A 57,671-nucleotide genomic window follows, 5' to 3' on the forward strand; every position below is an offset into this window, starting at 1 on the left:
GCGTCCACATGCCTGAGGAAGCGCAGCATCAGCGGCCGATAAAGAGGCAGCAAAAGCCTCTGTTTGACGATGTCGGAATGGTAGGTGACGACGGTCGGTTTGCCATGACGGGATTGAAAATGCACCATGTCCATGAGTGGCCATGGGAAATGGTAATGTATGAGGTCGGCTTTCCTGGCGAGCGCTCCGAACTTCCGAAAGACCTCGAACGAAAACCCGGTCGACGCCAGTTCGAAATCCAGCCTGGCTTTTCGGGCCATGTGCCCGTCGAGATGCTGCGTGTTCTCGTTCGGAGCACGGCTCAACGAGAGCACTTCGGTTTCGATGCCGTGGCTGGCGGTGCTTTGAGCGATGGCATGTATCGTCCGCTCCACCCCGCCAAAGGTATCGGGCCAGTATGTCTTGAAGAAATGCAGCACTTTCAAATGTTGGTCTTCCGTCTTCGCTCGATGGCCAGTTCAAAAATCTGAAGCATACCTTCCACGTCAGCGCCTTCTTGCGGTTATGGCCAATTCGAACACTGCGACCAGGTCCAAGGCGCTTTTTCTCCAGTCGAACCGGAGCGCGTTCAGGGGCGCTTTCTCAGCCAGCCGCGAGCGCAACGCATTGTCGAGTGCCAACCGGCCCATCGCGGCGGAGATATCCTGGACGTTGGTCGGGTCAACAAGAATGGCAGCTTCGCCAGCCACCTCGGGCATGGAAGACATATTTGAAGTTACAACAGGCACCCCAACCCCATTTGCTTCGATAATTGGAAATCCAAAGCCTTCGTATAGCGACGGCATGACAAGAAACTTCGCTCGGCGATAGAGGACAGCGAGATCGCTGTCCGTGACATAACCCGTAAGTCGCACGTCCGATTCGATTTCGAGGCGCACCATGCGCTCGCGCAGGTCGCCGAGACGCCACCCCTGACCCCCCGCTATGACGAGCAGCAGATTTTTCCTGACAGGCTCCGGAAGCAGCGCATATGCTTCCAGGAGATTTGGCAAGTTCTTGCGGGGTTCAAGTGTGCCGACAAAAAGGGCGTAATCGCGGTCGATGCCTTTGTCCGCAAGCACGCTGTTGGTCCCGCCATCCTCCAGGCGCGTCACTCCAGGGTACACCACGTGCAGTTTCTTGGAGACCTGTGGATACAGCATTCGAATGGCATCGGCCGTAGCGCGCGAGACTGCGACGATCTTATCCGATGAAAATACTGCAGGTCGCATGAGGAAGCGATCGCCGAGCCAGCCCTGCAAACGCATTGTCGATGCCGCATGGTGCCATACGAGATCGTGAATGGTCACAACGCGGGGAATATCCGGATCCAAGCTAAAGGGCAATCTGTGGGCAGGGCCCCAAAAGATGTCGATTTTGTCGCGGGCTGCCTGTTTGGGTAAGATGGTTTGACCCCAAACCATGCGCCTGAAATTGCCTGCATGACCAGATATCCGAAACGTTCCGCCCGATAGACGAGAAATATCCGAGACCGGTCGCTCCGGGAGATACAGAAAGATTTCGTGACCGGCTTCCGCCAACCCACGGCACATCTCCAGCACATAGCGGCCGATGCCTGTGAGATTGTGGACAAGGTTGCGGGCATCAATGCCGATTTTCATGAATCGGACCGTTTTTTCTGTTCGAGCCTGAAAGGAAAGCGGCTGGCGCTGTCTAGCCGTGGGCTCGACGGGCCGGCGTGCCTGTATACACGCCGGGCACTTCAATGTCTCGGACGACCGTTGCGCCAGCGCCGATGATGACATTGTCGCATATGCTGAGCCGATCAATCACGGTCGCACCTGCGCCAACCAGAACCTGTGTGCCTATTCGGCAACGGCCTGCAACGGTCGCATTGACGGATATATGAGAAAAATCACCGATCACGCATTCGTGGTCAACGACTGCGCCGCTATTGATGATGACGCCCCGGCCAACCTTTGTAAGCGGTCCTATATGGGCCTGATGAGCGACCAGTGAGCCTTGCCCGATCTCACATTGCCTCCCGACAGAGGCAGTCGGTGCGACGAGCATCGCAAGAGGAACAAGCGCGCTCCCGCATTGCGCGCGTCGCCGCGCATTGTCACCCGAGCCCGGAAACATGAACCAACCGGCGCCGGAGGCATTGCTGGGAAGAACAGCGACAGCAGGAAAGCCCGCAAATTCCTCACCGGCCTTTGCCTGGTCATCGATGAAAATCAAATCATCGAACCCTGTCGATAAGGCTATGTCTCCTACGCTGCGCGCATGGCCGCCAAAGCCCAGAATGAAAAGGCCTTTGCTCATAGTGACGGCGTCATGCCTTTCTGCTCTGCTTTTGATCTGCCCGAGGTCCGTCGGCACTGTGTCAGGGGCTTAAACAGCTTCATTGAGTCGTTCGACAATCTCAGGCGTATATGAAAACGGCTTGCCAGCCATGTCGTTCAGAATGTCAATATAGTCGGCGACAACATGGTCCCACGTACGGTTCACCAAAACCTCATCGTAGAATGCTCTCTGGATTTTGTAGAGGCTATCCTTGTGCTGGATCGCCCATTCGATTTTTTCGGCCATCGCCGTCCAGCTCTCGGGATTAAATACTGTCTTTTGATGCACCACTTTGTCGGTCAGGATTTCCTTAGTGACAGGGATGTCTGCCATGACAACTGGGGTCCCGACCGACACTGCTTCTGTAAACGTGAACGGCATCCCACCTTCTGACAAGCTCGGGTTCACAGCGAGGACAGCGCGGTTATAGCACGCGGCCAGTTCCCGCTCGGTGAGATTACGTAAACACAGGACATCATCGTGTAGGTTGTTTTCAGTCAAATACCTGTTGACTTCCCTGTCCGCCTGCCAAGCTCCAGTAAGAATAAGCTTGTAACGCAACAGCTTCTCGCGTCGGAGCCAGCGATACGCCTTCAACAGAGTGACGACATTCTTGTTCGGTCGAAACTGACTTGCATAAAACACAAAACCAAGATCGCCAGAAGAAAACCTCACGCCATTCCAGTTGTTGGTCGCCTTCGAGGTTGCTGACCAGAAATATTGCGCGCTCAATGCATCGCTGGCTTTCCTGTTATCTGCAAAACCAGTCACTGTGATCAGCTCATCGAGCCGGTTTGCGCCATGCGGCACAACGTGAACCGACGATCCCTTGACCTGAAACCTTTCCACCAGCGTCTTCTGCTTCACGTGCTTACTGTAGGTGACAAAGGCATGGCCCGCGTCGATAATTGATTCGATGCGCCGGAAATTATTAAACAATTGATCTGCCGCCGGTTCATCCGTAGCAAACCCGACCGGGAAGCCGGTGAACACTACGTCGGGAACGCACGTCAAACGCGGCTTTTCAATCAGATTGAATTGCGGCCAGAACGCTGTCGGGCAATACCAGGCCGAAATATCATCCCGCCTGTTTGCCATTTCAGCGACAAGCCGGGCTTCTTCGTCACACATCGTTTGATAGAGATGATGCCGCATTCGGCCAAGTAGCCCAAAGATGCGGGGTTTCGCAGGTTGCGTGGTCCCCAGCATTCTGCGCAAAGTAGAACTGCGCCTGAGACGGCCAACCCCCTTCAGAACAGTATTGCGCAGCAGATAGATCAGCGCGGCGAACGGCAGTAAGCTAAGCGCGAGAATGACAGTAGCAACGAACACTAGCGGATTTCGCGTTCGCATGAGATAGCGGGTCACTCGGGACACCAAGCGAATACCAGCAAACTTGATCCGAAGAAGCAGCCCCCCTTTTTTTACGTCATCCTTCTTGCGGACGCGAGACAACCATTTCCTCACTCTCGTTCCTGTCTGAAAGGCTGACCATGAAAGGGAACTCTGCGTCGGACCGAGTATTTCGTATTGGCCTTCACTGACCCCGAAACCATCCATCAGATCTCTGAGATGATCCCTCATCCAGCTCGGCGCTGCGATTACAAACTCGACGTCATCACGCCTAAGGGAGGCGCGCAGAAATTCGGCAAGGTGACGGCCAAGGCCTTCATTGCGCAACTCGATCCGTGGCCCATAGGCCAAATATATTCCGTATTTGGTTACAGGCATTCTGAAATGACGTTCCAATAATCGCGCGCGCAATCCTCAATCGACATCTCACGCCCTTTGAATGGTGCAAGCGGCAAAGAATGGTCCCGAGCGGGTTCGCAAATGTTCCCTGCCATAGAGTTCGGGTCTTCGTCATCGGTCCAGGTAATGTTAAACCCGAGATTTCCAGCATATTCTTTCAACACCGGGCAATGTGCCGCAACAACACGCTTTCTAAAGGCCCGGGCAATGGTTATGGTCGTAATGTCACTGTCGAGTTTGCCTGGGCGCCATAGGAAAGCCGACTCCTTGATGACCCGCCGGAGCTGCCTTTCGGACAACAATTCAGAGATCGAGTAACGCCTGCGCGGAATATTCCATCGGCGCATCGCCTTCGTAAGGTTGCGTTTGACATTGCTGATATCATCGTCGGTCAATTTCGTCTGGTATGCCTCCGAGAGAAGAATATTGCATTTCAGCTTGCCGCTCATCTCATGATAGTAAATTGCAAGCGCTTCCGCAGCACGATCGATGTTGGCGATTGAAAGTGGGTGCAGCACCCAGACAAACGCTTTTGCCTCCTCACCCACATCCAAGGCTGGAGCAACCTCGATTGTTGGCAAAGGTGGCAAAACATGGACATTCCTGGCGGAGACCCCCTCGCAGTGAATCAGCTCCTCACTTGCAAACTGGCTGTCGACGATGACGGCTTCGGGTGCAAGCGTTAACCCAAACTGCCCCATCTTAACGATTTCTTGCGGGCCTGGGCGGAAACGTGGCGCTATCGTGTCTGGAGCTAGAACAATCGGACGAATTGGCAGGATCGGTGTGCTGACTTCTGACGCGACAACCACCCAGAGATCACAATCCTGCAAATGATTGATGCCGTCATCAGGGATGAGATAACTATTTAATGTCAAAGGTCGCGCAGCACCGGCATAAACAAGCGCCCGATTGGCAGCTTCCCGGTCAAGCGCACGCCATGAGAATTCCCTTACGGGCACGTCGAACTCTTCCTTTTCAATCGGTTTACTCGAATAAGCCCGCTTGCTGCGTTCGATGGTGAGAACTATTTCCACATCCTCATTGGCGAGTTTGGCCCCTTCCTCCAGCGCCAAGGCCAAAGCGCGAGCCTTGGCTATGGAATTCTTGTCGGTCAGCACAGCAATGCGCTTGGGCAGCGGTTCCAATTCCTCCGCATCAGCTCGCGATTCTGCAAGCTTGGTGAATACCTTCTCCATGCCTTGACGCCAGAACCCGGTACAGTTCTCTGCCTTCATCGGATCGAGCAGGACCGCTTGGCTCTCACGTATCTTATTAATCAGTTTCCAGTCATCCTTGAGGATGCGGTCAATTTTTTTTCTCGCCTCCTCGATAGTTGCGCAACGGCCGGGCAATTTCTTACCACCGAACATATCGAGAATGCCGCCACCCATGAATACAAGCGGCATCCCAGCTTTAATCGCCTCGAACGGGTGGAAGTGAATATGGTTAGGTTCTTGGCTGTGATAGAACATCACGCGCATCTCGCGCATATTTCTGCGATGTTCCTCGATCGGCAGATAACCCAGCACGCTTGGGTCTGTCGTCTTGACCGATTGCGCGCCGCCGATTGCATAGGGAAACCCACGGAAGTCTTTCTTAAATTTCTGGAATATCTCTACATAGGCTTGGTTAAAACCAATGTCGGGGCAGATGAACAGGATGCGCCGGTCACCGCCGTTCCATTCCGCCGAGATCGGATCACTTGCCCCGCCCATACCTAGTGGCAGAAACACGGTCTTAGATGCAAGATAATCAGGCTCGACTTTATGCAGATGAGGATAGCCTTCGGTAAACCAGAAGCGTTTTCCAAGGGCCTGGATTGCAGTGTAAACACCTTGGTAGAATGGCATTGTTTCGATGATCTTCGAATAAGTATTGTTGCCCGCCAAGCCATAGGTACGCCAGAGCATTGCTCCCTGGAACCGCCTGGCGGCAATTTCAAAACCCTTGGGATCGAAGACGATGCAGAACATGATGTCAAAATATTTGTTGGCGATTTCCCAAGCTTTGCGCGGCGCGCCTCTATACCAATCAGCCTTATTCAGAACTGCAAGGTCATCCGGCGGGATTGTTAAGTTTTTATCCTCCGAATAATCGACGGAAGCGCTTCGGAAATTAGCATCGTCTGGATAGATCTTTGGAGTAAATACCTCATAGCCGAGTTCCCGCAACATTGGGATCTCGAATTTTCTGGCCGCAGTGTGATTGAGGATCCACATTACACGCGGCACATTGTCGACCCGGACGCTCTTTTCTAAACGCATAGGACTCTCTTTCTAGCAACTTCGATAGCGCCAGTATATTAGCTGACCTTAGCATTTCTCAAACGGGCTTGTATCAGACTAGAATGAGAAGAGCGCTTGAGACCCATGGCTAGGCAGCTATCCCATTTGCCCTATTGTATTCTGCGATCGCGCCAAGAATGTCGCCGTCAAAAATGATTTCGCCGTGATGAAATACAACTCCCCTTGCGCATATGGATTGCAGTGTTTTGAAATCATGCGAAGCTAACAGCAGAATCTCCGCCTGCTCGACAAGATCCAGGATGCGTTTGCGCGCTTTTCCCATAAAATTCGCATCACCGGCACCGATCACCTCGTCGAGGAGGAGAATGTCACCGCCGACCGCTGTCGAAATCGCGAAGGCGAGGCGCACCTGCATGCCAGCGGAATAGGTTTTGATCGGATAGTCGATGAACTCCCCAATATCGGCAAAGGCGACAACTTCGTCTTCTATCGAGCGCATGAATTTGGGCGAGAGACCGAGGAGAAGTCCGCGATACAGGATGTTCTCTCGGCCGGTGGCATCAGGCTCGAAACCCAAACTCAGGTCAAACAAAGACCGGACGGTTCCCTCGACCACGCGCTTTCCGGAAGATATCGGGTATAATCCTGCCACCATCTTGAGGAACGTGCTCTTGCCGGCCCCATTGTGTCCTAGAAGGCCAACACGTTCGCCGGGACCAATGTTCAGGCTAACATCCTTCAATGCGTGGATGTCGACGATCTTCTTGCCTCCTCCGTTCAACGTCGCCAGCGACGCCAGCATGGATTTCAACGACCGTTCGCTGAAGCCCACGGATGCATAATGGAGGTTTACCGATTCGAGGTGAATCCGATTTGTCATAGGTAGAAGATCACCCTCTTTTCGGCGGACCTGCCCACGAGTGCTGCGATCATGGCGAGCACCGCTATAGTTCCGACGCACCATAGATAGTTGGCAGCGACGGGCCATTCACCATGCAGGAGTGGAGCGCGTACGATCTGGAGGAGGTGATAGATCGGATTGTAGTCCAGCAGGACATGCAAATTGCCTTTGCGGAACACCGACGTCTCGAAATAGATTGGTGAGACAAACCATACGGCTTGCAATATCAGGCCAAGCGCATGCGGCAGATCGCGAAAACGGGCAGAAAAATATGCCATTATCGTCGCCCACGGCCAGACAATCAGACCGATGATCGGGAAAATCGTGAGGGCGGCAAGCCAAGACCAGCCGAAATTCTGCGGCATCACGACAAGCACCCAACCGATGAGGCTGATGCTGGCCAGGGCAAGCACTATAAGCCCGGAAATAACGTTTCGAAGCGTATATATCGCTAACGGGTGACGTGTCTGCTTGATGTACGCGTCGGCTTGGACGAAAGCCAATGCGCCTCCACTTACATTGAAGACGATGTACTCCCAGATGATGACCCCGGAGAGAATGTAGGGCGCATATTCCGAGATCGCAGCGTCGAAGATACGACTGAACACGATGGAGATAAGGATCGTTAGGCCCAGAGGCTGGATAATCGACCACAGGACACCGAAGAAGGACCTTCTCCAGCGACCGCGCAGATCGGACATCGCGAGATGCATCCAAAAATATCGCGCGGCCCAAATGCCCCTAAGATACTCGTTCACAGGCCATTTCCTTAACGCAAAGTCACCGCGGTCGATCCTCGAAATAACCGATGATCGAAGAACATATGCGGTTCAGCTGTTCCTCGGTCAGTCCGGGGTAGCTCGGCAGATTGATGCCACGCTTGCTTACGCTATCGCCATTCGGAAAGGCCCGGTCAGAATAACAGTGCGGCATGTGGCTGGCTAAGGGGAAAAACGGGCGTGTCTCGATTTCGTCGTCGGCAAGACGCGCACGCAACCGATCTCGATCCTCAACTTGGTCAACGACGATCGAACACATCCAGTGCGAATGATTAACGTCGCCCACGGGATCATGGGTCCTCAAGGGAAGTCCGGACAGTCGGGTCCGGTATATCTCTGCGACCTGCTGTTTGCGTTTGATGATCTCTTCAGCCATCTCGAGCTGGGCAAGCCCGATCGCCGCCTGGATATTGGTCATCCGATAATTGTAGGCAAGCATGTCGTGCCAGTATTCGCGGGTCGGCGAAACACCTTGGCTTTTCAGGCGCCGACACTTATCCATCACCTCAGCCGATCGCGCCAGAACCATTCCGCCTTCGCCAGTTGTGATTGTCTTGTTCCCGAAGAAACTGAAGGTGGCAACATCACCAAACGTGCCGACATGCCGGCCTTTCCACCGGGTCCCGAAGCCTTCCGCGCAGTCCTCGATGAGCAAAAGAGCATGATCGCGGCAAAGGGCCGAGATCGCATCCATATCACAGGGATGGCCATACAAATGCACCGCCATGACCGCGCGGGTTCTCGGGGTTATAGCGTCACGTATTGCCTGCGGATCCACCTGCAGCGTGTCTTCCAACGAATCGACGTAGACTGGCGTCGCGCCGGTCTGCAAAATGGTGTTGACCGACGCTATGTAGGTGAAGCTTGGAACGATGACCTCGTCGCCGGCACCGATGCCCAATGCATCCAACACAAGGTGGATGGCTACGGTACCGTTTGCCACGCTTGTCGCCTCTTTCGCGCCTACATACTCCGCAAAAGCCTTTTCAAATCGGGATATGAAGGCTCCACGTGAGGAAATCCAACCCGTAGTCAAGCACTCGTTGACATACGCCGATACGTTTCCGCTAAGGTATGGCTCATATACTGGAATTCGTGCCATGGTTATTCTGCGCGAGTGAAGCGTTGATAGCCATGCGTTGTAAGCAGCTTTTCCTGCTCGGCACCCTTAAAGTCCTCGCGAATCATTTCTTGGACCAGCTCGGTGAATTTAATCCTAGGTTCCCAGCCAAGGTTCTTTCGAGCTTTACTGGCGTCGCCAAGAAGCGTTTCGACTTCTGTCGGCCGAAAGTAAGCCGCATCGACAGCCACTATACATTGACCGCTTTTGTTATCGTACCCTTTCTCGCCGACGCCTTTTCCCTCCCATCTTACGTCAATATCCAGTTCCGCAGCCGCCAGGGTCACAAATTCGCGCACGGAATGCTGCTCGCCAGTTGCGATAACGTAATCCTCAGGCGCCTCCTGTTGCAACATAAGCCATTGCATCTCAACATAGTCTTTGGCATGCCCCCAGTCGCGCAGTGAATCTAGATTACCCAGGTAAAGCTTCTCTTGCATGCCTAGCTTGATCCGTGCCAGCGCTCGCGTAATCTTACGCGTCACAAACGTCTCACCTCGCATTGGGGACTCGTGATTGAACAGAATGCCGTTACACGCATAGATGCCGTATGCTTCGCGATAATTGATCGTAATCCAGTATGCATACAATTTGGCCACGGCATAAGGAGACCGTGGGTAGAATGGCGTGGTTTCCTTTTGCGGCGTCTCTTGCACGAGCCCGTACAGCTCAGACGTAGACGCCTGATAGAAACGGACCTTCTTCTCCAAGCCGAGAATTCGGATGGCTTCCAAAATTCTCAACGCCCCTAGAGCGTCGGAGTTGGCGGTGTATTCAGGTTCCTCAAATGAAACGGCTACGTGACTCTGTGCCGCCAGATTGTAAATCTCATCCGGCTGAACGAGCTGAATGATCCGCATCAGACTTGATGAGTCAGTCAGATCGCCATGATGCAACGTCAGATCTACACCCTTTTCATGTGGATCATGATACAAATGATCGATGCGATCCGTATTAAAAAGGGATGTGCGGCGCCTTACGCCGTGAACGGAATAACCCTTTTCCAGCAGGAATGCCGCCAGATAGGCGCCGTCCTGCCCGGTGATGCCGGTTATCAGTGCTTTTTTTTTCATCAATGTTCTCGATGTATCCGATTTGTGTCCGCCCAGCCCCTAAGGCTTTGCCGCCCCCAGCACCGTGAGCCAATGGATTGTCAGGCGCGGCCGTATATGTCGTCAAAACGCACGATATCGTCCTCGCCGAGATAATCGCCGCTTTGCACTTCAATGATCACCAGGTCAATCCGGCCAGGGTTTTCCAGCCTGTGTTTATGACCGCAGGGGATGTAGGTTGACTCGTTGGTCGCCAGGAACAGCTCCTGGTCGCCATTGACTATTTTCGCGGAGCCGCTGACCACGACCCAGTGCTCGGAGCGATGGTAGTGCATTTGCAGGCTCAAACGTCTACCGGGTTTCACCTCGATGCGTTTGATTTTGAAGCGCTCGCCTTCCTCCAGAACCGTATAGGTGCCCCACGGCCTATGTACGGTGCTGTGGACCAAATGCGCCTCATGCCCGGAAGCCTTGAGGCCCTCGAATAACTTCTTGACGTCCTGAACCCGATCTCGGGAGGCGACAAGCAATGCGTCGGGAGAATCGACGATCACCAGATCGCTGACCCCGACCGTGCCGATGACGCGCTTGTCGGAACTTACATAGCTGCCGGTGGTGTCGACCATGTGAACATCGCCGCGCAGCCTGTTGCCGCTTTCGTCAGGAGCGATCAAATCGGCCATGGCGTTCCAAGATCCGATGTCGTTCCAATCCATGTCGCAAGGAATCACGGCAAGATTGTTCGCCTTCTCCATAACCGCATGATCGAGAGAGATACGCGGAGCGGAGCCAAAATGCTCGGGCGCGAGTTCGATTTTGGCAAAGCCTTCGCCTTGACTGAATCGGCCGTTCTCATAACTGTCGGAAACCGCCTGGATCACTTCGGGGCAATGCAAAGCCATCTCGTCGAGCATTCGTTGCGCGCTGAAGCAGAAAATCCCCGCGTTCCAGAAGAAGCGTTTGGATTCGACATAGGCTTTGGCTGTGTCGAGATCCGGTTTTTCAACGAAACGGACGACTTTCTCACCATCGGCTTCGATATAGCCGAACGCCGTGTCCGGCCTGGTCGGGCTGATGCCCAATGTGGCAATCCGCCCCAGTTTTGCGTATTCGATGGCCCGGCCCATAACGTCTAGAAACGCAGGCAAGTTGCCAATCATGTGATCGGCCGGGAAGACGCATAGAATCGCATCAGGGCCCTGCGTTGCCTTGGCATGGACAGTGGCTGCCGCCACGGCAGCGGCAGTATCCCGGCCTTCCGGCTCGAGCAGAAACGTACGCGGCAACACAACCGAATCCAGTTCGTCGAAGTCGTCCTTCGTGAGGAAAAGGTGGTCCCCGGACGTTACAGCCACGAGTTCCACCACGCCCTCAATCGACGCGGCGCGCAGCACTGTGTGCTGAATAAGCGAATGCCCGTCCGCCACTTTAAGAAAAGGCTTGGGGTGCGATTGCCTTGAGGCAGGCCATAGTCGCGATCCGGCTCCACCGCTGATGATGACGGGAACCACTTTCATTAAATGACCTCTGCTTCGTTTGTGGATGCGATTGCCTGCGCCCTGTCGAGCGTCAGCGCCACAATCGCTCTCGCTCTGCCTGGGTCTGCTGCCTCCGAATAGCAGCGAAGTTCAGGCGCGTTGCCGGACGGCCGCAGATGGATGATCTCGCCAGTCAGCATTTGTGTCCTTAGGCCGTCGGTCTCGTCAACTTCAGCAACAGTCCCGAACGGGGCCAGAAACCGCTGCAGTGCAGGCCGATCCGCGAGCCGACGCATCAAGCTGCGCGAACTCTCCACTGGAAAATTCTCAAGGCGTTCGCTTGCACAGGCCGGAAGATTCCACAACGCGCGCAGACCTGACAGCGTTTTTCTTGTCGATGCGACCATCCCGAGGACAGCCAGGATGGGGAGCAGTGAATCCCGTGTCGGCAATGCCGTCAATGTCTTGCCGTGTAGCGAACAGTCCGACCCCAAGAGAACGCCACCATTGGCTTCAAAGCCCACAACGATTTTCCCGGGGTGGTGTGAGGCTTCCATGGCTTCGACGACGAAAGGAGATCCGACCTTCGTTCTCAGAACCGTAAAACCGAAGGCTTTCGAAATACCTGAATTGGAAGTCACGGGCGTCACCACGATGTCAGCCCGCAGGAACAGAGCCGTGGCGAGGCCGATCAGGTCGCCGCGAAACAGGTCACCATTCTCGTCGGCAATCAGTGGCCGATCAGCATCGGCATCGGTCGACACGATGGCGTCGAGGTGGAATTCTCGCGCCCAACCCTTGAACTTTGCAATTGTGGTTTCGTCAACGGCTTCGGTATCGACGGGTACGAAGGTCTCCGATTTCCCGACAGGTGTCACATCTGCGCCAAAGGATCGGAGAACCTCCACCAGAAGATCCGCCGCGACCGAACTGTGCTGATAGACGCCGAGCCTCAGGCCCGAAAGGGACCCTGGCTCCAAGATGTCATCAGCGCGCGCGCGATAGGCGGCGATCGCATTGTCGTGATGCCCCGGCAAAGCCGTACCTATTGGCGGCGGGGGGCAATAGGCGTCTAGCCGTTCGGCAGCATAGTGTGCCATAGCGGCTTCATCGGCCTTGGTGATCTCGCCCCGCGGGCTATAGAACTTGATGCCATTGCGGTCCGCAGGGATGTGCGAACCCGTAACCATGAGCGCCGCTGCGTCATGCTGCCCGGCATACAACGCCAAGGCTGGCGTTGGAATGGCACCGCAATCGATCGGTTGAAACCCACTTGCCGCCAAGGCAGCCATGCAGTTGGCGGCGATCGTCGGACTGCTATCGCGCAAGTCGCGACCAACGAACACCTTGGCCTTCGATCGGACCCCATCGGCAACGAGACGCCAAGCGAAAGCCTCCGTATAAAGGCCGCTGGGTTTCCCGACTAATTCTGAAGCCAACCCTCGCAGGCCACTTGATCCAAACTTCATCACTTCGCTTTGGCTGGTAAAGGGAAGACCGTCATATTGCAGCAGACTTGGCTGTCAACCGCAAAATCGCTTCGGGCGGTTCACCTTTCCTTCCAGCTATCCACACTGCATTCCCAGCCGCGTCGACAGGGTGAGAGCCGTCTGGCGTCAAGGACCGAGCGATGGCCTCACGATCGCGCTGCCGGCATTCTCGAACCGCTTGATATCTGCGGAACCATAGGCCATAGGTCGAGAGCAGACCGCACCAGGGCAAAGAGTAGTCAAGGATTGACCTCTACGGCCGACCCCTCTCTCTATCCTGAGTTGCTGTCGGACTCTAGGGCTCTTTGCAGTTGATGTGCAAGATCTTGATCAAACGGACTTTCTCTTCACCCGCCAACCTATGAAAAAATCTCTGGCGATGATTTCAAGTCCACGCTATGCGATACACGCGGCGGGGGCCGAAGATTTGGTACTAAAAAGAAGCCGCCGGTGACGGATGGTATTCGCTCTAGAGCCACTTTAGTATTGAAGTCTTCGCGCCTGGAGTTCAGTACCGTCCGATGAAATCCTATGTAGAAGCTGTACCCGGACTCCGGCCCACAATGCGTCGCGCCATCATCATGATTCAAGACATCGCCATGGTTTTGGTGGCGGTGGCGCTTAGCCTGACTTTATCGCAGTCGAGGCTGTCGTTCGAAGCGTTCTCTCCAGCGGGTTTCGCTTGCTGGGCGAGCATCATTATTCTTAGTCATCTGTTATTCAGATATTGCGGCCTCTACAATACTGTGTGGCGCTTCGCCTCGACGCCGGATTTCTTCAACATCCTGAAGGGCTGCGCAATACTGACCATCGTCCTTTACTGTGTTTCGCTTTTTGTTCGTTCCTTTCAGCCGGTGGCGGGCCTCAATGAGCGCCAGTTCATCGTCTTCTTCCTGGTTTCTTTCACGATCATCTCGGCGCCCCGGATTTTCTACCGGTTCTTTCGCGACGGCGCGAGCTGGCGCATTCTGAGTCGCGGCAAGGCTTCGACCAAGAGAGCGGTGTTTGTCGGCAAGCTGAGCGAGGCCGACGTAATCATCCGTTTCACGCGCACGACGCAGCCTGTAGAGTATTCAATTGCAGGGATTATGGCGATTGAGCACGGTGTTCCGCAGGGCACTCGGATCCAGGGCGTTCCCGTCGTGGCCACCCGCCCCCGCCTGATCGAGGTGCTGGAAGAATACGCCAAGGGTACGACAAGCCTGGACCTGCTGATTTTCGGCAGCGGCGCCGAACATGAGATCGAGGAGTATTCGGAGCTCGTCCGTGTTGCCCGGCAAGGCGACATAGCGGTGGTGCAGTTCTCGGGGCTTTCGCAGCTCGGCCAGGAGGGAAAGCTCGTTCTCGACGAGGTCGAGATGGAAACGATCCTGCGCCGCCCCACGGTTCCGTCCGACATCGAACGCATCGGGGCCTTCGTCGGCGGCAAGCGCGTCCTGGTCACCGGCGGCGCCGGTTCCATCGGCCGCACCCTGGTCAAGAGGTCACTGGAACTGGGCGCGGAGGCGGTGCTGGTTGCCGACAATTCCGAGTTCGGCATTTTCCAGTTGAGCCAATACGTCCAAGAGAAGGACCATGACCGCCTCAAGGTCCGCATTGTCGATGTCGCCGACCGGCGCCAGATGACGCGTGTCGTCACCGAGTTCAAGCCGGACATCGTTTTCCACGCCGCGGCACTGAAGCATGTGCCTTTGCTCGAGGAAAACTGGGATTCGGCCATCCAGACCAATGTCTTCGGAACGCTTGTCTGTGCCGAGGTTGCCGCCAAATGCGGCGTCAAGCAATTCGTGCTTGTTTCGAGCGACAAGGCCGTGGACCCGACATCCGTGCTGGGCCTGACGAAGCGGGCGGCCGAACAGATCGTCAGCGCCTTGCATGAAACGCCCGCCGGCGAGCCCGGCGCGCGGCGCCCCGCCACCAAGTTCATAGCCGTTCGGTTCGGCAATGTCTTTGGCAGCAATGGCTCGGTCGCAACCATATTCCAGGCGCAGATCGAGGCCGGAGGTCCGGTCACCATAACCGACCGGCGCATGACGCGCTATTTCATGACCGTGGCCGAAGCCGTCGACCTCGTCATCATGTCGGCTGCCGATGCCGCCTCGCGGAAAGCCGGCGACGACTACGCCGTCTACATGCTCGACATGGGCAAACCGGTGCCGATCCTCGAAGTTGCCGAGACGATGATCCGCATGTCCGGAAAAAGCCCATACACGGACATCCCCATTCGCTTCACCGGAATCCGGCCGGGTGAAAAACTCCATGAAACGTTGCATGGTGAGGATGAGGAGCTGGTCGAACTCGGCATTTCCAAGATTTTTGGCCTGAGCACCGATGTCGCGGAATGGTCCGATGTCCAGGCGGCGCTTGCGGCCCTGCAGCAATCCGTGAAGAGCCAGGACAAGGCATCCTCGCTCGCTGTGCTTGCGGGTCTTGACCATACCAAGAAGGTAAGAGGGGACGTGCCTGAGGCCGTGATCCCGAAAGCGGCCGGGCAGGCGAACTGATGCTTCAAAAGACCCTGGCCTTCTTCGGCGCTTGAGCAGTCTGCGCAAGAGCGGCATTTATCGGCGGACCTTCGGGACCCTGGGGCGCTGGCTGGCATTCCTCTGCGGGCGCACCCGAGCAGGCGAGGGGTCGAGCTTGGTCGAGCGATAGCCTCATGCTACGTCGAGCGGATTCGTATTTTCGTCTTTGGTTTTGGCAACGAGCACTATCGGCGGTTCATGAAGACAGCCAAGCAAATCTTCGATCTTGCCGGCGCGGCGCTGCTGCTCCTGGTCACTTCACCCGTCCTGGCGCTCGCTGTCCTGGCTGTTCGTATATCGTCGCCCGGTCCGGCCATCTTTTCTCAAACGCGGGTTGGCCGCGATGGCGTGCTCTTTCGCTGTCACAAATTGCGCACGATGTATGTCGGCACGCCATCCTTGCCTTCGCACGAGGCGCCGGCGAATGCCGTGACGCCGGCCGGAAAGACCCTGCGGAAGTTCAAGCTCGATGAGCTGCCGCAGTTCTGGAATGTTCTGAAGGGCGAGATGAGCTTGGTCGGACCGCGTCCCTGCCTGCCGACGCAAACCGAGCTGATCGAGTGCCGCCGACGGCTGGGCGTTTCATCGGCGCTTCCCGGCATCACGGGCCTGGCTCAGGTCAAGGGCATCGACATGTCGGACCCGGCCCTATTGGCCGAAACCGATGCCGACTATCTCAAGGTCGCGTCGATCGGCCTTGATCTTCGCATCCTGCTCGCGACGATTTATCCAGGTTGAGCTTGCCTGCTGCGCGCCGCGATTTCGCTTAAACGATCAAGCGTCGCTGTTTCCGGCAGCCAGCCCTGCGAGACGAGCAGGGAAGGGTCGCATATCTGTGTCGCCGTCATGCTTTCCCAAAACGCCCGCTTGCCTAGCGCCACCGCGGCCATCCGCATCAGGCTGGCCGGTACGGCAGCCAGGCGCACCGGCCGCCCAAGTCCCTTACGGAAGGCGCTTACGACGGCTGCCACCGACACCGGAGGCACGTCGCTGGCTATATAGGCAGGGCTGAGCGGCCCCGGATGAGCCAACAAATGCCGCACGGCTTGCGCGGCTGCGTCGGCCGACACCAGCGAGCGGGTTCCCGTCAGTACACCCGTCGGCAGCGGCAGGCTTGTATCGGCCAGGCGCATCAGCATTGCCAGATTGCCCTTCATGCCGCTTGCGTAGGCGGCAGGCAGGCGCAGCACGGCGGCGTCGGCGCGGCCGTGCGATGCATAGGCGTCCAGGACCCTGATCTCGCCCTCGCGTTTCGAGCACCCGTAGGCGCATTGCGGATCGGGGACCGTATGCTCGTCGATCGTTGCGCTGACGCGGGCGCCGATCACGGCCCGGACCGATGACAGTTGGATGAAACGTCCGCTTGCCTGCATGGCGGCCGCATGCGCCAGCCGCGCGCTCAGTTCCGCGTTGGCGGCTCGGTAGTCGGCTTCGGTGGCCTCGCCTTGATCATTGTTCAAGCCGGCGCAGTGAACGACGTCCGTGACGTCACGGGTGACGGCAAGGAAGTCCTTGGCCGGCGCATCGAAACGCGGCAAGCCAACGATGTCGCTGCCCGAAGCGAGCCTTTCTGGGTAGCGCGAGGCGAGGCGAACCTCCACCCCTGCCTCGCAAAGCCTTTGCACGACAAGGCGTCCGATGAAGCCCGATGCGCCTGTGACCAAGACCTTCATTGCCTTGCCCGGAGCCGCTATTGCGTGACTGGCGGAAGCGGCATCTCTTCCGGCAACGGGGCCTGACGTCCCGACGCAAGATAGGTCCCGGATACCAGGAAGACCATGAACACCGAATCCAGGATGTCTTGGCCGATCAGGATGCCTGTCATCCCAGCCGTCAGGTAGGTGATCACCATGACGACGACCATGGTGGCGCCAAAGCGCTCGATCGGGTCGGCGCTGTTGCGCAGGACCAGGGCGGCGTTTCTGCCGGCGACGACAAAGATCGCCGCCAAAGTCACGGCGCCCAGGATGCCCGCCTGTACCAATGCCGTCAGGAAGCCATTGTGGAAATGATTGAAACCTGCCGTTTTCGCGAACAGGTCTTGGAAGCCCTGCCTGATCAAGAGCTGGTTGGCACCCACTCCGTGTCCGAACAAGGGCATGTCGCGAAATGCCTTCAGGCCGATGTCCCAGAGGGCAACACGTATTCCAAGCGAGGTGTCGGAATTGCCGTGCGCCCCAAGCGCGTCCCAATCAGAGCGCAGAAAATCAAATCTGTCGGATATCGTATGGAATCCGATAGCGGCGACCGCGACGCCGATCGCCGCCATCAGAAGCAGCAGACGGACGGCATTCTTCCCTTTCAGCCAATGCTGGTTGATCAACAGCACGGCAATGCCGGAAATCAGCAGCGCCAGCCAGATGATACGCGTGCCGGAATAGATGATGGCGATCGTTCCGCCGAGCGCTGCGCAGATCAGCGCACTCTTGTGCCTTTCGATGCCCGACAGGGCACCGGCCACGCAGGCCATCACTGCAAGGCAGACGACCGTGGCGAACACGATCGCATTTCCCGCTCCGCCCTCCGCCCTCATCCCGATCCAATATTGCTGGATGATCGCCAACAGCAGCGCGACGAAACAGGCGGCCATGCTGCTGAGGATTATGATCCGGACAAGGGTTGTTTTCTGCGTAATGCTCCAGGTTGAATAGGAGAGGGGGAAAAACAGGAAGGTGACGAGCGGGATCAGATGCGGCGCATCCCTGACAATTGCGTTATTGGCGAGCGAAGCCAGGAGATTTGCCGCGCAATAGGCATAGATCGCGATCGTGAGCGCCATCATCGCCCGGTCGATGTTGAAGCGCCTCTTTTTCGAGGCGATCAAAAGAACCGACCACAGGCCGCCGCCGTTGAACACGAAGCTCACCACAGACCCCAGGACCGGTGGAAAAAAGAAGCAAGCGATGGAAAAATAGATATTGATCCGCGCGGGCGAGAACTGCCGTCTTATCGATGAAAGCTGGCTCAAGGGCGGCTCACCATTCTCGGACGCTTCACACGGCGGATTGTCTGACGGCGGCGAACATAGCCCTGCCGAAATTGCCCGTGTCGCATCGTGCATCTGCCCGCTTTCAGGGGCCGGTATAGCGGCTTGGGTCTTTTTCTGAAAGTGCATCAAGGCCGATTGCCACCGAAAATCGGTAGTCGCTGGCAGACGATCGGATTTGGGCGCGGCGAAGACTGCGTGCTTTTCATCAAGCAATTTTTTCCCCCGCATTTTCTCAGCCGCCGGCGTGACAAGCAGGAATTTCCGCATTTTGACGCATGGATGGAAAATTCATTCCCGAACCACTCCTTGCCAGGCGCGTCTTGCATTGTTCTGGGCAGCGGCGATCTGCTAGAACGCCCGCAAGAATAACATTGTCCAGAAGCAAGCTTGAACCGGGCGGGAAGCCCGATGATTTGATGCCAGGTCTTCTGTCGGAAGGCACGAGAGAACGCTAGACAGGCCATGACAACAGCGCTTACGCACCTGCAGCGGCTTGAGGCCGAGTCAATCCACATATTCCGTGAAGTCGCGGCCGCCTTCGCCAAGCCGGTCATGCTCTATTCCGTAGGCAAGGATTCGTCCGTGCTGATGCACCTGGCGATGAAGGCATTCTATCCCGCCAAGCCGCCCTTTCCGTTCCTTCATGTCGACACAACCTGGAAATTTCGCGAGATGATCGCCTTTCGCGATCAGATGGCGCAAAAACTCGGTTTCGATCTCCTGGTTCACGTCAACCAGGATGGCGTGCGCGACAACATCAATCCCTTCGATCATGGCTCGAACACGCACACCCATGTGATGAAGACCGTGGCGCTGCGCCAGGCGCTCGACAAATACGGTTTCGATGCCGCCTTTGGCGGCGCCCGCCGCGACGAGGAAAAATCGCGCGCCAAGGAGCGCATCTTTTCCTTCCGCAACGCCCAGCATGTCTGGGATCCGAAGAACCAGCGTCCCGAAATGTGGAAGATCTTCAACACCCGCATCGCCACGGGTGAATCGATCCGCGTCTTTCCGCTGTCCAACTGGACCGAGCTCGACATCTGGCAGTACATCCTGCAGGAGAACATCCCGATCGTGCCGCTCTATTTCGCCAAGCAGCGGCCGGTCGTGGAACGCGATGGCATGCTCATCCTCAAGGACGACGATCGCATGAAATTGCGCCCCGGTGAGGCGATCGAGAATCGGCTGGTGCGCTTCCGCACGCTCGGCTGCTACCCGCTGACCGGCGCCATCGAATCGGAAGCAGACACGCTGGAAGCTATCGTCGGCGAGATGCTGACCGCGCGCACCTCCGAACGGCAGGGCCGCCTGATCGACCGGGACGAAGCCGGCTCGATGGAAAAGAAGAAGCGCGAGGGGTATTTCTGACCATGCGCCACATCATGGCAAAGAGCCTCGCACCTACCGACGGCGTCCGCGACTATCTGGCGGCGCAGGAGAAGAAATCGCTGCTGCGCTTCCTCACCTGCGGCTCCGTCGACGATGGCAAGTCGACGCTGATCGGCCGTCTGCTCTCCGACACCAAGCAGATTTTCGAGGACCAGCTTGCCGCGCTCGAACGCGATTCGCGCAAGCACGGCACGACCGGCGACGACATCGATTTCGCACTGCTGGTCGACGGTCTCGAAGCCGAGCGCGAGCAAGGCATCACCATCGACGTCGCCTATCGCTTCTTCGCCACGCCAAAGCGCAAATTCATTGTCGCCGACACGCCCGGCCACGAGCAGTACACGCGTAACATGGCGACCGGCGCGTCCACCGCCGACCTGGCAATCGTGCTGATCGATGCGCGGCAAGGCGTGCTGCGCCAGACCAGGCGCCACTCGATCATCGCCTCGCTGCTCGGCATCCGCCATATCGTGCTGGCCGTCAACAAGATCGATCTCGTCGATTTCGATCGGGCGGTCTTCGACCGGATCACGCAGGACTATCAGCAGTTTTCGCGCGATCTCGGCTTTGAGACCATCGTGCCGATCCCGATGTCGGCGCGCTACGGCGACAACGTCACCGGCCGCTCCGACAGGATGGAATGGTATTCCGGCCCGACGCTGATCGAACATCTCGAAACCGTTTCGGTCGACGAGGCCGCGGCCGAGCTGCCGTTCCGTTTTCCGGTGCAGTACGTCAACCGCCCCAATCTCGATTTTCGCGGCTTCGCCGGAACGATCGCCTCGGGCGCGATCTCGCAAGGCGACGAGGTCGTCGTCGCCAAATCGGGCAAATCCTCCCGCGTCAGGCGCATCGTCGCGCAGGGTGGCGACCTCGCCCAGGCGGTTGCCGGCCAGGCCATCACGCTTGTCCTCGATGACGAGGTCGAGATTTCCCGGGGCAACATGCTGGTGGCGCCTGCGGCACGCCCGCAGGTCGCCGACCAGTTCGCCGCCAACATCGTCTGGTTCGACGAACATGCGCTGCTGCCGGGCCGCTCCTATATCCTGCGCACCGAGACCGACCAGACCAGCGCTACCGTCACCGATTTGAAATATCGGGTCAATGTCAATGACTTTGCCCGTGAAGCTGCCAAGTCGCTCGAGATGAACGAAGTGGGCATCTGCAACATCTCGACGCGCACGCCGATCGCTTTCGACACCTTCGCCGAGAACCGTACAACCGGCGCGTTCATCCTGATCGACCGCATCAGCAACGCCACGGTCGGCGCCGGCATGATCCTGCATTCGCTGCGCCGTGCCGAGAACATCCATTGGCAATCGCTCGATGTCGGCAAGCGGGTACGTGCCGACATCAAGAACCAGCGGCCCGCCGTGTTCTGGTTCACCGGGCTGTCGGGCTCGGGCAAATCGACCATCGCCAACCTGTTCGAGAAGAAGCTGTTTGCCTCCGGGCGCCATACCTACATTCTCGACGGCGACAATGTCCGCCACGGCCTCAACCGGGATCTCGGCTTTACCGACGCCGACCGCGTCGAAAACATCCGCCGCGTCGCCGAAGTGGCCCGCCTCATGGCCGATGCAGGGCTGATCGTCATCGTTTCCTTCATTTCGCCTTTCAGCGCCGAGCGGCGCATGGCCCGCGAATTGATGGCCGAAGGCGAGTTCGTCGAAGTGTTCGTCGACACGCCGTTCGAGGAATGCGCCAGGCGTGACCCGAAAGGCCTCTACGCCCGCGCGCTCAATGGCGAGATCAAGAATTTCACCGGTGTCGACTCGCCTTACGAAGCGCCGGAAAAACCGGAAATCCATCTGAAGACGCTCGGCAAATCGGCCGAGGAGATGGTAGATGCCCTGGAACACTGGCTGAACGAGCGTGACATTGCCGAAGACCAATACGACAATGGCGGCGGCATCTGACGACAGGTCGATGCTCGAAATTTTCGAGGGGCTCGCTTTGGCGGCCGGCCGCGAGGTCATGCGTGTGTTCCACGCCGGCTGCGCGGTCGACCAGAAATCAGATTCCTCGCCGGTGACCGAGGCGGACCGCGAGAGCGAGAAGATCATTCTGGCCGGATTGCGTGCGGCCTTTCCCGACATTCCCTGCGTGGCCGAGGAGGAAGCATCCGCCGGCATCGTGCCGCCGGACCTGGACGGGGCTTTCTTCCTGATCGATCCGCTGGACGGCACCAAGGAATTCGTCAATCGCCGCACCGATTTCACCGTCAACATCGCGCTTGTCCGCCACGGCGTGCCGGAAGTCGGCGTCGTTTTCGCGCCCTGCACGGGCCGGTTCTTTTCCGGGCTGCCGGGCAAGGCGGAATTCCTCGAAATAGATGGCGACTTCCGCATCGTCTCTCGCCGGCCGATTTCGGTGAGGGCGGCTGCGACGCCGCTGGCGGTGGTTGCGAGCCGCTCCCACAACACGCCCGAAACCGAAGCCTATATTCGTGACCTAGGCATCGCCGAGATCGTCTCTGTCGGCTCGTCGCTGAAATTCTGTCTGGTCGCCAATGGCGAGGCGGACATTTATCCGCGCTTCGGTCGTACCATGGAGTGGGATACCGCAGCCGGCGATGCCGTGCTGCGCGCCGCGGGCGGCATCACGCGCACGTTGGATGGACAGCCCTTGATGTATGGCAAGCGAGACCAGGGCGGCGATGCGGATTTTGCCAATCCGCATTTCATCGCCAGCGGCAGGGCAGGGGCAAGCTCCGCCTGAAGCCGGCTGGTTACTCGGCCGCGGCCTGCGCCGAGTTCGATCCGATATAGTTGCGGATCGTCTCGATGATCCGGTCCTGATCGGCTTCGCTGAGATAGGGATGCATCGGCAGGCACAGGATGCGCTTGGGCAATTGCTCGGATACGGCAAGGCCGGTCGGCGTTCTCGGATAGTCGCGATAGGCGATCTGCTCGTGCAGCGGCTTCACATAGTAGATGACCGACGGAATGCCTTTTTCGCCGAGATGCGCCTTCAGCCCGTCGCGCTTGGGCGTCTCGATGGCGTATTGCGCCCAGGCCGAGCGGCTGCCGTCCAGGTTGCGGGCTGCCGTGACGACATCAGCAAGCCCTTCGGCATAACGGCTCGCCACCATTTGCCGGGCAACCATCTCGTCCTCGAGAATGGCGAGCTTTTCGATCAGGATCGCGGCCTGCAGCGTGTCGAGCCGTGAATTGATGCCGACCCGGATGTTGTCATATTGCGTCTCGCCCTTGCCGTGGAAGGCGAAGGAGCGCAGCTTGTCGGCCAAGGCGTCGTCGTTGGTGAACATCGCTCCGCCGTCGCCGTAGCAGCCGAGCGGCTTCGCCGGATAGAAACTGGTCGAGCCGACCGTGCCTAACGACCCGCACATCTTGCCGTCCGCCGAACCGCCCATCGATTGGGCGGCATCCTCGATCACCATCAGGCCTTCTCGGTGGGCGATCGCCGTGATGGCATCGTAGTCGGCGGCAAGGCCGAAGAGGTCGACCGGAATGATCGCCCTGGGCTTCAGCCGGCCTTCTTTCTTGACCATCGTGATCGCCGCCTCGAGGCTGGCGATGTCGATGTTGTAGGTGTTGGGATCGACGTCGACGAAAACCGGCTCGGCCTTGGCCAGCGCCACCACTTCCGCCGTGGCGGCAAAGGTGAAGCTCGGAACGAACACGGCATCGCCCGGGCCGATCCCGGCGGCGAACAGCGGCAAAAGCAGTGCGTCGGTGCCGTTGGCGCAGGCCACGACGTGCTTGACGCCGACATAGGCGGCGAGCTTTTTCTCGAATTCGGCTACCTGGGGACCGAGGATATAGCGGCCGTCCTCGACGACATGGTCGATCGCGGCCTTCAGCCGGTCGCGGATTCGTTCGCGCTGTGCGCCAAGATCGATGAACTGCATGTCGTCCTCAAACGATTTTAACCGGGCGGTCTAGCCTCGACCCGCTGGTATCAGAATTGCGCCTGCCGAGAAAGCCGGGCGCGCGGAGCGACAAATTGCCCGGTCGTGGCAGTCTGTTACCGCATTTTCCGGTGTCGGTCAGCCGGATGCCGGAAATCCGGGATTCGTGCGGCGCAATTACGGCCTTATAACCCCAGAGTCGACCCTGCTAAACATAAAGTGATCGGCCGGCTCAATCCATGTTGGGCCTTACCACGGCCCGAACTTGGGTCAGCCAAGGCCTGAGAACGGCCAGTCCGCAGTGCGGCAGCTATCCGAAGATAGGAATTTTTTCTTGACTGGGTGAAGGCAACTATGCTACATATTTGCCCATGGTGCTGAGTTGCGCCAAGGACCCGCCGCACAGGCGGGTTTTCTTTACTACCTCATCAACAGCGCGCCGGCGAAGGTTCCAAGGAACCTGTTAATTCGGATTCGTTCCTCTGGCGCGCCACTCAGGCGATCTCATGCCGCCAGGGCGGATTGGCGCCGGCCCGCGCCACGGTTACCGCCGCTGCCTTGGCACCAAGCACCAGCGCCTTGCGGATAGCGTCCTGCGACAGCCCGGAGATTGCCGCCTTCGTCAGCAGGCCTTGTTCGTGCAGGGAGGCGAGGATGCCGGCATTGAACGTATCACCGGCGCCGACCGTATCGACCACCTCGACTTTTTGCGGCGTCACGCTGACCATGTGATCCCTGGTGTAACCGACGGCGCCTTCGGCGCCATGGGTCACGACGATCAGCTTGGGTCCGCGGTCGAGCCAGTTGCGCACGACATCCTCGTGCGAGCCGGCTTCGTCGAACCAGTGAAGATCTTCATCCGAGAGTTTCACGATATCGGCCATCGCCATCATCTCGCGGATACGCTTCAGATGCTTTGCCTTGTCCGGGATGAAGTTCGGCCGGATGTTGGGGTCGAGCATCATGACGCGACGACCATGCTCGCGCTTCATCAATTCCTCGTAGGCGGCGCCCGCCGGGTCCGAAATAAGGCTGATGGCGCCGAACAGCATGGCCTCGATCTCCGGACCAAGTTGCGGCAGATCCTCGCCGGTCAGCATGCGCCCGGCGGTGTTCTCGTCGTAGAAAGTGTAGGTTGCCTGGCCATCGTTCAGCCGCACGAAGGCGAGCGTCGTCGGCCGGGGCGAAGTGTGCGCATAGGTGGAACTGACCTTGCTCGCCCCGAGCGCTTCGCGGAGCTGGCCGCCGAACAGGTCCGACGACAGGCCCGAGAAGAAGCTGGCAGGAGCGCCCAGCCGGCCGAGCGCAATGGCGGTGTTGAACACCGCGCCGCCGACATAGGGTGCGAAGGCCCGTTCTCCCTCCGTCGTCGTGCGCGGCAGCATATCGATCAGGGCCTCGCCGCAGCAAAGGATCATTGTCTTGTCGTCTCCGGCGGATGGATCACGCCCTTGCGGATGATGATGTTGGCGTAGAGCCTGGGTTCGCTGGTCGCGACGATGGCGTGCGCGGCCCTGACGCGTGCATAGAAGTCGGCACCGGCCAGCGCAACCACCTTGCGCCCGGGCGCGCGTTTTGCACACAGCACTTCGATTTCATGATGCACGGGATCGGCGAGCGAGGGGTCGCCCTTGGCCGAGGCGCGAAACAGCGCCTCCGGCACGACGTCATCGACGGGCAGCACGCTCAATATGGCGTCCAGCACCGGAATGAGATGGTGGCCGTCGGCCCGCACCAGCCGCTTTGCCTGCTCTTCGGCCGGGTAGTTTCCATCGACCAGGGCGATTTCGTCGCCATGCCCCATCGCACGCAGGATCGCCAGAAGCTCCGGACCGAGCAGCGCCGGAATTCCGATCAGCATTCAGATGCTCCTGGAAATCGTGGTCGAACCGATCAGGAAGCGCTCGGATAGTGGCAGGCTGGCGCCGCCGAGAGCGCGCGCGTGAATACCGACGGTGCCTTCGCGGACGTTTGGCAATTTCAATCCCTCGGCATCGATCGTGTCGATGGTTGCGATGACGGCGTCGACCAGCCTGCGGCGCACCTGCGTCGGCATCCAGCCGTCGATCACCGCCGCCTCGAAGTCGATGACGGACGACGCCGCGACGATGGCATAAGCGAGCGCCCGCGAGGCGTTTGTGATCCAGTCGTCGAGCTCGGCGCCGATCTCGCCCCAGTCGTCGGGCGACGTCCAGAGATGCGAAGCCTCGACGCCACGCGCATTGAGCGCCTTTTCGAGCATGGCGATCGAGGCCACGTCGATCAATTGGGTCGGCTTTCCCTCCGGTCCGGGCACCGGCATGGAGCCCAGCGCGCCGGCGTTGCCGGTCGGGCCGCCAAAGAGCCGCCCGTTGAGGACGATGCCGCCGCCGGCAAAGGCGCCGATATAGAAATAGACGAAATCACGCGGGGCGCCTGCCTGGCCGAAGACCAGTTCCGCGCCGCAGGCCGAAGTGGCGTCGTTCTGCAGATAGACCGGAAAATCGCATTGCGCCTGGATGTCGGCGCGGATATCGCGATGGCGCCATTCGTCCATGACGTCGCGCGGCGCGCCGGCGGTATCGGCCCAGTTCCAGAGCTCGAACGGCATGGCGATGCCGAGTCCCGCTATGCGTTTGTCCTGCGCGGGCGAAAGCTCGCCACGCATCTTCTTCATGCCTGATGTGACGAATTCCACCGTCTCGCGCGGGGCAGGGTAGCGGTAGGAATGCTGCAGCATCGAACGTACATTGCCGAGGAAATCGATCAGCACGAGTTCGGCGCTGCGGCGGCCGATCTTCAGGCCGATGAAGAACGCGCCTTCGGGATTGAGCGCCATGGGGATGGAGGGCTGGCCGATCTTGCCGCGCAGCGGCGCCTGCCGCAGCAGCAGGCTTTCCTCCTCGAGCTCGCGCATGATGACGGAGACGGTTTGCGCCGACAGTCCGGTCATGCGGGCGATGTCGGACTTCGCCAGGCTGCCATGCTGGCGCACCAGCGACAGCACCAGCCGCTCATTGTGGTCCCGCATGCCGCTCTGGTTGGTGCCACGGTGAATAAGGCTCTCATTCGCCTCGGGCGAACCATGCCTGGCAATGGCCGTCTCCACCCCTGTTCCTCCCGTCATTTCCCCTCGAGGCTTTTGGAACAGAATGTGCGAACGGCGCAAGGCTGTCAATAATAAATAAGAATGATTTAATTATTGACAGAGAGATTGGTCTGGTGTCATTTGAGGCAGGCATCCCCACCGGGAGAGGTTGCTTGGATGCCGTACGGATGCCGGTTGGCCGGCATCCGGAATGTTCCACTGGGAGGAAAATCGTGACCAATACAAAACTGTTGAAGTCCACCGTTTTTGCGGCGGCCGCTCTGGGCCTGATGGCATTCGCCTCGTCCGCATCCGCGGCCGGTGTCGGCGCCTGCCTGATCACCAAGACCGACACCAATCCCTTCTTCGTCAAGATGAAGGAGGGTGCGACCGCCAAGGCCAAGGAGCTTGGTGTCGACCTCAAGACTTATGCCGGCAAGATCGACGGCGACAGCGAAAGCCAGGTCGCGGCGATCGAGAGCTGCATCGCCGACGGCGCCAAGGGCATCCTCATTACCGCGTCCGACACCAAGGGCATCGTGCCGACGGTGAAGAAGGCGCGTGACGCCGGCCTGCTGGTGATCGCGCTCGACACGCCGCTCGATCCGATCGACGCCGCCGACGCGACCTTTGCCACCGACAATTTGGAGGCCGGCAAGCTGATCGGCGCCTGGGCCGCCGCGACGCTCGGCGACAAGGCCAAGGACGCCAAGATCGGCTTTCTCGACCTGACCCCCTCGCAACCGACCGTGGACGTGCTGCGCGACCAGGGCTTCATGATGGGCTACGGCATCGACGTGAAGGATCCTAACAAGATCGGCGACGAGGATGACGCGCGCATCGTCGGCCATGACGTCACCAACGGCAATGAGGAGGGCGGCCGCAAGGCGATGGAGAACCTTCTGCAGAAGGACAACACCATCAATGTCATCCACACCATCAACGAGCCGGCCGCGGTCGGCGCCTATCAGGCGCTCAAGGCCGTCGGCCTGGAAAGCCAGGTGCTGATCGTCTCCGTCGATGGCGGCTGCCCCGGCGTGAAGTCAGTGGCCGAAGGCGTCATCGGCGCGACATCGCAGCAATATCCGCTGCAGATGGCGGCGCTCGGCATCGAGGCCATCGCCAATTTTGCCAAGGACGGCACCAAGCCGAAGCCGACCGAAGGCAAGAACTTCTTCGACACCGGCGTCAATCTGGTGACCGACAAGCCGGCCAATGGCGTGAAGTCCATCGACACCAAGGAAGGCCTCGCCAAGTGCTGGGGCTGATGCCGGTCTGACTGGCAACGAAAAACGGAGCGGCCGGACTTGATCCCCGGCCGCTTCGGGTGGACGATGGTCGCGTGACCGCGAACAATCCCGGCAGGAGACCGGAAAGACGTGGACGGGTGTCGCCGCGTGGCTGATACCCTACGGGGAGGAAACATGTCTCAAGCTCAGGAATTCGAGAAGGTTCTCTCGGGCAGCGACACGAGCGTTGCCGCGTTTGACGAGCATAAATCGGCGGTCAGACGCATCCAGCATTTTCTGCACTCGACGCCGGCCGCGGTGCCGCTGATCGTTCTGGTCCTGGCGATCATCGTGTTCGGCCTCACCATTGGCGGGCGTTTCTTCTCGTCCTACACGCTGACGCTGATCCTGCAGCAGATCGCCATCGTCGGCATACTGGGTGCCGCCCAGACCCTGGTCATCCTCACCGCCGGCATCGACCTGTCGATTGGCGTCATCATGGTGATTTCGGCTGTGATCATGGGCAATTGCGCCGTCAGCTACGGCCTGCCGAGCGTCCTTGCCGTGGCGATCGGACTTGCCGCGGGTGCTGCCTGCGGGCTGCTCAACGGGGTGCTTGTCGCCTACATGAAACTGCCGCCATTCATCGTGACGCTCGGCACCTGGAACATCGTCATGGCGACGAACTTCATCTATTCGGCCAATGAGACGATCCGCGACACCGACGTCGACGTTCAGGCGCCGCTGCTGCATCTGTTCGCGCTCAGCTTCAAGGTCGGCACCGCTGTGCTGACGGCCGGCGTGATTGCGATGGTCGCGCTCGTGCTGCTCCTCTGGTACGTGCTCAATCACACGGCATGGGGCCGCCATGTCTACGCTGTCGGCGACGACCAGGAGGCGGCGAAACTGTCGGGTATCCAGACCAAGAAGGTGCTCATGACGGTCTATACCCTGGCCGGGCTGATCGCCGCTTTCGCCGCCTGGGTCTCCATCGGTCGCAATGGGTCGATCTCGCCGTCGGCCGCCGTGACCGACTACAATCTGCAGGCGATTACCGCCACGGTGATCGGCGGTATTTCTCTTTTCGGCGGCCGCGGCTCGATCCTCGGCACGCTGTTCGGCGCGATGATCGTCGGTGTCGTCTCCATGGGCCTCAACATGCTGGGCGCCGATCCGCAATGGAAAGTGCTGCTCACCGGCGTGCTGATCATCGGCGCAGTGGCGGTTGATCAATGGATCAGAAAGGTTTCGGCATGACCCAGGACCCTATCCTCACCGCTCGTGGACTGGTCAAGCGCTACGGCCGCGTCACCGCCTTGGACAATGCCGATTTCGACCTCTACCCCGGCGAAATCCTCGCTGTTATCGGCGACAACGGCGCCGGCAAGTCGTCGCTCATCAAGGCGATTTCAGGCGCTGTCGTGCCCGATGAAGGCGAAATCCGGCTTGAGGGCAAACCGGTCGCCTTCAAATCGCCCATGGAGGCCCGCGAAGCCGGCATCGAGACCGTCTACCAGAACCTGGCGCTGTCGCCGGCGCTGTCGATCGCCGACAACATGTTTCTCGGCCGCGAGATCCGCAAGCCCGGCTTTGTCGGCCAATGGCTTCGCATGCTCGACCGTCCGGCGATGGAAAAGCGCGCCCGCGACAAGCTGACTGAACTCGGCCTGATGACCATCCAGAACATCAGCCAGGCGGTGGAGACGCTATCCGGCGGCCAGCGCCAGGGCGTGGCAGTGGCGCGCGCCGCCGCTTTCGGCTCCAAGATGGTTATCATGGACGAGCCGACGGCAGCACTTGGCGTCAAGGAAAGCCGCCGCGTGCTGGAACTCATCCTCGACGTGAAGAAGCGGGGCCTGCCGATCGTGCTGATCTCGCACAACATGCCGCATGTCTTCGAAGTGGCAGACCGCATCCACATCCATCGGCTGGGTCGTCGGCTGTGCGTCATCGATCCCAAACAACATACAATGTCCGATGCCGTCGCATTCATGACCGGGGCAAAGACGCCGCCGGAGGCGGCGCTGGCGGCCTGAACTGCCAAATTGCCGCTGGGTAAGTCGCCTCCGGCTTACTTAAATCGATTGAACGTTTGCTGCAATGCGGTAGCATGGGCTGGGATGAATGATGAAAGCCGGTATGATCGTGGCAAACGCACGAGAGGCAGCATGACGCGCACGATGACATCCGACCCCCTCCCGCCACTACTTGAAAATCCCGACCCCAAGACGCTCGCAAGGGAAGTCTTGATGGCCCTCAAATACAGGGTCGGCAAGGACACCACCGTCGCCACCCAGTACGATTGGCTGACCGCCTCGATCAAGGTCGTGCGCGACCGCATCGTCGATCGCTGGATGCAGGCGACGAAAGAGGCCTACGCCCAGCAGGAAAAGCGCGTCTATTACCTCTCGCTGGAGTTCCTCATCGGCCGCCTGATGCGTGACGCCTTCTCCAATCTCGGCCTGATGGAGAACATGCGCGAGGCGTTGTCGTCGCTGGGTGTGGAACTCGACCTCATCGCCACGCTCGAGCCGGATGCAGCACTTGGCAATGGCGGCCTCGGCCGGCTCGCCGCCTGCTTCATGGAAAGCATGGCCACCGTCGATATTCCCGCGCATGGCTACGGTATCCGCTACGCCAACGGCATGTTCCGCCAGGAGATACATGACGGCTGGCAGGTAGAATTGCCCGAGACTTGGCTCGATCACGGTAACCCCTGGGAGTTCGAACGCCGCGAACGGTCGTTCGAGGTCGGGTTCGGCGGCTCGGTGGAATCGGTCACCACCAGGGATGGCCGGCTGGAACGCCATGTCTGGAAGCCGACCGAGCATGTGCTGGCCGTCGCCTACGACACACCCGTCGTGGGCTGGCGGGGGAACCGCGTCAACACCTTGCGGCTTTGGTCGGGCATGCCGGTCGATCCGATTCTGCTCGACAAGTTCAATGCTGGCGACCACATCGGCGCACTCGCCGAAAGCAACAAGGCCGACGCGCTGTCGCGCGTACTCTATCCCGCCGATTCCCACATGGCAGGGCAGGAACTCAGGCTGCGGCAGGAATATTTTTTCTCCACCGCCTCTTTGCAGGACATCGTGCAGCGGCATCTCAGCCAATATGGCGACCTGAAGTCGCTGCCCGACAAGGCGGCAATCCACCTCAACGACACCCATCCGGCGATCGCCGTGCCGGAGCTGATGCGCCTCCTGATGGACGTCCACGGCATGGATTTCGACCGGGCCTGGGACACCACCAAACGCACCTTCGGCTATACCAACCACACGCTGCTGCCGGAGGCGCTGGAAAGCTGGCCGGTGCCGCTGTTCGAGCGGCTTTTGCCGCGCCATATGCAGATCGTCTACGCCATCAACGCGCAGGTGCTGCTCGAGGCGCGCGCCACCAATCAGTTCTCCGGCGAGCAGATCAGCCGCATCTCGCTGATCCAGGAGAATGGCGACCGCCGCGTGCGCATGGGCAATCTCGCCTTCGTCGGTTCGCATTCGATCAACGGCGTCTCGGCGCTGCATACCGAGCTGATGAAGGAAACGGTATTCGCCGACCTGCACACGCTCTACCCCGACCGCATCAACAACAAGACCAACGGCATCACGCCGCGGCGCTGGCTGATCCAGTGCAACCCAGGTCTGACCGCACTCGCCCGCGAGGCGATCGGCGACCGCTTCCTGGATGACATCGAGGCCATCAAGGGGCTCGATGCCTTTGCCGACGATACCGCTTTCCGCGAAAAATTCGCCGGCGTGAAGTGGCAGAACAAGGTGAAGTTGGCCAATCTCGTCGCCGACCGGCTCGGTATCAGGCTTGATCCCTCGGCGCTGTTCGACATCCAGGTCAAGCGCATCCACGAATACAAGCGCCAACTCCTGAACATCCTCGAGGCGGTCGCGCTCTACGACCAGATCCGCTCGCACCCGGAGCGCGACTGGATGCCGCGCGTGAAATTCTTCGGCGGCAAGGCGGCGCCCAGCTACCACAATGCCAAGCTGATCATCAAACTGGCCAACGACGTTGCCAGGGTCATCAACCGCGATCCGGCCGTTCGTGGCTTGCTCAAGGTGGTGTTCGTGCCGAACTACAATGTCAGCCTCGCCGAGATCATGATGCCGGCCGCCGACCTCTCCGAGCAGATATCGACCGCCGGCATGGAGGCTTCGGGCACCGGCAACATGAAGTTCGCGCTGAACGGCGCGCTGACCATTGGCACGCTCGACGGCGCCAATGTCGAAATCAAGGAGTGCGTCGGCGACGACAACATCTTCATCTTCGGCCTGACCACGGCGGAGGTCGCCGAGCGCCGCAACAATGGCTACGATCCGCGTGGCGTCATCAAGGCATCGCCCGAACTGTCGCAGGCGCTCGCGGCCGTTTCATCGGGCGTCTTTTCGCCCGATGATCCCAACCGCTACCGCGATCTCATCAATGGTCTCTACGACAGCGACTGGTTCATGGTCGCGGCGGATTTCGACGCCTATGCCACTTGCCAGCGAGACGTCGACGCCGTCTGGCGCAACAGTCCGGACTGGTACGCCAGGGCAATCCGCAACGTCGCGCGCGTCGGCTGGTTCTCTTCCGATCGCACGATCCGCCAATACGCGAAAGACATCTGGAACGTACCTGCCTGATGTGATTGCATGAGGCCACGAACGATGTAGTCCGGGGTGTGAGTTCAAACGCCGAATTTATACCTTAAAACAAACATTTGGTGCCCGGGGAGGGACACTGCCCGATGAGGAAACCGCGCGCGACCGCTGCGACAAGCGGGCCGGACGGATCGGCCCCGGCCAGCGATGTCGCGGCGATTGTCGCCGGCACGCACGGCAATCCGTTTGCGGTCCTCGGCGTCCATGAGGTGGGCAAGAACCTGTTTGCCCGCTGTTTCGTTCCGCATGCGGAGTTCGTCACCGCCTATACGCTGACCGGCATGATTGCTGGTGAACTGTCCAGGCGTGACGATGGCGGCTTTTTCGAAGGCAAGCTGTCGATCAAGAAGCGCCAGCCATTGCGCTATCACGCCAGGAATGCCGGGGGCGACTGGTGGTTGACGGATCCCTATTCTTTTGGCCCGGTGCTCGGTCCGATGGACGATTACTACATTGCCGAGGGCTCGCATCTGAGGCTGTTCGACAAGCTCGGCGCGCATGTCATCGAGCACGAAGGCGCCACCGGAGTGCATTTCGCCGTCTGGGCCCCCAATGCAAGGCGCGTCTCGGTGGTCGGCGATTTCAACGACTGGGACGGCCGCCGCCATTCGATGCGCGACCGCCGCGACACCGGCATCTGGGAGGTATTCATCCCCGATATCGGCGCCGGCAGGCCCTACAAGTACGAGATCATCGGCCCCGATGGCGTGAGATTGCCGCTGAAGGCCGATCCGTTTGCCTTCAAGTCCGAACTGCGCCCGGCGACCGCGTCGGTGACCGCTGCGTCGCCCGCCCATCAATGGGGCGACGAGGCGCATCGCAGTTTCTGGCGCAATGCCGATCCCCGGCGCGAGGCCATCTCCATCTACGAGGTCCATGCCGGCTCCTGGCAGCTTCGCGACGATGGAACGTTTCTGTCATGGGATGAACTGGCCGACCGGCTGATCCCCTATGTCGTCGAGACCGGCTTCACCCACATCGAGTTCATGCCGATCTCCGAACATCCCTATGATCCCTCCTGGGGCTACCAGACGACAGGCCTCTATGCGCCATCGGCGCGCTTTGGCGACCCGGCCGGCTTTGCCCGCTTTGTCGACGGCGCCCACCGTGCCGGCGTCGGCGTCATCCTCGACTGGGTGCCGGCGCATTTTCCGGTCGACGAGCACGGCCTTGTCCATTTCGACGGCACTGCGCTCTACGAGCATGCCGATCCGCGCCAGGGCTTTCATCCCGACTGGAACACCGCGATCTACAATTTCGGCCGCCGCGAGGTGGTGTCGTTCCTGGTCAACAACGCGTTGTTCTGGGCCGAAAAATATCATGTCGACGGCCTGCGCGTCGACGCGGTCGCCTCGATGCTCTACCTCGATTATTCGCGCAAGGCAGGCGAATGGATTCCTAACGAGAAGGGCGGCCGCGAGAACCTCGAGGCGGTCAGCTTCCTGCAGAAGATGAACAAGGAGCTCTACGGCCACCATCCGGGCGTCATGACCATCGCCGAGGAATCGACCTCGTGGCCGAAGGTCTCGGCTCCGGTCCATGAAGGCGGGCTGGGCTTCGGCTTCAAGTGGAACATGGGCTTCATGCACGACACGCTGGAGTATTTCTCCAAGGAGCCGATCTTCCGCAAACACCACCACAACGACCTTACCTTCGGCCTGGTCTATGCCTTCTCGGAGAATTTCGTGCTGCCGCTCTCGCATGACGAGGTCGTGCACGGCAAAGGCACGCTGCTTGGCAAGATGGCCGGCGACGACTGGCAGAAATTCGCGACATTGCGCGCCTACTACGCTTTCATGTGGGGCTACCCCGGCAAGAAACTGCTGTTCATGGGCCAGGAGTTCGCGCAGCGCCGCGAATGGAGCGAGGCGCGCGCGCTCGACTGGAATCTTCTCGATTTCCGCTCGCATCGCGGTGTCTGGCAGGTGGTGCGCGACCTCAACTATCTCTACCGCTCGCGACCGGCCCTGCACGGCCGCGACTGCGAGCCGGAAGGCTTTTCCTGGCTGATCGTCGACGACAGCCAGAATTCCGTCTTCGCCTGGCTGCGCAGCGCGCCGGGAGGCAATCCGGTCGCGATCATCTCCAATTTCACGCCGGTGCCGCGCGACAACTACCGCGTCCCGCTGCCGAAAGCCGGCACATGGCGCGAGATCATCAACACGGACGCTTCCGAATATGGCGGATCCGGCAAGGGCAATGGCGGCGCCGTCGAAGCGCGGGCGGAGGAAGGGGGCATCTCCGCAACGATGCTCTTGCCGCCGCTGTCGACGATCATGCTTGAACTGGTCGCGGAACAAGCCATGTCGAGACCGGGTAACTTGGGAGGGTAGAAAATGGCAAACTCGAAACGAACCCAGCCGCTGGCCCGCGACGCCATGGCCTATGTGCTGGCCGGCGGGCGCGGCAGCCGCCTCAAGGAACTGACCGACCGGCGCGCCAAGCCGGCGGTCTATTTCGGCGGCAAGACGCGCATCATCGATTTCGCGCTCTCCAACGCCCTCAACTCCGGCATCCGCCGCCTTGGGGTTGCAACCCAATACAAGGCGCATTCGCTGATCCGCCATTTGCAGCGCGGCTGGAACTTCCTGCGGCCCGAACGAAACGAAAGCTTCGATATCCTGCCGGCCAGCCAGCGCGTGTCGGAAACCCAGTGGTATGAAGGCACGGCCGACGCGGTCTACCAGAACATCGACATCATCGAGGCCTATGGCCCCGAATACATGGTCATCCTCGCCGGCGATCACATCTACAAGATGGACTACGAGCTGATGCTGCGCCAGCATGTCGACGCCGGCGCCGATGTCACCGTCGGCTGCCTCGAAGTGCCGCGCATGGAGGCCACGGGCTTCGGCGTCATGCATGTCGATGCCAAGGACAACATCATCGCCTTCGTCGAAAAGCCGGCCGACCCTCCCGGCATTCCAGACAAACCGGAGTTTGCCCTGGCCTCGATGGGCATCTACGTGTTCAAGACCAAGTTCCTGATGGAGCAGCTGCGCCGCGATGCGGCCGAGCCCGGCTCGAGCCGCGACTTCGGCAAGGACATCATCCCCTATATCGTCGAGCACGGTAAGGCGATCGCCCACCGCTTCGCCAAGTCCTGCGTGCGCTCGACCGCGGAAAATGAGGCCTACTGGCGCGATGTCGGCACCGTCGATGCCTATTGGGAAGCCAATATCGACCTGACCGACGTGACGCCCGAACTCGACCTCTACGATCGCGACTGGCCGATCTGGACCTATGCCGAGTTGAAGCCGCCGGCGAAGTTCGTGCATGACGAGGATGGACGGCGCGGTTCGGCCGTGTCCTCGCTGGTATCGGGCGACTGCATCGTCTCGGGCGCGACGCTCAGGAAAAGCCTGATTTTCACCGGCGCGCGCATCAATTCCTATTCGACGCTGGAAGAAGTCGTCATGCTGCCCGACGTCCATGTCGGCCGGAACGCAACGTTGAAGCGCGTCGTCATCGACCACGGTGTAAGGATACCGGAAGGGCTGGTGGTCGGTGAGGATCCCGTGCTCGACGCCAAGCGCTTCCGCGTTTCGGAAAAGGGCATCTGCCTGATCACGCAGGACATGATCAACAAGTTGTCAACCTGATCAGTTTGATCAACAAGTTGTCAATCCGATCGGGTTGATCAACAAGCTGTCACTTTAGGGTGGTTTGTGCATGTCCTTGCCCCAGAACCGCTGCACGGTTTGGGCTACATGCACCAGGAGCGGTTCGGTAAGCGCATGCAGGTTCTGTCGGTCACGCCAGAGATCTTTCCGCTGATCAAGACCGGCGGGCTTGCCGATGTGACCGGCGCGCTGCCCGTCGCGCTGGCCGCCAAAGGCGTGACGATGCGCACGCTTATTCCCGGTTTTCCCATGGTGATGGACGCCTTCAAGAAGAAAAAGTCTGTCTACAAGTATCCGCTGCTGCAGGGCGGCAAGGCTTCGGTCCATTCTGTCCAGCTTGCCGGGCTCGATCTTTTCGTGCTCGATGCGCCGCATCTGTTCGATCGTCCCGGCGGTCCTTATGGCAATGCCGCGGGTGCCGATTGGCCGGACAATTGGCGCCGTTTCGCAGCGCTCAGCCAAGCCGGCGCCGACATCGCCGGCGGTGCCATCTCCGGTTACATGCCCGATATCGTGCATGCCCATGACTGGCAGTCGGCGATGACGCTGGCCTATATGCGCTATGGCAAGGCGGTCGGCACACCGTCGATGATGACTGTCCACAACCTCGCCTTCCAGGGGCAGTTCGGCGCCGGCATCTTCGGCGAACTCGGACTGCCGACGGCGGCGATGGCGCTTGACGGCGTGGAATATTATGGCGGCGTCGGCTTCCTCAAGGCCGGCCTGCAGGCTGCCTGGGCAATCACCACCGTCAGCCCGACCTATGCGCAAGAAATCCGCTCGCCGGAATTCGGCATGGGTCTCGACGGCCTGATCAACATGCGCTCCAGCGATCTCTATGGCATCGTCAACGGCATCGACACCGCCATCTGGAACCCGGAGACCGACAAGCATCTGGTGTCGAACTATACAGCCGCCTCGCTCAAGGCGCGCGCGCCCAACAGGGCCGCTGTCGAGGGCCGTTTCGGCCTCGATCGCGACGGTAGCCCGATCGTCTGCGTCGTCAGCCGCCTGACCTGGCAGAAGGGCATGGACATACTGGCGACGGCGGTCGACGGCATCGTTGCGACGGGCGCGCGGTTGGCTATTCTGGGTTCGGGCGATGCCGGCCTCGAAGGCGCGCTGCTCGCCGCCGCCGCACGCCACCGCGGCCGTATAGGCGTCGTCGTGGGGTATGACGAAGGCCTGTCTCACGTCATGCAGGGCGGCTGCGACGCCATCGTTATCCCGTCGCGCTTCGAGCCTTGTGGACTGACGCAGCTTTATGGCCTGCGCTATGGCTGCGTGCCGGTGGTCGCCCGCACCGGGGGGCTCGCCGACACCATCATCGACGCCAACGAGGCGGCGATTGCCGCCGGCGTGGCGACCGGGTTCCAGTTCGCGCCCAGCGACGGCGGCGCGCTGCTTCATGCCATCCGCCGCCTGGCCGAGGCCCATGCCAGCCCCGCGATCTTCGAGGCCATCCAGCGCCAGGGCATGAAGACCGACCTGTCCTGGGACCGAAGCGCTGACAAATACGTTGAACTCTATCGCCTGCTGCTTTCGAAAAGGGTTGCTTGAAGCATGATACGCACCGTTCCCACCAAACCCTATTCCGACCAGAAGCCCGGCACTTCGGGGCTGCGCAAGAAGGTGCCTGTGTTCCAGCAGGAGCACTATGCCGAGAACTTCATCCAGTCGATCTTCGACGCGCTGGACGGGTTCAAGGGCAAGACTCTGGTGATCGGCGGCGACGGCCGCTTCTACAATCGCGAGGTCATCCAGAAGGCCATCGCCATGGCCGCCGCCAACGGATTCGGCAAGGTGATGGTCGGGCAGGGCGGCATCTTGTCGACGCCGGCCGCTTCGCATGTCATCCGCAAGTACAAGACGTTCGGCGGCATCATCCTGTCGGCCAGCCACAATCCGGGCGGCCCGCACGAGGATTTCGGCATCAAGTACAATGCCGGCAATGGCGGCCCGGCGCCGGAAAAGCTGACCGATGCGATCTTCGCCAGGACCAAGGCGATCTCCAGCTTCAAGACCGTCGACATCGATCCGATCGACATCGACGCGATCGGTACCGTCAAGGCCGCCGGCATGACGGTCGAGATCATCGATCCGGTCGTCGACTATGCCGAGCTGATGGAAAGCCTGTTCGATTTCGACGCGCTGCGCAAACTGTTCAAGTCGGGCTTTCGCATGCGCTTCGACGCCATGCACGCGGTGACCGGCCCCTACGCCAAGGAGATCCTCGAACACCGGCTTGGCGCGCCCGACGGCACCTGCCGCAACTTCAAGCCGCTGCCGGATTTCGGCGGCCACCATCCGGATCCGAACCTGGTCCATGCCAAATATCTCTATGACGAGATGATGGGACCGGACGCCCCGGATTTCGGTGCCGCTTCCGACGGTGACGGCGACCGCAATTTGATCATCGGCAAGGGCATTTTCGTCACCCCGTCGGATTCTGTCGCCATGCTCGCCGCCAACGCCCGCCTGGCGCCGGGCTACAAGGAAGGCCTGAAGGGCATTGCGCGCTCGATGCCGACCAGTGGGGCCGCCGACCGCGTCGCCGAAAAACTCGGCATTGGCATGTATGAGACGCCGACCGGCTGGAAATTCTTCGGCAATTTGCTCGACGCCGGCATGGCGACGATCTGCGGCGAGGAAAGTGCGGGCACCGGCTCCAACCATGTGCGCGAGAAGGACGGCCTGTGGGCCGTGCTTTTGTGGCTCAACATCCTCGCCGCGCGCGGCGAGAGCTGTAAGCAGATCGTCACCGAGCACTGGGCGACCTACGGCCGAAACTATTATTCGCGCCATGATTACGAGGAAGTCGAGAGCGGGCGCGCCAATGCGCTGGTCGATGAACTGCGCGCAAAGCTTGGCTCGCTGCCGGGCACCAGCGTGCGCGGCCTGAAGATCGCCAATGCCGACGACTTCACCTATCACGATCCGGTCGACGGTTCGGTGAGCGAGCATCAAGGCATCAGGGTGCTGTTCGAAGGCGGCTCGCGCGTCGTCTTCCGGCTTTCCGGCACGGGCACCTCGGGCGCCACCTTGCGCGTCTACATCGAGCGCTACGAGCCGGACAAGGCCAGGCACGATCTCGATACGCAGAAGGCGCTCGCCGATCTGATCGCAGCAGCGGATGACATCGCGGGAATCAGGAGCCATACCGGCCGCGACAAGCCGAGCGTGATTACTTGAGCGTGGCGGTGGCTTCACCCTCCCCCTTGTGGGGAGGGTCGATCCGCGTAGCGGGTCGGGGTGGGGGTGCTCGTAGAGGGCTTTGCCGGCGTCACCCCCCACCCCGCTCACTTCGTTCGCGACCCTTCCCACAAGGGGGAGGGTGGAGGACGCGCCGATGACCTCACTAGGCGCCACCATCACCCCCGACGGCATCCGCTTTGCCGCCTGGTCCTCGTCGGCGCGCCGCCTCTGGGTGTCGATCTTCGATGAGCAGGGTGAGCGCGAACTCGACAGGCTGGAGCTGAAACCGGAAGGCGACAGCGTGCATGGCCTCTTCGTCTCCGGCCTCGGCGAGGGCACCCGCTACGGCTTTCGCGCCGATGGCGATTACGCGCCCGAGCGCGGATTTTGGTTCGACCCCGACAAGCTGCTGACCGATCCCTACGCCGTCGAGATCGATCGGCCCTATGCCTATCACTGGCGTCTCGCCGCGCGGCGCAACGAAGGAGCCGACACCGCGCCGCTGATGCCCAAGGCGGTGGCGAAAGCCTTGCTCACGGCTGTGCCTGTGCCGCCGCCGCTGTTCCGTCCGGGCGGCCTGATCTACGAAGTGCCGGTGCGCGCCTTCACCAAGCTGCATCCGGATGTGCCGGAAAAACAGCGCGGCACGACCGCCGCGCTTGCTCATCCGGCTATCGTCGAGCACCTGCGAAGGCTCGGCGTCTCCGCCGTCGAGCTGATGCCGGTGACCGCATCGATCGACGAGCGGCATCTGCCGCCGCTCGGGTTGAGCAACGCCTGGGGTTATAACCCAGTCACCTTCATGGCACTAGACCCGCGCCTGGCCCCTGGCGGCCTAGCCGAATTGCGCGTTACCGTTGCCGCGCTGCGTGCGGCCGGCATCGGCACCATTCTCGACCTCGTCTTCAACCACACGGGCGAAAGTGACAGGCTCGGTCCGACATTGTCGCTGCGCGGCCTAGACAATCAGGCTTATTACCGGCATCAGCCGGATGGCAGGCTGGTCAATGACACCGGTACCGGCAACACGATTGCCTGCAATCACCCGGCGGTGCGGGAAATGGTGCTCGACACGCTTCGCCATTTTGTCCGCCATGCCGGCGTCGACGGTTTTCGTTTCGACCTGGCACCGGTGCTGGGGCGCGTCAACGGCACATTCGAAGCGCAAGCGCCGTTGCTGGAGGCGATGCGCGAGGATGCGCTGTTGGCCGGCCGTGTGTTGATCGCCGAGCCCTGGGACATCGGTCTCGATGGCTATCAGCTCGGCAACTTCCCCTCCCGCTTCCTGGAATGGAACGATCGTTATCGCGACGATGCCAGGCGCTTCTGGCGCGGCGATGCCGGCATGGTTGGTACGCTGGCGACACGACTTGCCGGTTCGTCCGATATTTTCGGCAGGGGCGGCCAGCCCGCCAGCCGCACGGTGAATTTCATCGCGGCCCATGACGGCATGACGCTGGCCGACATCGTTGCTTATGAGGAGAAGCATAACGAGGCCAATGGTGAGCAAAATCGCGATGGCCACAACGAGAACCTGTCCTGGAACAACGGCGTCGAGGGCGCGACGGACGACGCGGCAATCGCGAAGGCGCGCTTCAGCGACCAGTGTGCGCTGCTCGCCACGCTGTTCGCCTCGCGCGGCACGATCATGCTGACGGCCGGCGACGAATTCAGCCGCAGCCAGCAAGGCAATAACAACGCTTATGCGCAGGACAACAACATCACCTGGCTCGACTGGAAGGGGCGTGACCAGGCGCTGGAAGGCTACGCGCGTGCACTGGCCGCCTTGCGCCGCGCGGTGCCGGCGCTCTCTAATACAGATTTCCTCACCGGCCAGCCGCTGGCCGGGTCGGACACTGCCGACGTCGCCTGGCTCACCGAGACGGGGGCGCCGCTCGGCGAGGCGGAGTGGAACGATCCCGCCCGGCATCGCCTCGTCATGCTGCTCGGCGGCGTGGATGGCCGGCTTGCCGTCATGGTCAATGGCGATCGCCGCCAATGCATCTTCACATTGCCCGCGCGAGACGGATTCCGATGGCATCCCGCCATCGAAGCGCAAGCAGTTGATCTTTCTCACGCGCTGCCGGGCCGCAGCGTGAACTTCATGATCGAGCGCAGGACGGAAGGGCCCAGACAGGGAAAGGGTCGTGATGACTGACGACAATGCCGAGCGAGCGGCCGACTGGTGGCGCGGTTGCGTCATTTACCAGGTCTACCCGCGTTCCTTCCAGGACACGACCGGCGACGGCAGCGGCGATCTCGCCGGCATCACATCAAGGCTCGCCCACATTGCCTCGCTCGGCGCCGATGCCGTCTGGCTGTCGCCTTTCTTCAAGTCGCCGATGGCCGATATGGGCTACGACGTGTCGGATTATTGCGACGTCGATCCGATGTTCGGCACGTTGGAGGATTTCGATACACTGGTTGCCGAAGCGCACCGGCTTGGCCTGAAAATCATCATCGACCAGGTGCTGTCGCACTCCTCCGACAGGCACGAATGGTTCGTCGAAAGCCGCGCCAGCCGCGACAATCCAAAGGCCGATTGGTACGTGTGGGCCGACGCCAGACCGGATGGTGGTGTGCCCAACAACTGGCTGTCGGTCTTCGGCGGCCCCTCGTGGGAATGGGATGCGACCCGCCGGCAGTACTATCTGCACAATTTCCTCGCTTCGCAGCCGGATCTCAACTTTCACAACCCGGAGGTCCAGGACGCGCTCCTGGATACAGTGCGGTTCTGGTTGGAGCGCGGCGTCGACGGCTTCCGGCTGGACACCGTCAACTACTACGTCCACGACCGCTGGCTGCGCAGCAACCCGCCCTTGGCGTCGAGCGTTGCAGGCACCAACACCGAGACCAACACCTACCTCTACCAGGAGCACCTGTTCGACAAGACGCAGCCGGAAAATCTAGCGTTCCTGCGGCGCTTTCGGGCGCTGCTCGACGAGTACGGGGATCGCGCCGCCGTCGGCGAAATCGGTGATGAGGGGCGCTCCCTACAGACGCTGGCCGCCTACACCTCCGGCGGCGACAAGCTGCAGATGTGCTACACCTTCGATCTGCTTGGCCCGCAATTTTCGGCGGCGCATGTGCGCGGCTGTGTCGAGGCTTTCGAAAACGCTGTCGTAGATGGCTGGGTCTGCTGGGCGTTTTCCAACCATGACGTCGTGCGCCACGTCAGCCGCTGGACGCGGCCGGGCGGCGATCCTGACGTGGTGGCCAAATTCTCGATCATGCTGCTCTCTTGCCTGCGTGGCTCGATCTGCCTCTACCAGGGCGAGGAGCTCGGTTTGCAGGAGGCGGAACTTGCCTATGAGGACCTGCGCGATCCGGTAGGCATCCGCTTCTGGCCCGGTGTGAAAGGAAGGGATGGCTGCCGCACGCCCATGGTCTGGGAGTCCGGCGCCGATAATGCGGGCTTCTCCACCGGTAAACCCTGGCTGCCGGTGCCGGAAAGCCATCGCGCTCGCGCGGTCGATGTACAGAGCGGCGATGAGCAATCGGTACTTTCCGCCTACCGTTCGGCACTCGCTTTGCGCAAGCGGCATCCGGGGCTGGTCGGCGGTTCGATCCGCTTTCTCGACGCCGAAGGCGACGTGCTGGCCTTTGTCCGCGAGCATGGCGATGAGAGGCTGCTTTGTGCCTTCAATTTCGCCGGGGAACCGGCCAACTGGCCGCTGCCGCAAGACTTAGGAGCGGTTGCGAAACTTGGCGGCGATGCCTCGCTCGCCGGAGAAGCCGTGCTTTTGCTGCCGACACTCGGATGCTTTCTTGGACACCTTGCCTAGATCAGCGCGTGCCGGCCATCTTACTGGACAAGCACGGCACGTCCGCACGTTGCGCCGGTGACCCGGACGTCGGCTTCACCGAGACGCACGCCAAGAGCTCCGAGCAGATTGGTAAGCAACGTGTCGACCGGAGCTGTTACGCTGTTCAGAAGTGCCACCACTGGCGGGCTTACGGTTGCGATCAGCGTGTTCAGATTCAGCAGCGGCAGACCGAGTAAATTCGCCGTCAGCGACAAATCGCTGACCAGCGACGTAGTCAACGACTGGGTAAAATTTTGCGTGTAAGCGGTCCTTATCGTCTTGGCATCGATATCGGCCTTGTTGAAAGTCAACGTCGTCGGCGTGTTGTTGGCCATGTCGAACGCCGCTGAGCCCACCACCGACAGCACCGGGATGATCAGAAGTTTCACGCTCGCGATTTCCGTGTTGGAAAACGTCTCCTTGTTGGTGAAATCGGCAAAGCCGGCGCTGCTGCTGTCGCCGAGATGCCCTTCGACGATACCGGGACGGGTGGCGATGGTCACCTTGATGCTGCTGGGGCCTGTCGGACAACTTATGTCGGTGAGTTTGGCCTCGGCATAGGCAACTTCGACATGCAGAGGCAGACTGACCGACACCAGGGTAATACCGCCTCCGACATTGCTGTTGCCGGCTCCGATCTTCACCACCAGCTTGATACGGGTCTGGGCCGTCCGCACAATGGTGCCGACTTCGCCAACCTTCAGCCATGGCGAGGATTGCGGCGGTTCGCCGAAGGCGATGGCGAGCGTGCTCGACAGCACCCCCGGTATGCCGGTGCTGAGACCGAGGTCGATCTGCTTCGAACCGTTTGCCAGTTCGGCGGCGGCCATCAGCATTCCCATCGCGCTGGCGTCAACGCCAAGGCCGGCTGGCCTCTGCCCGAGGCCAAGTCTGCCGAGGGGGCCGAGGTCAATGAGATGGCTGAGCGGAATCTTGACCGTGTTAGTCGATTTGCTTGCCATGGTTTGCAAGGCGACCTTGGCCGTGTTGCCGAGCCCGGGAACATTGGCCATGGCGGTGGCGATCTGGCCGACTGTAGCCTTTGAGGCCAGAACCTCCGAATAGGTCACGCCCGTCAGGTTCAATTGCACCGCCAGGGCATCGACGAAGGAAAGCACGCTGACATCGGCGGAGATCAATCCGTTGTAGTCCATGACGCTGAGCGAGATGTTGCCGCCTAGGAGGCCGCCGAGAAGCGCGTTGAGGATGGGGCTGTTGCTGGTATTGACGCTGAGCAACCTCGATCCGACCGAGAAAGTGGCCTGTGGCGTCATGCTGGCGGTGGCTTCGGTGCCGATGATGGGCGTTGGGATCAGCGAGCTTGCGAAATAGCGGTTGGGGATCTTGCGCAGGGTCACATGAACCGCGTTGTAAGGGGTTACGCCTGCTTGGAAGCGATGATCCACATTGACCGAGGATGCCCCTGCATATCGGCCCCGCGTGACCGTCACGACGGTTTTGCCCACCGCCGCGGGAATGGTTTGACCCGAGCCCTGAACGACGACACCTGGCATCCCGTTGTCGGTGAGTGTGGTCAAGACCGCGGTCTGGACGTTGTTGATGTTCGAAGCCGCGGTGATCGCTGCCAGGTCGACCATCGCCTGTGCTTCTCGGCGCTCGGTGTAAATGGAGGCCTCGTCGATCGCCACTGCTGCCAGCGCCAGCGCGACCGGCGCGCTCAACGCCGTCATCACCGTGAAATTCGCTCGTTGGTCACCAAGCATCAGGCGTGCAAGCCTGCGGATCTTCAAGCGCGAACTGAGCAGCATTCAGATGCCCCCGACCCTGATCGTTGATTGGCGTTTGATCGTGGTACCCGGCATGGCTATGCCCGGAAAGAGATTCCAGATCGGCAGGTTTCGGGCATCGTACTGGATCGACACCACGAACTGATTGCCGTCCGCCGTGCTGTCATTGGCCCGATAAGTCAGCTTGCTGGCGTCGACGAAGGGATATCCACCGGCGTTATTGGCGAGAAACGAGGCCACGAGCGTCTGCCGCTCGGTCTGGTTCAGCCCCGAGATGGCCGTCCGGGCGGCGTCCGCCGCGATCTGCTGTATTGAATTGGCCGCGCCGAAATAGATACCGTATGCAACCATTCCGAGCAGGAGAAGGATGAATATCGGTGATAGCAGAGCGAACTCAATCGCCGAAGTTGCCGAAGTGTCTGTCTGGAATCGGCGCCCCTGGATCCGGCGAATGAGGTTCTGAACCATGCCGCCGAGCATGCCAAAGTTCGCATGCAAAAAGCGAAAACTCTAGGCGCAACCTGGAAGTGTGTATGATTGAAAAGCTACGCTAATTTAGCCGCGGCTTCTTTGATTCCTGGCTATTGACTTAGGGTCAATCAGTACTCGGTTGAAAAGAGCTTGCCGCCTGTCTAGTCTCCTGCCACCAGCCGACGGAGGGAACCGGCGGCGCGCTCAAAGGGGCCAGACATCGGTCCCGGGGCGTCAACACACAAAGGCGCGCCGTTGGCAGCGCCGACAGGGAGAAACTTCATGCTGAAAAACATGCTGAAGGCGACGGCATTCGCCACAACCATGGCGCTGGCCGCCGGAACATTCTACACGCCGGCCTTTGCCGAGGTCGTCTACAACAGAGGCACTGCTGCCGAATCCGAGTCGGTTGATCCGCATAAGACCTCGACGGTTTATGAAGCCAACGTCTTGCGCGACCTGTTCCAAGGTCTGGTGATGCAGGACGAGAAGGCCAACGTCATCCCCGGCGCCGCCGAGAGCTGGACGGTGTCGGATGACGGTACCGTTTACACCTTCAAGCTCAGGAAGGACGGCCAGTGGTCCGACGGCAGCCCGGTGACGGCCGAAGACTTCGTCTTCGCTTTCCGCCGCCTCGAAGACCCGGCGACGGCCGCCGAATATGCCTCGATGCTCTATCCCGTCAAGAACGCCGAGGAAGTCAACACCAAGAAGGGCAAGCCCGAGGACATGGGCGTCAAGGCCATCGACGCGACCACCCTTGAAGTGACGCTGAAGGCGCCGACGCCATATTTCCTCGAAATGCTGACCCACCAGGCGACCTATCCGGTCAACAAGGCGTCCATGGACAAGCTCGGCGCCGACTGGATCAAGCCGGGCAATCTCGTTTCCAACGGCGCCTATACGCTGGCCGAGTGGGTTCCCAACGATCATATGAAACTGGTCAAGAATCCGAAATTCTGGGATGCCGGAAGCGTCAAGATCGACGTCGTCAACTACATCCCGACAGAGGATCGCTCCTCGGCGATGAAGCGCTTCGAGGCCGGCGAACTCGACAGCTACGACGATCTACCGACCGAGCAGCTCGCCGACCTCAAGGCCAAGTTCGGTGATCAGATCAAGGTGGGGCCGTATCTCGGCACCTATTACTACGCGATCAAGACCGACAAGAAGCCCTGGGACAATGTCGAGCTGCGCAATGCCATCTCGATGGCCATCGACCGCGATTTCATTGCCGAAAAGGTCTGGCAGAATTCAATGCTGCCAGGCTATTCGATGGTCCCTCCGGGCATCGAGGGCTACACGCCGGCGATGGCCAAATATGCCGACATGTCGCAGATCGACCGCGAGGACGCAGCCAAGAAGATACTCGAGAAACTCGGTTACACGCCGGAGCATCCGCTGAAGATGGAGATCCGATACAACACCTCGGAGAACCACAAGAATACCGCGGTCGCCATCCAGGAACAGCTGAAGCCGCTCGGCGTCGACGTCACGCTGCTCAACACCGACACCAAGACCCACTACTCCTTCCTCGAGCAGAGGGGTGACTATGACGTTGCGCGCGCCGCCTGGATTGCCGACTACAAGGATCCCGAAACCTTCCTGGGCATCTCGCGCAAGGCCAGCGGCAACAACTATTCGGTCTATGACAGCCCGCAATATGAGGCGGCCATGGACAAGGCGGCCGCCGCCGGCGGCAAGCCGGAAGAGCGCATGAAGGAACTCGCCGCCGCCGAGCGTATCCTCGTCGACGACGTCGGCCAGATCCCGCTTCTCTACTATAGCTACCACGATATCGTTTCCCCGAAGCTGCACGGCTTCGTCGACAACGTCATGGACGTGCATCCGTCCCGCTTCATCTCCAAGGATTGAAAACCTTGATCGACCCGCCGCCCGTTCAGGACGGCGGTTCGAGCTGTCGTCGCATGGGGCCCGAAAGTCGAAATCGATTTTCCCAGGCCATGGTGCGAAGATGAGAGGTGCCAGAGCGCTGCGGGCGTCCGGTTGGATGCCCGTCACCCTGGCCGAAGCAGGGCACCGCCGATGCTACGCTACATTTTCAGGCGGCTTCTGACCGCCATTCCAACGCTATTCGTCATCGTGACCTTGGCGTTCTTCCTGATGCGCGTCGCACCGGGCGGCCCGTTCAACCAAGAGCGGGGCCTGAGCCCCGAGATCAGGGCCAATCTTGAAGCCCAGTTCGGGCTCGCCGACCCGCTCTGGCTGCAATATGTCCACTATCTCGGCAATCTCCTGCGCGGCAATTTCGGCCCGAGCTACAATATGCCGGACTTTACCGTCACCGAGCTTTTCGCGAAGGGCTTGCCTATTTCCATTCAGCTCGGCGCCTCCGCGCTGATCTTGGCGCTGCTGCTCGGCAGCGTGCTCGGTACCATTGCGGCGCTCAACCAGAACAAACTTGGCGACTACACGGTGATTGCGCTGGCAACCGCGGGCAGCACCATCCCGACCTTCGTCATCGCGCCGATTATCCAGCTCGTGTTCGGATTGACCTGGAAGCTGTTGCCGATCGGCGGCTGGGGCGATGGCGCGCTTATCAACAAGATCGGTCCCGTGCTGACGCTTGCGCTGCCGCAGATCGCCATCGTCGCCCGCCTGATGCGCGGCTCGATGATCGAATCGCTGCGCTCGCATCACATCCGCACGGCGCGCGCGCTCGGCCTGTCCGACTGGTCGGTGGTGGTCAAGCACGCGCTGCGCGGCGCCGTCCTGCCGATCGTCTCCTTCACCGGTCCGGCTGCCGCCGCCCTGCTCACCGGCTCGATCATCGTCGAGACGATCTTCTCCATTCCCGGCGTCGGGCGCTACTTCGTCGATGCCGCGCTCAACCGCGACTACACGCTGGTGATGGGGACGGTGGTGGTCATCGCCATCTTCACCATCGTCTTCAACCTGATCGTCGACGTCATGTATGCCGTCGTCGATCCGAGGGTGCGCTATGACTGATATCGCGATCGCCGCACCGGTCGTCGGCCGTTCGCTGTGGGGCGATGCCTGGGCGCGCCTCAAGGCCAACCGCGCTGCCATGTTCAGCCTCTACTATCTGATCCTGATCGCCGTGATCAGCGTGTTCGGGCCCTGGTTCGTGCCGCACCAATACACCACCATCTATGGTGATTATGTGCGTACGCCGCCGAGCCTGTCGGCCTATCCGAAGGCGGACATGATCGAGACCGCGCTTAATGAGGCGATCAAGCGCATGCGTGTCGACATCAAGGACTGGCGCCAGGACGGCAATCGCGTCTTCGTCACCGTCACCTCCAGCAAGGCGATCGACGACCGCAACATCCGCTATCTCGACCGGTCCGACGCCTTCGACGACACCAGGATCGAAAGCAAGTCGCCTGACGGCCTCGAAGCGACGATGAGCGCCTCGGTCAAGCAGCAATATTTTCTTTTCGGCACCGACAACACCGGCCGTGATCTGTTGTCGCGGACGCTGATGGCCGGGCGTGTCTCGCTGGCCATCGGTCTGCTCGCCGGCGTCGTGGCCGTGGCCATCGGCGTGCTCTATGGCGCCACTGCCGGCTTTGCCGGAGGCAGGGTAGACGAGGTGATGATGCGCATCGTCGACGTGCTTTATTCGCTGCCCTTCATCTTCTTCGTCATCATGCTGGTGGTGTTCTTCGGCCGCAACTTCGTGCTGATGTTCCTGGCGGTCGGCGCCGTGCTGTGGCTCGACATGGCCCGCATCGTGCGCGGCCAGGCGCTGTCCATCCGCCGCCAGGAATATGTCCAGGCGGCAGAGGCCATGGGCGTCGGCCAGCGCGGCATCCTTTTGCGCCACGTCATTCCCAACCTGCTCGGGCCGGTGGTGATCTACATGACGCTGCTGGTGCCGCAGGTCATTATCCTGGAGAGTTTTCTGTCGTTCCTCGGGCTCGGCATTCAGGAGCCGATGACCAGCTGGGGCGTGCTGATCTCGGTCGGCGCCAAGAACATCGGCACTGCAAACTGGCTGCTTCTGTTCCCTGCCTTCTTCCTGGTCTCCACCTTGTTCGCCCTGAACTTCGTCGGCGACGGCCTGCGCGATGCGCTCGACCCCAAGGACCGCTAAGATGGACGCAGCAGAGACCATCCTCAGCGTAAAAGATCTTCGCGTGCGCTTCCGCACCCTCGACGGCGCGGTCGAGGCGGTGAAAGGCATCAACATCCACGTCAAGGCGGGCGAAACCGTCGCCGTGGTCGGCGAATCCGGCTCAGGCAAAAGCCAGACGATGATGGCGGCGATGAGCCTGCTGGCCTCCAATGGAGAAGCCACCGGCAGCGTCGATTATCGCGGCCGCAATCTTCTGACGCTAAGCAAATCCGAGCTGAACAAGGTCCGCGGCCGCAAGATCAGCATGATCTTCCAGGAGCCGATGACCTCGCTCGATCCGCTCTATTCGATCGGCAACCAGCTGATCGAACCGATCCGCCGGCACCGGGGCTTGAATGCGGCGCAAGCGCGCGAGGAGGCGCTCAACCTGCTCAGGCTGGTGCATATTCCCGATCCCGAACGGCGCATGAAATCCTATCCGCACGAAATGTCGGGTGGCCAGCGCCAGCGCGTCATGATCGCCATGGCGTTGGCAAACGATCCCGACATCCTGATTGCCGACGAACCGACGACTGCGCTCGACGTCACCATCCAGGCGCAGATCCTCATGCTTCTGGCTGAGCTGCAGCGCAAGCTCGGCATGGCGATCGTCTTCATCACACACGATCTCGGCATCGTCCGGCGCTTTGCCGACCGGGTCTATGTCATGCGCTCCGGTGAGGTGGTGGAGGAGGGGGACGCGCAAGCCATCTTCGCCAGTCCTCAGCATGCCTACACCAAGATGCTTCTGGCGGCCGAGCCGACCGGGACCAAGGCGCCGCCGCCGGCCAATGCGCCCGTCCTGCTCGAAGGCAGAAACGTCGAGGTCACCTTCCGCATCGGCGGCGGCTTTCTGGCCGGCGAACCGCTGATGCTGCGCGCCGTCGACCGCATCTCGATCAGGCTGAGGCGCAATCAGACGATCGGCATCGTCGGCGAATCAGGCTCTGGAAAATCGACGCTTGGCCGCGCTTTGCTGCGGCTGTTGCCGAGCGATGGCGTGATCCGCTTCGGCGACCGCGATATCTCGACCGCCGACCGCCAGACGATGCGGCCGCTGCGGCGCCAATTGCAGCTGGTCTTCCAGGATCCGTTCGGTTCGCTATCGCCACGCATGACCATCGGCCAGGTCATTACCGAAGGGCTGCTGGTGCATGAACCGAACCTCTCGGGCAAGCAGCGCGACCAGCGCGCCGTCGAGGCGCTGCGCGAAGTTGGCCTCGATCCCAACTCGCGCAATCGCTATCCGCACGAATTCTCAGGCGGCCAGCGTCAGCGCATCGCAATTGCCCGCGCCATGATCCTCAAACCCAAGCTGGTGGTGCTGGACGAGCCGACCTCGGCGCTCGACCGTTCGGTGCAGAAACAGATTGTCGAACTGCTGCGCAAGCTGCAGGCCGATCATGAGCTGTCCTATCTGTTCATCAGCCACGATCTCGCCGTGGTGCGCGCCATGGCCGACTACATCATCGTCATGAAGCAGGGCAAGATCGTCGAGGAAGGGCCGACGGAAGACATTTTCAGCAATCCGCAGGCCGGCTACACGCAGACGCTGATGAGCGCCGCAATCGATGTCACGCGGTTTCGTTTGAGTGCGTGAGGCGAGCCCGGCAGCGGCGCCTCAGCTCAATTCGCCAGCCCTGGGCATTTGCGCGCCCTGGCGGCGGCCATGGCCGCTTGCTGCTGCTTCAGCCGATCGATCCTGGTCGTTTCGCGATTGGCGACGGCGGCCTTGACGCTTGAGCCGCCCAGCAGCCATCTCGGAACACTGGTGCTGGCGACCTTGCCCCGCGTGATGGCTGTCTGCGAGATGCCTTTGGCGGCTTCGCCTATGGCGCTGTTCAGTTCGGCGCATGTCATCTTGTCGTAATTCGCCGGATCGATCGATCCGCTGGTCGACGCGCAGCCTCCGACAAGGGCGAGGAGGAGCACGGGGATGAACGGCCTGCTGGGGGTCGAATGCAATTTCATGTCCACGACCTTACTCCAGCGTAAGCGACCATGGCCACCCTCCGATATGTCCGCATGCGTGCGTACGCCGAAACGAACCGGGGTCATTCACATTCACGACGGACACGAGTTCGACCTCGGCGGAACCCTTGAAAGAGAGCCTGCGAGCCCCATCTGCGTTGACAAATATTCCTGGTTGGTTGATGGCTGAGGCGATATCCTATATCAGCGGACAGAACGAGCTTGTCATTGCGCGGCTATTGCCTACATCGATCGTTTGTCGAAAATTTTGGATTCTTTTTGGCTGAAATGGAATAGTCATTCCATGAAAAGTTGGATCAAGAATTCAAAAGAGCCGGCAAAGGCGCTGCCGAAGGCTGGCAACGTACAATCAATACTCATAAATCAGACGAAGTTTATCGGGGATGTCGTTCTAACCTCGGTTCTGGTCAGGCATCTGCGGGCAGAGTTTCCGAACGCGACGATCACCATGCTATGCCAGGCGGCGCTGGCGAAATTCGTTCTGGAGCAAGGCATCGCCGACAGCGTGGTTTCGCTCGATCGCGGCAAAATGCGCGGCTCCCCTTTCGAGCGCATGTCCGGAATGTCCAGGCTCCTGCACGATCTGAGGAAGTCGGAGTATGATCTTATCATCGATCTGTCCGACTCCAAGACATCACGGCTTGTGATGCGCTTCGTCAAGGCGCCTTTTCGCGTAGGCTATGTTCCATCGGAGCAGCCCCTGAAATTCTGGGAGCGCCAAAGCGCCAACATCTTTGCCGCCACATACGGCCATGGCGGTGAGCATTATCTGCATCGGTACCTTTCGCCGCTGTTTGCCCTTGGCATTCCTGTGACCGATCCTATTCCGTCCCTCAAGCCAACCGAATCCGGTTCGCGCCAGGCAAAGCAGCTGCTTGCCCGACACGAACTGGAAACGAAGTCGTTTGTCGCCGTCCATGCCGGCGCCAGTTTCCCAGGCCGTTGCTGGCAGCCGGATCGTTTCGCTTCGGTCCTGGGAGAGATTTACCGTCGAAAGGGTCTCCGGGCGGTCATCGTTGGCGGTCCGGACGAGGCAGGTATCGCAGGCAAGGTGTTGGATGCGGCAACATCGCCGATCGTGAATCTCGTTGGCCAGGCACCCCTGACCACCCTTTTGCCCCTGCTGGGCGAGGCCCTGATCTTCCTTGGCAACGAGAGCGGACCCATGCACCTGGCCGCGGCCATGAAAACGCCCGTCGTTGGCCTGTTCGGTCTGACCCAACCCGACATCTGGGGGCCCCTTGGGGTTCCCAGCCGTACGTTACAGCCTCCGATGCCATGCAAGTGCATAGCGCCGGGCCTCTGCAAGGCGGGCAATGCAGGGGGCGTTTATTGCGTTCAACGGCTTGACGCTGCCGACGTCACAAAAGCGGCAATCGAACTCATAGAACGCGTCAGCTAAAGCAATTCCAGGAAAACTGCGCAGCGGTTTTTTCCGTCCGGAATTGCGTAAAGCGATGAATTGGAGCAGGCGACGATCAAACATCGAGCCGCTGCAGCGGGAACAACAAACACGCGTATCGCTTTGTTTTTCTGGTCGGAGTGGCAGGATTTGAACCTGCGACCCCCTCGTCCCGAACGAGGTGCGCTACCAGGCTGCGCTACACTCCGTGACCAGACGCGGGCTTATAGCCGCCGCATCTGGTTCCTGCAAGCGTCAATGGCAGCACTTCTGTCGCATTTCGCCAGCTTTCTTCGCGAGCCTGTTTCAGCGCCTCGAATAAACGCCGCTTAAAGGCTTCCGTGGTAGGGCACTCCTCGGCAAACGTTTGCGCGATTTGTGTTTCCAGCCGCCCGGAGATTTCCAGTCTTGACCCTCAGGATCGTTGGCGAAGCACGGCCCAACAGTTTCGGATTGCCGGAGCTTGTCGTGGTGGTGGAGAGCCCGGTATCGTCGCAGCGGCGCCGGCAGACGTTCGACGCGGTGCTGCGCCGTAGTCCGGAAGTCGGCGCCTACAACCAGATCTTTTGACAAGGGCATCATGAGCCAGCGCATCGTCAGTTTCGTCATGAGCGGCGGCGTCGGCTCGCGGCTCTGGCCGCTGTCGCGCGAGGACAATCCCAAGCAGTTCCACGACCTTTCGGGCGACGGCTCGATGCTGGCAAAGACCTTGCGCCGGCTGGCGTCACGGCCCAGCGGCGATACGCCCATCTTCATGATCGCTTCCGAACGCCATGCCGAGCGCGTCCATGCCGATCTCGCCGGCATAAACCTTGCCGGCGGTGGGCCGCTGTTCGAACCTACCGGCCGCAACACCGCCGCGGCGGTGGCGCTGGCAAGCCTGCGCACGCTCGCCGAATTCGGTGACGAACTGGTGCTGGTGGTGCCGTCCGATCACGAGATTTCGACCGCGCGGCAATTCTGGCAGAGCGTCGAGGCGGGCACCGCCGCTGCCAGCGCCGGGCGGCTGGTGGTGTTCGGCCTCAAGCCGACACAGCCGGAGACCGGCTATGGCTACATCGAAGTCGCCGCCCAAAGAGCAGGCGTGTTCGATGTCTCGCGCTTCGTCGAAAAGCCGGACCTTGCCACCGCCCAGGCCTATCTCGAAGCCGGCAATTTCCACTGGAACACCGGCATCTTCCTGTTTCGCGCCGGCGCCATGCGCGATGCCTTCGCAGCTTTCGAGCCGAAGATCTGGCAGGCGACCGAAGCTGCCTACAAGGCTGCGATATCGGACCTTTCCGGCTTCTACATGCCGCTGGACCTCTACGGCGCCATTCCTTCGGTCTCGATCGACTATGCCATCATGGAGCGGGCAAAGGACATCGCCATGGTGCCGGCCAGCTTTCGCTGGAACGATCTCGGCTCCTGGCAATCGCTGCTCGAGGTCGGGCCTGCCGATGGCCAGGGCAATGTCATCGCCGGCGACGTCGTCGCCATCGATTGCGAGAATTCCTACATTCGCAGCGATGGCCGGCTGCTGTCGGCCATCGGCATGAGAGATGTCGCCATCGTCTCGACATCGGACGCTACCTTCGTCGCCCCGGTCAGCCATAGCCAGCACGTCAAGAAGATCGTCGAGCAGCTCGAAAAATCCGGCCGGCTGGAAACCCGTTTCACGCCTGCCCACGACCGGGTCATCGAAAGCGGCGCCTGGCGCCGTCGCGTCCACCACTGGCTGTTTCAGGAGACGCTTCCGCTGTGGTCGACATCAGGCGTCGACGAACGCTATGGCGGCTTCCACGAGGCGCTTGGCTTCGACGCCACGCCGCTGATGAAACCCAAGCGCATGCGCACGCAGGCCCGCCAAGTCTACGCCTTTGCGGTCGCCAAGCAACGCGGCTGGGACGGCCCGGCCGACCGGCTCATCGCCCACGGCATCGACTTCATGGCCGGAAGCGGCCGAACGGCAAGGGGCGGCTGGGTGGGCACCCTCGACATCGACGGTTCGGTCGCCGACCCGGTCGAGGACGCCTACGATCATTCCTGCGTGCTTCTGGCGCTGGCACATGCCCACATGTCGGGCCATCCGGATGCGCTGCGGCTCGGCGAGGAGACCTTCGCCTTCCTCGATGCCCATCTCGAGGATAGCCGCATGACCGGCTTTCTCGAAACCTCGGACGGGCAGGGCGAGCGGCGCTCCAATCCGCATATGCATTTTCTGGAAGCCTTCCTCGCCTGGCACGAAGCGACAGGCGAGCGCGCTTATCTGCGCCGCGCGGCACGCATCATCGACCTGTTCCGCAACCACTTCTTCGATCCCGAAAGCTGGACGCTGGGTGAATATTTCGACGCCGGCTGGAGGCCCGTGGCGGGCGAGAAGGGTACCTGGACCGAGCCCGGCCATCATTTCGAATGGGCCGCGCTGCTTGTCGATTTCGCCGCTCTTAGCGGCCAGGCCGAACTGAGTGGCTTCGCCAGGAAACTCTATGCCTCGGCCATCGCCAATGGCCTCAACCGCGCCACAGGCCTTGCCTATGGCGCCGTCTCCCGGCAGGGTCTGCCGCTGGACCTGGTCTCGCGTAGTTGGCCACAGGCCGAAGCGGTCAAGGCGGCGATTGCGTTGGACGGTTCTGGCGGACCCGATCTCAAGCCGGAGATCGAGGAACGCGTAGGCCGGCTGTTCCGCTGGCACATCGACCCGGCGCCGCTGGGTCTGTGGATCGACCGCGTCGACGAGCGCGGCCGCTCGCGGGCATCTGATGTGCCGGCCAGCATTTTCTACCATCTCGTCTGCGCGCTGACACAGTATCTGGATGGGACGGCGGAGAAGGGCGGCTGAGAAAGAGGCGCTGTCCCGACGACATTTTGCTCAATACGGGCTGGCCACATCCCCGGTCTCGACATAAACCGCCTTCAGCTGGGAATAATGCGCCAGCGCGGCCAGTGAATTTTCTCGCCCGATGCCTGACTGCTTGAAGCCGCCGAAGGGGATTTCGACCGGCGTCAGATTGTACGCGTTGATCCAGCACGTGCCGGCCTGCAGCTCGGCGATGACGCGGTGGGCGCGCGGCAGGTCGCGCGTGAAGACGCCGGCCGCGAGGCCGAACTCGGTGTCGTTGGCGCGCTCGACCACCTCGTCCTCGCCGTCGAATTTCAGCACGCTCATGACAGGCCCAAAGATTTCCTCGCGCGCGATGCGCATGCCGTCGGTCACGCCGGTGAACACCGTCGGCTCGACGAAGAAGCCGGCTTCGAAACCTTGCAGCGAGGGCACGTTGCCGCCGCAGGCGAGCGTGGCGCCTTCTTGCTTGCCGGCCGCGATGTAGGAGACGACCTTCTCCTGCTGTGCCTTGCTGACCAGCGGCCCCATCTGGGTTTCGGCATCGAGTGGGTCGCCGATGCGGATCTTCTTGGTTCGCTCGACGAGCCGGTCGACGAAGCGGTCATGGATGCCCTTCTGGACGAAGACGCGTGTGCCGTTGGAGCAGATCTGCCCCGTCGAATAGAAATTGCCGAGCATGGCGCCGCCGACGGCATTCTCGAGATCGGCGTCGTCGAAGACGATCAGCGGCGACTTGCCGCCGAGTTCCATCGTCGCGTGCTTCATCTTCGAGCCGGCGAGCGACAGCACCTTGCGGCCGGTCGGCACCGAACCGGTCACCGACACCTTGGCTACGACATCATGGCCGACGAGGCTGGCGCCGACATCCCTATAGCCTTGCACGACGTTGAACAGCCCGTCGGGCAGGCCTGCCTCGCTGTAGATCTCGGCCAGTGCCAATGCAGACAATGGCGTGGTTTCCGATGGTTTGAACACCATGGCGTTGCCCATGGCGAGCGCGGGCGCGGATTTCCAGCCGGCGATCTGGATCGGGTAGTTCCAGGCGCCTATGCCGACGCAAACTCCGAGCGCCTCACGCCGCGTGTAGGCGAAGGGCCCGCCCAGATCGACAGCCTCGCCATTGTAAGCTGCAACCGCGCCGCCGAAATATTCCAGGCAATCCGCGGCCGATGGCGCATCCGCCACCAGCGTTTCCTGAATCGCCTTACCGGTGTCGAGCGTCTCGAGGCGGGCAAGATCGGCGTTGCGGGCGCGCAAGATGTCGGCGGCGCGGCGCAGGATGCGGCCGCGCTCCACCGGCTTCAGCCGCGCCCAAGCCGGTTGCGCGGCACGCGCAGCCTCGATGGCGAGTTCCAGCACGTTCGGCGTCGCCGAGCGCAGCAGGGCGATGGTCTCGCCGGTTGCCGGATAGATGACCGGCAGTGGCGCGCCTTGCTCGTCGTCTATGTAGCGTCCGTTGACATAGTGCGATGCCGTTGGCTGGGCGCGCATGGGCTTCTCCAAATCGTCTTAGCGGCATGCCGATCGTGCGGTTGCACGATCATGCTCTATCTGTCGGACGCCTGCCAGCGGGGATTGATCCATGGTTCCTGGTTGGAAGGCGCCAGCGGCGTGCGGCCGAGAATGTGGTCGGAAGCCTTCTCGCCAGTCATGATCGACGGCGCGTTGAGGTT

44 protein-coding genes and 1 tRNA gene (2 of these 45 cut by a window edge) are annotated in these 57,671 nt (G+C 60.6%); 22 read left to right on the forward strand and 23 right to left on the reverse strand.

The genetic code is table 11. The annotated features are described in order from the left end of the window. From FJ959_RS07570 to FJ959_RS07620, 11 genes are all read right to left on the reverse strand, one after another. Positions 1–425, reverse strand: partial view of a glycosyltransferase gene (locus FJ959_RS07570; protein WP_140629337.1) — the 5' portion only. 694 nt of this gene lie to the left of the window's left edge; 425 of the gene's 1,119 nt are visible here — the first part of the coding sequence; its start codon is at positions 423–425; its stop codon lies beyond the left edge, outside the window. 60 nt (positions 426–485) lie between these two features. Then, positions 486–1,601 (reverse strand): glycosyltransferase family 1 protein, encoded by a 1,116-nt coding sequence (locus FJ959_RS07575; RefSeq protein ID WP_140629339.1) that lies wholly within the window; start codon positions 1,599–1,601, stop codon positions 486–488. A 52-nt stretch (positions 1,602–1,653) separates the two neighbouring features. Further along, positions 1,654–2,265, reverse strand: a complete 612-nt coding sequence (locus FJ959_RS07580) for a NeuD/PglB/VioB family sugar acetyltransferase (protein WP_140520773.1) — start codon at positions 2,263–2,265, stop codon at positions 1,654–1,656. Between the two features lie 69 nt (positions 2,266–2,334). After that, the gene (locus FJ959_RS07585) at positions 2,335–4,017 is read right to left on the reverse strand and encodes a glycosyltransferase (RefSeq protein WP_140520772.1); all 1,683 of its coding nucleotides are present in this window, start codon (positions 4,015–4,017) and stop codon (positions 2,335–2,337) included. Beyond that, positions 4,008–6,305, reverse strand: coding sequence for a glycosytransferase (locus tag FJ959_RS07590; RefSeq protein WP_140520771.1), 2,298 nt, complete (start codon positions 6,303–6,305; stop codon positions 4,008–4,010). Before FJ959_RS07590 ends, FJ959_RS07585 begins: the two co-directional genes overlap by 10 nt. A 109-nt stretch (positions 6,306–6,414) precedes the next feature. After that, positions 6,415–7,167: an ABC transporter ATP-binding protein gene (locus FJ959_RS07595; RefSeq protein WP_140629340.1), complete on the reverse strand. Its 753-nt coding sequence runs from the start codon at positions 7,165–7,167 to the stop codon at positions 6,415–6,417. Continuing rightward, positions 7,164–7,946: an ABC transporter permease gene (locus tag FJ959_RS07600; protein ID WP_181167646.1), complete on the reverse strand. Its 783-nt coding sequence runs from the start codon at positions 7,944–7,946 to the stop codon at positions 7,164–7,166. Before FJ959_RS07600 ends, FJ959_RS07595 begins: the two co-directional genes overlap by 4 nt. A gap of 22 nt (positions 7,947–7,968) precedes the next feature. After that, entirely contained in the window at positions 7,969–9,069 is a 1,101-nt protein-coding gene (locus FJ959_RS07605) for a DegT/DnrJ/EryC1/StrS family aminotransferase (protein ID WP_140629342.1), read from the reverse strand. A 2-nt stretch (positions 9,070–9,071) separates the two neighbouring features. After that, positions 9,072–10,160: a GDP-mannose 4,6-dehydratase gene (gene gmd, locus FJ959_RS07610; RefSeq protein WP_140555890.1), complete on the reverse strand. Its 1,089-nt coding sequence runs from the start codon at positions 10,158–10,160 to the stop codon at positions 9,072–9,074. 80 nt (positions 10,161–10,240) lie between these two features. Beyond that, on the reverse strand, positions 10,241–11,656 hold the full coding sequence (locus FJ959_RS07615; protein ID WP_140629345.1) for a mannose-1-phosphate guanylyltransferase/mannose-6-phosphate isomerase: 1,416 nt from the start codon (positions 11,654–11,656) through the stop codon (positions 10,241–10,243). Further along, positions 11,656–13,086: a phosphomannomutase gene (locus FJ959_RS07620; protein ID WP_140629347.1), complete on the reverse strand. Its 1,431-nt coding sequence runs from the start codon at positions 13,084–13,086 to the stop codon at positions 11,656–11,658. The genes FJ959_RS07615 and FJ959_RS07620 overlap by 1 nt, the downstream gene beginning before the upstream one ends. A 542-nt stretch (positions 13,087–13,628) precedes the next feature. Here FJ959_RS07620 and FJ959_RS07625 point away from each other — a divergent pair. Further along, positions 13,629–15,611 (forward strand): nucleoside-diphosphate sugar epimerase/dehydratase, encoded by a 1,983-nt coding sequence (locus tag FJ959_RS07625; protein WP_181171929.1) that lies wholly within the window; start codon positions 13,629–13,631, stop codon positions 15,609–15,611. A gap of 219 nt (positions 15,612–15,830) precedes the next feature. Continuing rightward, entirely contained in the window at positions 15,831–16,370 is a 540-nt protein-coding gene (locus tag FJ959_RS07630) for a sugar transferase (RefSeq protein ID WP_140494844.1), read from the forward strand. Here the strand turns inward: FJ959_RS07630 and FJ959_RS07635 are convergent. Together FJ959_RS07635 and FJ959_RS07640 are read right to left on the reverse strand one after the other, a co-directional pair. Continuing rightward, the gene (locus FJ959_RS07635) at positions 16,358–17,305 is read right to left on the reverse strand and encodes an NAD-dependent epimerase/dehydratase family protein (RefSeq protein WP_140520765.1); all 948 of its coding nucleotides are present in this window, start codon (positions 17,303–17,305) and stop codon (positions 16,358–16,360) included. The genes FJ959_RS07630 and FJ959_RS07635 overlap by 13 nt on opposite strands. Before the next feature lie 17 nt (positions 17,306–17,322). Further along, positions 17,323–18,600: an O-antigen ligase gene (locus FJ959_RS07640; protein WP_140514968.1), complete on the reverse strand. Its 1,278-nt coding sequence runs from the start codon at positions 18,598–18,600 to the stop codon at positions 17,323–17,325. A 483-nt stretch (positions 18,601–19,083) separates the two neighbouring features. Here FJ959_RS07640 and cysD point away from each other — a divergent pair, with 483 nt between their 5' ends. From cysD to cysQ, 3 genes are read left to right on the forward strand one after another with little or no spacing between them, the layout of a single operon-like run. Further along, positions 19,084–19,989 (forward strand): sulfate adenylyltransferase subunit CysD, encoded by a 906-nt coding sequence (cysD, locus tag FJ959_RS07645; RefSeq protein ID WP_140494839.1) that lies wholly within the window; start codon positions 19,084–19,086, stop codon positions 19,987–19,989. A 2-nt stretch (positions 19,990–19,991) separates the two neighbouring features. Then, complete coding sequence (gene cysN / locus FJ959_RS07650; RefSeq protein WP_181167645.1) at positions 19,992–21,929, forward strand: sulfate adenylyltransferase subunit CysN; 1,938 nt, start codon at positions 19,992–19,994, stop codon at positions 21,927–21,929. 10 nt (positions 21,930–21,939) lie between these two features. Then, positions 21,940–22,731, forward strand: coding sequence for a 3'(2'),5'-bisphosphate nucleotidase CysQ (gene cysQ, locus FJ959_RS07655; protein ID WP_181165144.1), 792 nt, complete (start codon positions 21,940–21,942; stop codon positions 22,729–22,731). Positions 22,732–22,741: 10 nt separating this feature from the next. Here the strand turns inward: cysQ and FJ959_RS07660 are convergent, their stop codons facing one another. From FJ959_RS07660 to FJ959_RS07675, 4 genes are all read right to left on the reverse strand, one after another. After that, positions 22,742–23,884 (reverse strand): DegT/DnrJ/EryC1/StrS aminotransferase family protein, encoded by a 1,143-nt coding sequence (locus FJ959_RS07660; RefSeq protein WP_140629351.1) that lies wholly within the window; start codon positions 23,882–23,884, stop codon positions 22,742–22,744. Positions 23,885–24,378: 494 nt separating this feature from the next. Then, the gene (locus tag FJ959_RS07665; protein ID WP_140580815.1) at positions 24,379–25,302 is read right to left on the reverse strand and encodes a carbohydrate kinase; all 924 of its coding nucleotides are present in this window, start codon (positions 25,300–25,302) and stop codon (positions 24,379–24,381) included. Beyond that, a complete protein-coding gene (locus tag FJ959_RS07670) occupies positions 25,299–25,745 on the reverse strand; it encodes an RbsD/FucU domain-containing protein (protein ID WP_140514913.1) in 447 nt (148 codons plus the stop codon). Before FJ959_RS07670 ends, FJ959_RS07665 begins: the two co-directional genes overlap by 4 nt. Then, positions 25,746–26,972: an ROK family protein gene (locus FJ959_RS07675; protein WP_140629354.1), complete on the reverse strand. Its 1,227-nt coding sequence runs from the start codon at positions 26,970–26,972 to the stop codon at positions 25,746–25,748. Between the two features lie 230 nt (positions 26,973–27,202). Between FJ959_RS07675 and FJ959_RS07680 the strand changes: the two genes are divergently transcribed. The 10 genes from FJ959_RS07680 to FJ959_RS07725 all read left to right on the forward strand — a co-directional run bounded on the left by FJ959_RS07680 (position 27,203) and on the right by FJ959_RS07725 (position 43,438). After that, positions 27,203–28,219: a sugar ABC transporter substrate-binding protein gene (locus FJ959_RS07680; RefSeq protein WP_181165177.1), complete on the forward strand. Its 1,017-nt coding sequence runs from the start codon at positions 27,203–27,205 to the stop codon at positions 28,217–28,219. A gap of 156 nt (positions 28,220–28,375) precedes the next feature. Then, entirely contained in the window at positions 28,376–29,437 is a 1,062-nt protein-coding gene (locus tag FJ959_RS07685; protein ID WP_140494823.1) for an ABC transporter permease, read from the forward strand. Continuing rightward, complete coding sequence (locus tag FJ959_RS07690; protein WP_140495053.1) at positions 29,434–30,216, forward strand: ATP-binding cassette domain-containing protein; 783 nt, start codon at positions 29,434–29,436, stop codon at positions 30,214–30,216. The genes FJ959_RS07685 and FJ959_RS07690 overlap by 4 nt, the downstream gene beginning before the upstream one ends. 132 nt (positions 30,217–30,348) lie before the next feature. Then, complete coding sequence (locus tag FJ959_RS07695) at positions 30,349–32,817, forward strand: glycogen/starch/alpha-glucan phosphorylase (protein WP_140629356.1); 2,469 nt, start codon at positions 30,349–30,351, stop codon at positions 32,815–32,817. Between the two features lie 104 nt (positions 32,818–32,921). Then, on the forward strand, positions 32,922–35,168 hold the full coding sequence (glgB, locus tag FJ959_RS07700; protein WP_140494818.1) for a 1,4-alpha-glucan branching protein GlgB: 2,247 nt from the start codon (positions 32,922–32,924) through the stop codon (positions 35,166–35,168). 3 nt (positions 35,169–35,171) lie between these two features. Continuing rightward, entirely contained in the window at positions 35,172–36,437 is a 1,266-nt protein-coding gene (gene glgC / locus FJ959_RS07705) for a glucose-1-phosphate adenylyltransferase (protein WP_140494816.1), read from the forward strand. Positions 36,438–36,572: 135 nt separating this feature from the next. Then, positions 36,573–38,018 (forward strand): glycogen synthase GlgA, encoded by a 1,446-nt coding sequence (glgA, locus tag FJ959_RS07710; RefSeq protein ID WP_140494814.1) that lies wholly within the window; start codon positions 36,573–36,575, stop codon positions 38,016–38,018. Positions 38,019–38,021: 3 nt separating this feature from the next. Next, positions 38,022–39,650: an alpha-D-glucose phosphate-specific phosphoglucomutase gene (locus FJ959_RS07715; protein ID WP_140629358.1), complete on the forward strand. Its 1,629-nt coding sequence runs from the start codon at positions 38,022–38,024 to the stop codon at positions 39,648–39,650. Positions 39,651–39,807: 157 nt separating this feature from the next. Continuing rightward, the gene (gene glgX, locus FJ959_RS07720; protein WP_140629360.1) at positions 39,808–41,811 is read left to right on the forward strand and encodes a glycogen debranching protein GlgX; all 2,004 of its coding nucleotides are present in this window, start codon (positions 39,808–39,810) and stop codon (positions 41,809–41,811) included. After that, positions 41,804–43,438 (forward strand): alpha-glucosidase family protein, encoded by a 1,635-nt coding sequence (locus FJ959_RS07725; RefSeq protein ID WP_140629363.1) that lies wholly within the window; start codon positions 41,804–41,806, stop codon positions 43,436–43,438. Before glgX ends, FJ959_RS07725 begins: the two co-directional genes overlap by 8 nt. Before the next feature lie 20 nt (positions 43,439–43,458). Here the strand turns inward: FJ959_RS07725 and FJ959_RS07730 are convergent, their stop codons facing one another. Then, positions 43,459–45,228 carry a TadG family pilus assembly protein gene (locus FJ959_RS07730; protein ID WP_140629365.1) on the reverse strand — a complete coding sequence of 590 codons (1,770 nt, stop codon included), beginning with the start codon at positions 45,226–45,228 and terminating at the stop codon, positions 43,459–43,461. Further along, entirely contained in the window at positions 45,229–45,675 is a 447-nt protein-coding gene (locus FJ959_RS07735) for a TadE/TadG family type IV pilus assembly protein (protein WP_140629472.1), read from the reverse strand. 285 nt (positions 45,676–45,960) lie between these two features. Between FJ959_RS07735 and FJ959_RS07740 the strand changes: the two genes are divergently transcribed. From FJ959_RS07740 to FJ959_RS07755, 4 genes are all read left to right on the forward strand, one after another. After that, positions 45,961–47,553: a peptide ABC transporter substrate-binding protein gene (locus FJ959_RS07740; protein WP_140514924.1), complete on the forward strand. Its 1,593-nt coding sequence runs from the start codon at positions 45,961–45,963 to the stop codon at positions 47,551–47,553. A 171-nt stretch (positions 47,554–47,724) separates the two neighbouring features. Further along, positions 47,725–48,648, forward strand: coding sequence for an ABC transporter permease subunit (locus tag FJ959_RS07745; protein WP_140494801.1), 924 nt, complete (start codon positions 47,725–47,727; stop codon positions 48,646–48,648). Beyond that, positions 48,641–49,759, forward strand: coding sequence for an ABC transporter permease subunit (locus FJ959_RS07750; RefSeq protein ID WP_140494797.1), 1,119 nt, complete (start codon positions 48,641–48,643; stop codon positions 49,757–49,759). Before FJ959_RS07745 ends, FJ959_RS07750 begins: the two co-directional genes overlap by 8 nt. A 1-nt stretch (position 49,760) precedes the next feature. Beyond that, positions 49,761–51,380: an ABC transporter ATP-binding protein gene (locus FJ959_RS07755; protein WP_140514926.1), complete on the forward strand. Its 1,620-nt coding sequence runs from the start codon at positions 49,761–49,763 to the stop codon at positions 51,378–51,380. Between the two features lie 26 nt (positions 51,381–51,406). Here FJ959_RS07755 and FJ959_RS07760 read toward each other — a convergent pair whose 3' ends face one another. Then, complete coding sequence (locus FJ959_RS07760) at positions 51,407–51,751, reverse strand: hypothetical protein (RefSeq protein WP_140514927.1); 345 nt, start codon at positions 51,749–51,751, stop codon at positions 51,407–51,409. Between the two features lie 304 nt (positions 51,752–52,055). Between FJ959_RS07760 and FJ959_RS07765 the strand changes: the two genes are divergently transcribed. Beyond that, positions 52,056–53,174 (forward strand): glycosyltransferase family 9 protein, encoded by a 1,119-nt coding sequence (locus FJ959_RS07765; protein ID WP_140514929.1) that lies wholly within the window; start codon positions 52,056–52,058, stop codon positions 53,172–53,174. Positions 53,175–53,306: 132 nt separating this feature from the next. Here the strand turns inward: FJ959_RS07765 and FJ959_RS07770 are convergent. Continuing rightward, positions 53,307–53,383, reverse strand: a tRNA-Pro gene (locus tag FJ959_RS07770). Positions 53,384–53,582: 199 nt separating this feature from the next. On the opposite strand from FJ959_RS07770, the gene FJ959_RS31590 reads away from it, so the two are divergent. Together FJ959_RS31590 and FJ959_RS07775 are read left to right on the forward strand one after the other, a co-directional pair. After that, on the forward strand, positions 53,583–53,744 hold the full coding sequence (locus FJ959_RS31590) for a hypothetical protein (RefSeq protein WP_181167211.1): 162 nt from the start codon (positions 53,583–53,585) through the stop codon (positions 53,742–53,744). Positions 53,745–53,754: 10 nt separating this feature from the next. Further along, positions 53,755–55,995 (forward strand): AGE family epimerase/isomerase, encoded by a 2,241-nt coding sequence (locus tag FJ959_RS07775; protein WP_140629368.1) that lies wholly within the window; start codon positions 53,755–53,757, stop codon positions 55,993–55,995. Positions 55,996–56,025: 30 nt separating this feature from the next. On the opposite strand, the gene betB is transcribed toward FJ959_RS07775, so the two are convergent. Both betB and betA read right to left on the reverse strand, forming a co-directional pair. Beyond that, positions 56,026–57,489, reverse strand: coding sequence for a betaine-aldehyde dehydrogenase (betB, locus tag FJ959_RS07780; RefSeq protein WP_140629370.1), 1,464 nt, complete (start codon positions 57,487–57,489; stop codon positions 56,026–56,028). Positions 57,490–57,545: 56 nt separating this feature from the next. Beyond that, on the reverse strand, positions 57,546–57,671 hold the 3' portion of the coding sequence (gene betA, locus FJ959_RS07785) for a choline dehydrogenase (protein ID WP_140494786.1). It continues 1,527 nt past the right edge of the window; 126 of the gene's 1,653 nt are visible here — the last part of the coding sequence; its start codon lies off the right edge, out of view — the gene reads right to left on this strand; the stop codon is at positions 57,546–57,548.

Source organism: Mesorhizobium sp. B2-2-4, from assembly GCF_006442375.1.
Taxonomy (GTDB): Bacteria; Pseudomonadota; Alphaproteobacteria; order Rhizobiales; family Rhizobiaceae; genus Mesorhizobium.

Bases quoted from the DNA above. Each gene is read 5' to 3' on its own strand.
- FJ959_RS07575 (WP_140629339.1), bottom strand. From the start codon at position 1,601: ATGAAAATCGGCATTGATGCCCGCAACCTTGTCCACAATCTCACAGGC.
- FJ959_RS07580 (WP_140520773.1), bottom strand. From the start codon at position 2,265: ATGAGCAAAGGCCTTTTCATTCTGGGCTTTGGCGGCCATGCGCGCAGC.
- FJ959_RS07585 (WP_140520772.1), bottom strand. From the start codon at position 4,017: ATGCCTGTAACCAAATACGGAATATATTTGGCCTATGGGCCACGGATC.
- FJ959_RS07590 (WP_140520771.1), bottom strand. From the start codon at position 6,305: ATGCGTTTAGAAAAGAGCGTCCGGGTCGACAATGTGCCGCGTGTAATG.
- FJ959_RS07595 (WP_140629340.1), bottom strand. From the start codon at position 7,167: ATGACAAATCGGATTCACCTCGAATCGGTAAACCTCCATTATGCATCC.
- FJ959_RS07605 (WP_140629342.1), bottom strand. From the start codon at position 9,069: ATGGCACGAATTCCAGTATATGAGCCATACCTTAGCGGAAACGTATCG.
- gmd (WP_140555890.1), bottom strand. From the start codon at position 10,160: ATGAAAAAAAAAGCACTGATAACCGGCATCACCGGGCAGGACGGCGCC.
- FJ959_RS07615 (WP_140629345.1), bottom strand. From the start codon at position 11,656: ATGAAAGTGGTTCCCGTCATCATCAGCGGTGGAGCCGGATCGCGACTA.
- FJ959_RS07620 (WP_140629347.1), bottom strand. From the start codon at position 13,086: ATGAAGTTTGGATCAAGTGGCCTGCGAGGGTTGGCTTCAGAATTAGTC.
- FJ959_RS07625 (WP_181171929.1), top strand. From the start codon at position 13,629: ATGAAATCCTATGTAGAAGCTGTACCCGGACTCCGGCCCACAATGCGT.
- FJ959_RS07630 (WP_140494844.1), top strand. From the start codon at position 15,831: ATGAAGACAGCCAAGCAAATCTTCGATCTTGCCGGCGCGGCGCTGCTG.
- FJ959_RS07635 (WP_140520765.1), bottom strand. From the start codon at position 17,305: ATGAAGGTCTTGGTCACAGGCGCATCGGGCTTCATCGGACGCCTTGTC.
- cysD (WP_140494839.1), top strand. From the start codon at position 19,084: ATGACAACAGCGCTTACGCACCTGCAGCGGCTTGAGGCCGAGTCAATC.
- cysN (WP_181167645.1), top strand. From the start codon at position 19,992: ATGCGCCACATCATGGCAAAGAGCCTCGCACCTACCGACGGCGTCCGC.
- cysQ (WP_181165144.1), top strand. From the start codon at position 21,940: ATGCTCGAAATTTTCGAGGGGCTCGCTTTGGCGGCCGGCCGCGAGGTC.
- FJ959_RS07660 (WP_140629351.1), bottom strand. From the start codon at position 23,884: ATGCAGTTCATCGATCTTGGCGCACAGCGCGAACGAATCCGCGACCGG.
- FJ959_RS07665 (WP_140580815.1), bottom strand. From the start codon at position 25,302: ATGATCCTTTGCTGCGGCGAGGCCCTGATCGATATGCTGCCGCGCACG.
- FJ959_RS07670 (WP_140514913.1), bottom strand. From the start codon at position 25,745: ATGCTGATCGGAATTCCGGCGCTGCTCGGTCCGGAGCTTCTGGCGATC.
- FJ959_RS07685 (WP_140494823.1), top strand. From the start codon at position 28,376: ATGTCTCAAGCTCAGGAATTCGAGAAGGTTCTCTCGGGCAGCGACACG.
- FJ959_RS07690 (WP_140495053.1), top strand. From the start codon at position 29,434: ATGACCCAGGACCCTATCCTCACCGCTCGTGGACTGGTCAAGCGCTAC.
- FJ959_RS07695 (WP_140629356.1), top strand. From the start codon at position 30,349: ATGACGCGCACGATGACATCCGACCCCCTCCCGCCACTACTTGAAAAT.
- glgB (WP_140494818.1), top strand. From the start codon at position 32,922: ATGAGGAAACCGCGCGCGACCGCTGCGACAAGCGGGCCGGACGGATCG.
- glgC (WP_140494816.1), top strand. From the start codon at position 35,172: ATGGCAAACTCGAAACGAACCCAGCCGCTGGCCCGCGACGCCATGGCC.
- glgA (WP_140494814.1), top strand. From the start codon at position 36,573: ATGCAGGTTCTGTCGGTCACGCCAGAGATCTTTCCGCTGATCAAGACC.
- FJ959_RS07715 (WP_140629358.1), top strand. From the start codon at position 38,022: ATGATACGCACCGTTCCCACCAAACCCTATTCCGACCAGAAGCCCGGC.
- glgX (WP_140629360.1), top strand. From the start codon at position 39,808: ATGACCTCACTAGGCGCCACCATCACCCCCGACGGCATCCGCTTTGCC.
- FJ959_RS07725 (WP_140629363.1), top strand. From the start codon at position 41,804: ATGACTGACGACAATGCCGAGCGAGCGGCCGACTGGTGGCGCGGTTGC.
- FJ959_RS07730 (WP_140629365.1), bottom strand. From the start codon at position 45,228: ATGCTGCTCAGTTCGCGCTTGAAGATCCGCAGGCTTGCACGCCTGATG.
- FJ959_RS07735 (WP_140629472.1), bottom strand. From the start codon at position 45,675: ATGGTTCAGAACCTCATTCGCCGGATCCAGGGGCGCCGATTCCAGACA.
- FJ959_RS07740 (WP_140514924.1), top strand. From the start codon at position 45,961: ATGCTGAAAAACATGCTGAAGGCGACGGCATTCGCCACAACCATGGCG.
- FJ959_RS07745 (WP_140494801.1), top strand. From the start codon at position 47,725: ATGCTACGCTACATTTTCAGGCGGCTTCTGACCGCCATTCCAACGCTA.
- FJ959_RS07750 (WP_140494797.1), top strand. From the start codon at position 48,641: ATGACTGATATCGCGATCGCCGCACCGGTCGTCGGCCGTTCGCTGTGG.
- FJ959_RS07755 (WP_140514926.1), top strand. From the start codon at position 49,761: ATGGACGCAGCAGAGACCATCCTCAGCGTAAAAGATCTTCGCGTGCGC.
- FJ959_RS07760 (WP_140514927.1), bottom strand. From the start codon at position 51,751: ATGAAATTGCATTCGACCCCCAGCAGGCCGTTCATCCCCGTGCTCCTC.
- FJ959_RS07765 (WP_140514929.1), top strand. From the start codon at position 52,056: ATGAAAAGTTGGATCAAGAATTCAAAAGAGCCGGCAAAGGCGCTGCCG.
- FJ959_RS07775 (WP_140629368.1), top strand. From the start codon at position 53,755: ATGAGCCAGCGCATCGTCAGTTTCGTCATGAGCGGCGGCGTCGGCTCG.
- betB (WP_140629370.1), bottom strand. From the start codon at position 57,489: ATGCGCGCCCAGCCAACGGCATCGCACTATGTCAACGGACGCTACATA.